The 57,671-nt window shown below is 40.4% G+C and carries 51 protein-coding genes and 1 pseudogene (1 of these 52 running past the window's edge); 34 read left to right on the top strand and 18 right to left on the bottom strand.

Going from position 1 to position 57,671, the window contains the following annotated elements; genetic code table 11:
- Positions 1–56, top strand: partial view of a glucosamine-6-phosphate deaminase gene (gene nagB / locus J4N25_RS25020; protein ID WP_207424632.1) — the final stretch only. The gene continues 1,864 nt to the left of window position 1, outside the view; 56 of the gene's 1,920 nt are visible here — the last part of the coding sequence; its start codon lies beyond the left edge, outside the window; its stop codon occupies positions 54–56.
- Positions 57–122: 66 nt separating this feature from the next.
- Here nagB and J4N25_RS25015 read toward each other — a convergent pair whose 3' ends face one another.
- Positions 123–536 (bottom strand): nuclear transport factor 2 family protein, encoded by a 414-nt coding sequence (locus J4N25_RS25015; protein WP_207424631.1) that lies wholly within the window; start codon positions 534–536, stop codon positions 123–125.
- A 134-nt stretch (positions 537–670) separates the two neighbouring features.
- On the opposite strand from J4N25_RS25015, the gene J4N25_RS25010 reads away from it, so the two are divergent.
- Positions 671–1,045, top strand: coding sequence for a response regulator (locus J4N25_RS25010; RefSeq protein ID WP_207424630.1), 375 nt, complete (start codon positions 671–673; stop codon positions 1,043–1,045).
- A gap of 401 nt (positions 1,046–1,446) precedes the next feature.
- On the opposite strand, the gene J4N25_RS25005 is transcribed toward J4N25_RS25010, so the two are convergent.
- On the bottom strand, positions 1,447–1,842 hold the full coding sequence (locus J4N25_RS25005; protein ID WP_207424629.1) for a response regulator: 396 nt from the start codon (positions 1,840–1,842) through the stop codon (positions 1,447–1,449).
- Positions 1,843–2,068: 226 nt separating this feature from the next.
- Between J4N25_RS25005 and J4N25_RS25000 the strand changes: the two genes are divergently transcribed.
- The 6 genes from J4N25_RS25000 (at position 2,069) to J4N25_RS24975 (ending at position 14,036) form a co-directional block, all read left to right on the top strand.
- Positions 2,069–5,017 (top strand): endonuclease, encoded by a 2,949-nt coding sequence (locus J4N25_RS25000; protein ID WP_207424628.1) that lies wholly within the window; start codon positions 2,069–2,071, stop codon positions 5,015–5,017.
- Between the two features lie 191 nt (positions 5,018–5,208).
- A complete protein-coding gene (locus J4N25_RS24995; protein WP_242696025.1) occupies positions 5,209–5,580 on the top strand; it encodes a helix-turn-helix domain-containing protein in 372 nt (123 codons plus the stop codon).
- 537 nt (positions 5,581–6,117) lie between these two features.
- Positions 6,118–7,242 carry a glycoside hydrolase family 43 protein gene (locus J4N25_RS24990; protein ID WP_207424627.1) on the top strand — a complete coding sequence of 375 codons (1,125 nt, stop codon included), beginning with the start codon at positions 6,118–6,120 and terminating at the stop codon, positions 7,240–7,242.
- Positions 7,243–7,400: 158 nt separating this feature from the next.
- Positions 7,401–10,481, top strand: coding sequence for a SusC/RagA family TonB-linked outer membrane protein (locus J4N25_RS24985; protein ID WP_207424626.1), 3,081 nt, complete (start codon positions 7,401–7,403; stop codon positions 10,479–10,481).
- Positions 10,482–10,500: 19 nt separating this feature from the next.
- On the top strand, positions 10,501–12,312 hold the full coding sequence (locus tag J4N25_RS24980) for a RagB/SusD family nutrient uptake outer membrane protein (RefSeq protein WP_207424625.1): 1,812 nt from the start codon (positions 10,501–10,503) through the stop codon (positions 12,310–12,312).
- Between the two features lie 44 nt (positions 12,313–12,356).
- A complete protein-coding gene (locus J4N25_RS24975; RefSeq protein ID WP_207424624.1) occupies positions 12,357–14,036 on the top strand; it encodes an endo-1,4-beta-xylanase in 1,680 nt (559 codons plus the stop codon).
- A gap of 157 nt (positions 14,037–14,193) precedes the next feature.
- Here the strand turns inward: J4N25_RS24975 and J4N25_RS24970 are convergent, their stop codons facing one another.
- Positions 14,194–18,363: a hybrid sensor histidine kinase/response regulator transcription factor gene (locus J4N25_RS24970; RefSeq protein WP_207424623.1), complete on the bottom strand. Its 4,170-nt coding sequence runs from the start codon at positions 18,361–18,363 to the stop codon at positions 14,194–14,196.
- Between the two features lie 450 nt (positions 18,364–18,813).
- Here J4N25_RS24970 and J4N25_RS24965 point away from each other — a divergent pair, with 450 nt between their 5' ends.
- A complete protein-coding gene (locus tag J4N25_RS24965) occupies positions 18,814–21,807 on the top strand; it encodes a glycosyl hydrolase 115 family protein (protein ID WP_207424622.1) in 2,994 nt (997 codons plus the stop codon).
- Between the two features lie 449 nt (positions 21,808–22,256).
- On the opposite strand, the gene J4N25_RS24960 is transcribed toward J4N25_RS24965, so the two are convergent.
- From J4N25_RS24960 to J4N25_RS24950, 3 genes are all read right to left on the bottom strand, one after another.
- Complete coding sequence (locus J4N25_RS24960; RefSeq protein WP_207424621.1) at positions 22,257–24,212, bottom strand: RagB/SusD family nutrient uptake outer membrane protein; 1,956 nt, start codon at positions 24,210–24,212, stop codon at positions 22,257–22,259.
- A 10-nt stretch (positions 24,213–24,222) separates the two neighbouring features.
- The gene (locus tag J4N25_RS24955) at positions 24,223–27,405 is read right to left on the bottom strand and encodes a SusC/RagA family TonB-linked outer membrane protein (protein ID WP_207424620.1); all 3,183 of its coding nucleotides are present in this window, start codon (positions 27,403–27,405) and stop codon (positions 24,223–24,225) included.
- A gap of 364 nt (positions 27,406–27,769) precedes the next feature.
- Positions 27,770–29,029, bottom strand: a complete 1,260-nt coding sequence (locus J4N25_RS24950) for an SGNH/GDSL hydrolase family protein (protein WP_207424619.1) — start codon at positions 29,027–29,029, stop codon at positions 27,770–27,772.
- A gap of 285 nt (positions 29,030–29,314) precedes the next feature.
- On the opposite strand from J4N25_RS24950, the gene J4N25_RS24945 reads away from it, so the two are divergent.
- Both J4N25_RS24945 and J4N25_RS24940 read left to right on the top strand, forming a co-directional pair.
- The gene (locus J4N25_RS24945; RefSeq protein ID WP_207424618.1) at positions 29,315–30,841 is read left to right on the top strand and encodes an alpha/beta hydrolase family protein; all 1,527 of its coding nucleotides are present in this window, start codon (positions 29,315–29,317) and stop codon (positions 30,839–30,841) included.
- Positions 30,842–31,039: 198 nt separating this feature from the next.
- Positions 31,040–31,591, top strand: a complete 552-nt coding sequence (locus tag J4N25_RS24940; RefSeq protein WP_207424617.1) for an RNA 2'-phosphotransferase — start codon at positions 31,040–31,042, stop codon at positions 31,589–31,591.
- A 128-nt stretch (positions 31,592–31,719) separates the two neighbouring features.
- Here J4N25_RS24940 and J4N25_RS24935 read toward each other — a convergent pair whose 3' ends face one another.
- Positions 31,720–32,313 carry a DUF3267 domain-containing protein gene (locus tag J4N25_RS24935; RefSeq protein ID WP_207424616.1) on the bottom strand — a complete coding sequence of 198 codons (594 nt, stop codon included), beginning with the start codon at positions 32,311–32,313 and terminating at the stop codon, positions 31,720–31,722.
- Positions 32,314–32,677: 364 nt separating this feature from the next.
- Here J4N25_RS24935 and J4N25_RS24930 point away from each other — a divergent pair, with 364 nt between their 5' ends.
- The 3 genes from J4N25_RS24930 to J4N25_RS24920 all read left to right on the top strand — a co-directional run bounded on the left by J4N25_RS24930 (position 32,678) and on the right by J4N25_RS24920 (position 34,702).
- Positions 32,678–33,265 (top strand): pentapeptide repeat-containing protein, encoded by a 588-nt coding sequence (locus J4N25_RS24930; protein WP_207424615.1) that lies wholly within the window; start codon positions 32,678–32,680, stop codon positions 33,263–33,265.
- Positions 33,266–33,635: 370 nt separating this feature from the next.
- Entirely contained in the window at positions 33,636–34,199 is a 564-nt protein-coding gene (locus J4N25_RS24925) for a Crp/Fnr family transcriptional regulator (RefSeq protein WP_207424614.1), read from the top strand.
- Between the two features lie 113 nt (positions 34,200–34,312).
- The gene (locus tag J4N25_RS24920) at positions 34,313–34,702 is read left to right on the top strand and encodes a RidA family protein (protein WP_207424613.1); all 390 of its coding nucleotides are present in this window, start codon (positions 34,313–34,315) and stop codon (positions 34,700–34,702) included.
- 331 nt (positions 34,703–35,033) lie between these two features.
- Here J4N25_RS24920 and J4N25_RS24915 read toward each other — a convergent pair whose 3' ends face one another.
- Positions 35,034–35,432 carry a winged helix-turn-helix transcriptional regulator gene (locus J4N25_RS24915; RefSeq protein WP_207424612.1) on the bottom strand — a complete coding sequence of 133 codons (399 nt, stop codon included), beginning with the start codon at positions 35,430–35,432 and terminating at the stop codon, positions 35,034–35,036.
- 127 nt (positions 35,433–35,559) lie between these two features.
- Here J4N25_RS24915 and J4N25_RS24910 point away from each other — a divergent pair, with 127 nt between their 5' ends.
- Genes J4N25_RS24910 through J4N25_RS24900 form a run of 3 tightly spaced genes read left to right on the top strand, consistent with a single transcriptional unit; the run spans position 35,560 to position 37,250 of the window.
- Complete coding sequence (locus J4N25_RS24910; protein ID WP_207424611.1) at positions 35,560–36,351, top strand: SDR family oxidoreductase; 792 nt, start codon at positions 35,560–35,562, stop codon at positions 36,349–36,351.
- A 17-nt stretch (positions 36,352–36,368) separates the two neighbouring features.
- Complete coding sequence (locus tag J4N25_RS24905) at positions 36,369–36,692, top strand: Cif family virulence factor (RefSeq protein ID WP_207424610.1); 324 nt, start codon at positions 36,369–36,371, stop codon at positions 36,690–36,692.
- Positions 36,693–36,698: 6 nt separating this feature from the next.
- Entirely contained in the window at positions 36,699–37,250 is a 552-nt protein-coding gene (locus J4N25_RS24900; protein WP_500784472.1) for a Pycsar system effector family protein, read from the top strand.
- A 71-nt stretch (positions 37,251–37,321) separates the two neighbouring features.
- Here J4N25_RS24900 and J4N25_RS24895 read toward each other — a convergent pair whose 3' ends face one another.
- Complete coding sequence (locus J4N25_RS24895) at positions 37,322–37,690, bottom strand: winged helix-turn-helix transcriptional regulator (RefSeq protein ID WP_207424608.1); 369 nt, start codon at positions 37,688–37,690, stop codon at positions 37,322–37,324.
- Positions 37,691–37,790: 100 nt separating this feature from the next.
- Here J4N25_RS24895 and J4N25_RS24890 point away from each other — a divergent pair, with 100 nt between their 5' ends.
- From J4N25_RS24890 to J4N25_RS24865, 6 genes are all read left to right on the top strand, one after another.
- Positions 37,791–38,135 (top strand): EthD domain-containing protein, encoded by a 345-nt coding sequence (locus J4N25_RS24890; RefSeq protein WP_207424607.1) that lies wholly within the window; start codon positions 37,791–37,793, stop codon positions 38,133–38,135.
- 288 nt (positions 38,136–38,423) lie between these two features.
- Positions 38,424–39,197, top strand: a complete 774-nt coding sequence (locus tag J4N25_RS24885) for a glycoside hydrolase family 11 protein (protein WP_207424606.1) — start codon at positions 38,424–38,426, stop codon at positions 39,195–39,197.
- Between the two features lie 138 nt (positions 39,198–39,335).
- The gene (locus J4N25_RS24880) at positions 39,336–40,169 is read left to right on the top strand and encodes a formylglycine-generating enzyme family protein (RefSeq protein WP_207424605.1); all 834 of its coding nucleotides are present in this window, start codon (positions 39,336–39,338) and stop codon (positions 40,167–40,169) included.
- A 160-nt stretch (positions 40,170–40,329) separates the two neighbouring features.
- Positions 40,330–40,728 (top strand): DUF8612 domain-containing protein, encoded by a 399-nt coding sequence (locus tag J4N25_RS24875; RefSeq protein ID WP_439648778.1) that lies wholly within the window; start codon positions 40,330–40,332, stop codon positions 40,726–40,728.
- Positions 40,692–40,988, top strand: a complete 297-nt coding sequence (locus tag J4N25_RS24870; RefSeq protein WP_207424699.1) for a hypothetical protein — start codon at positions 40,692–40,694, stop codon at positions 40,986–40,988. Before J4N25_RS24875 ends, J4N25_RS24870 begins: the two co-directional genes overlap by 37 nt.
- A gap of 171 nt (positions 40,989–41,159) precedes the next feature.
- Positions 41,160–41,456, top strand: a complete 297-nt coding sequence (locus J4N25_RS24865) for a DUF6922 domain-containing protein (protein WP_207424603.1) — start codon at positions 41,160–41,162, stop codon at positions 41,454–41,456.
- A gap of 23 nt (positions 41,457–41,479) precedes the next feature.
- Here J4N25_RS24865 and J4N25_RS27225 read toward each other — a convergent pair.
- Positions 41,480–41,716: pseudogene (locus J4N25_RS27225) on the bottom strand (ankyrin repeat domain-containing protein); the annotation flags it as partial.
- Between the two features lie 31 nt (positions 41,717–41,747).
- Entirely contained in the window at positions 41,748–43,247 is a 1,500-nt protein-coding gene (locus J4N25_RS24855) for a hypothetical protein (RefSeq protein WP_207424602.1), read from the bottom strand.
- 345 nt (positions 43,248–43,592) lie between these two features.
- Between J4N25_RS24855 and J4N25_RS24850 the strand changes: the two genes are divergently transcribed.
- A complete protein-coding gene (locus tag J4N25_RS24850; protein WP_207424601.1) occupies positions 43,593–44,876 on the top strand; it encodes an ATP-binding protein in 1,284 nt (427 codons plus the stop codon).
- A 295-nt stretch (positions 44,877–45,171) separates the two neighbouring features.
- On the opposite strand, the gene J4N25_RS24845 is transcribed toward J4N25_RS24850, so the two are convergent.
- Positions 45,172–45,657, bottom strand: coding sequence for a hypothetical protein (locus J4N25_RS24845; protein WP_207424600.1), 486 nt, complete (start codon positions 45,655–45,657; stop codon positions 45,172–45,174).
- 176 nt (positions 45,658–45,833) lie between these two features.
- Between J4N25_RS24845 and J4N25_RS24840 the strand changes: the two genes are divergently transcribed.
- On the top strand, positions 45,834–46,403 hold the full coding sequence (locus J4N25_RS24840) for a hypothetical protein (protein ID WP_207424599.1): 570 nt from the start codon (positions 45,834–45,836) through the stop codon (positions 46,401–46,403).
- Between the two features lie 78 nt (positions 46,404–46,481).
- On the opposite strand, the gene J4N25_RS24835 is transcribed toward J4N25_RS24840, so the two are convergent.
- From J4N25_RS24835 to J4N25_RS26855, 3 genes are read right to left on the bottom strand one after another with little or no spacing between them, the layout of a single operon-like run.
- Positions 46,482–47,375 carry an NmrA family NAD(P)-binding protein gene (locus J4N25_RS24835; RefSeq protein ID WP_207424598.1) on the bottom strand — a complete coding sequence of 298 codons (894 nt, stop codon included), beginning with the start codon at positions 47,373–47,375 and terminating at the stop codon, positions 46,482–46,484.
- A 43-nt stretch (positions 47,376–47,418) separates the two neighbouring features.
- On the bottom strand, positions 47,419–47,646 hold the full coding sequence (locus tag J4N25_RS26860; protein ID WP_369410884.1) for an oxidoreductase: 228 nt from the start codon (positions 47,644–47,646) through the stop codon (positions 47,419–47,421).
- The gene (locus tag J4N25_RS26855) at positions 47,643–47,780 is read right to left on the bottom strand and encodes a hypothetical protein (RefSeq protein ID WP_242696023.1); all 138 of its coding nucleotides are present in this window, start codon (positions 47,778–47,780) and stop codon (positions 47,643–47,645) included. The genes J4N25_RS26860 and J4N25_RS26855 overlap by 4 nt, the downstream gene beginning before the upstream one ends.
- A 178-nt stretch (positions 47,781–47,958) precedes the next feature.
- On the opposite strand from J4N25_RS26855, the gene J4N25_RS24825 reads away from it, so the two are divergent.
- A complete protein-coding gene (locus J4N25_RS24825; protein ID WP_207424597.1) occupies positions 47,959–48,219 on the top strand; it encodes a hypothetical protein in 261 nt (86 codons plus the stop codon).
- A 60-nt stretch (positions 48,220–48,279) separates the two neighbouring features.
- On the opposite strand, the gene J4N25_RS24820 is transcribed toward J4N25_RS24825, so the two are convergent.
- Complete coding sequence (locus J4N25_RS24820; protein ID WP_207424596.1) at positions 48,280–49,017, bottom strand: helix-turn-helix domain-containing protein; 738 nt, start codon at positions 49,015–49,017, stop codon at positions 48,280–48,282.
- A gap of 108 nt (positions 49,018–49,125) precedes the next feature.
- Positions 49,126–50,106 carry an NAD(P)-dependent alcohol dehydrogenase gene (locus J4N25_RS24815; RefSeq protein ID WP_207424595.1) on the bottom strand — a complete coding sequence of 327 codons (981 nt, stop codon included), beginning with the start codon at positions 50,104–50,106 and terminating at the stop codon, positions 49,126–49,128.
- Between the two features lie 373 nt (positions 50,107–50,479).
- Here J4N25_RS24815 and J4N25_RS24810 point away from each other — a divergent pair, with 373 nt between their 5' ends.
- Both J4N25_RS24810 and J4N25_RS24805 read left to right on the top strand, forming a co-directional pair.
- Positions 50,480–50,869: a hypothetical protein gene (locus J4N25_RS24810; protein WP_207424594.1), complete on the top strand. Its 390-nt coding sequence runs from the start codon at positions 50,480–50,482 to the stop codon at positions 50,867–50,869.
- A 23-nt stretch (positions 50,870–50,892) separates the two neighbouring features.
- Positions 50,893–51,390 (top strand): hypothetical protein, encoded by a 498-nt coding sequence (locus J4N25_RS24805; RefSeq protein WP_207424593.1) that lies wholly within the window; start codon positions 50,893–50,895, stop codon positions 51,388–51,390.
- Positions 51,391–51,629: 239 nt separating this feature from the next.
- Here the strand turns inward: J4N25_RS24805 and J4N25_RS24800 are convergent, their stop codons facing one another.
- On the bottom strand, positions 51,630–52,421 hold the full coding sequence (locus J4N25_RS24800; RefSeq protein ID WP_207424592.1) for a LuxR C-terminal-related transcriptional regulator: 792 nt from the start codon (positions 52,419–52,421) through the stop codon (positions 51,630–51,632).
- A 195-nt stretch (positions 52,422–52,616) separates the two neighbouring features.
- On the opposite strand from J4N25_RS24800, the gene J4N25_RS24795 reads away from it, so the two are divergent.
- From J4N25_RS24795 to tnpB, 6 genes are all read left to right on the top strand, one after another.
- The gene (locus J4N25_RS24795) at positions 52,617–53,180 is read left to right on the top strand and encodes a hypothetical protein (RefSeq protein ID WP_207424591.1); all 564 of its coding nucleotides are present in this window, start codon (positions 52,617–52,619) and stop codon (positions 53,178–53,180) included.
- Positions 53,174–54,334, top strand: a complete 1,161-nt coding sequence (locus J4N25_RS24790; protein WP_207424590.1) for a caspase family protein — start codon at positions 53,174–53,176, stop codon at positions 54,332–54,334. Before J4N25_RS24795 ends, J4N25_RS24790 begins: the two co-directional genes overlap by 7 nt.
- A 417-nt stretch (positions 54,335–54,751) precedes the next feature.
- Entirely contained in the window at positions 54,752–55,543 is a 792-nt protein-coding gene (locus J4N25_RS24785) for a caspase family protein (protein WP_207424589.1), read from the top strand.
- A 50-nt stretch (positions 55,544–55,593) separates the two neighbouring features.
- On the top strand, positions 55,594–56,400 hold the full coding sequence (locus J4N25_RS24780; protein ID WP_207424588.1) for a hypothetical protein: 807 nt from the start codon (positions 55,594–55,596) through the stop codon (positions 56,398–56,400).
- Between the two features lie 765 nt (positions 56,401–57,165).
- A complete protein-coding gene (tnpA, locus tag J4N25_RS24775) occupies positions 57,166–57,441 on the top strand; it encodes an IS66 family insertion sequence element accessory protein TnpA (protein ID WP_207424587.1) in 276 nt (91 codons plus the stop codon).
- A partial coding sequence (tnpB, locus tag J4N25_RS27220; RefSeq protein WP_207424691.1) for an IS66 family insertion sequence element accessory protein TnpB occupies positions 57,441–57,671 on the top strand: 231 nt, incomplete at its 3' end. The genes tnpA and tnpB, both read left to right, overlap by 1 nt.

Raw genomic sequence — 57,671 nt, 5'->3', positions numbered from 1 at the left:
ATTTGGGCCTAGCAGAATACGAAGCAATCGAAGCTTTCGTCCGCTGGAGGTTCTAGAATTTTTTCATTTTGATTGTTTATAGTGTGGGCTCCTGAAAGGGAGCCCTTTTTGCTATTTATGTTTTATCCTATTCTTCGTTCCGCTGCCTCTATTGTTGTATCATTTATACTCGCGTACCTTTTTGCCATATAGCCCGACTCATCAAACTCCCACATCTCATTTCCGTAAGATCGGTACCACTGCCCCGAGCTGTCCCGCCATTCGTACTCAAACCGCACTGCGATTTTGTTGTCCGTAAATGCCCAAAGTTCTTTTTTTAATTTGTAGTCGAGCTCTTTCTCCCATTTATTCTCCAGGAAGCGCTTCACTTCTTCCCGGCCGTTCAAAAACTCTGAGCGATTACGCCATTCTGTATCCACTGTATAGGCAAGACTTACCTTTTCCGGATCACGGGTATTCCAGGCGTCTTCTGCTGCTTGTACTTTTTGGCGGGCTGTTTCTGCAGTAAATGGTGGGACAGGGAATCTTTTTTCCATAGCTAAAAATTGATGATTACTTCCCTAAGTTGAAAAATTAACTGGAAATTCTCAAACATTCTCTAAAAAACATTGTTTTACTCTTTCTCAATCTAGTTACGCGGCTTATAGTTTTAGAATATTGTTCGGGAGGAATGCAACGTAAAAAAATTTTAGTTATTGATGATGATCCGGCGGTCTTAGACGCCCTGAAAATGTCTTTCGAGTACTTCGGAACGGAAGTTTATCCCTTTTCTGAGTGGTCGGCAAATACGATCCAATCTATTATCGATGTTTTCCCAGACCTGATCATCCTGGACGAATGGCTAGTTGGAATTAAGGGCAGCTTTTTGTGTACAATTATTAAATCGATCAACCAGTTACGACGAGTTCCAATAATATTAATTTCCGGAGCGCATAACCTCGCCGAGATTGCAGAAAAGAGCCTTGCTGATGGATATCTGGAGAAGCCTTTAGGTATTGAAGAGATTGAGAAGCTTTTAGATAAGACTTTTAAGGATGGTTACTAACCAACCATTTTAATGCATTTTCTGGATAAGCAAACCTGAATATCAGTTCTTTAACAACTATCCTTCTGCAATTTATCTCTATATATCCCGCGCTTCATTCGATTCGGATGGTTAAATCAAATACACTTTTGTCCTTACTAACTTAAATAGAATCATAACTATCTTCATCGCTGGTAGTCATGATTCTATCTATAATGGGAACAAGACGGATTACTCTACTCCTTTATTTAGATCAAGAGTCACATCAAAAGAGAGGAAAAAAATTTAAAATAAATTGTCAACGTGACAATAACTCAAGATCGATACCGTTTTAGAATCATAATTGGTTAGTTGGCCTGCGTCCCCATGATGCGGCCTTTCTTTTTTTATAGGGAAAAATTGACAGCTCAACTCCCAGGCAATTAAGCCGAACGTCGTCCGATGGGAATCACTTTCCCAAGCAGAAAATCATCAACTTTTTCAATTAAAGTAGCAATATCGAATGGTTTTAGAACAATATCATTCGCACCGTAGTCGCTTACCGCCGAGTAAATACTCTCATGACTTGATACCATAATGATAGGAATATGGGCAGTAAGAGAACTTGCTTTCAAAACTTTACATAGCTCCAGTCCGTTCGTGCCACTTCCAAGCTGTATATCTAAAAGCAAGAGATCTGGGTTGAAAGTGACGATAGCATTTGTCAAGGAATCAGGTGAAAGAATAGTTTTTACTTCATACCCCTCAGCACTCAAAATCATCGCATAAACATCTAATATATCCGGATCATCATCTAACGCTAAAATTCGCTTTCCCATTTAGGTTTGTTTTACACTATGAACCAATAACTTAACAAAATGTTTACACTAAGGGAAAAAACAGATGAAGAACATTCAACAATAAGAACTAGGGGAAAAGTGGCAATCGCTTGCAAGGTCAATGACGTAAAAGGGGGAGAGTGAATTACAAGGGAAGAGATATAATACCTACTTCATAATCTTTTAACACATCTGCTTTACTTTAATATAACGTCAAAGCAGAACCATGAAAAACCAAAACAACCCCTCAATCAATGTTGAATTCATTGACTTGCCAAAACTCCATCATAATGATGGAAATAAGTTTGGTACTCTTGCCGAAAATAAGGCAATCGCGTTTAATCCCGAGACCACTGGAGCCAGTATTCTTGCCGAAAGTAATGTAAGGCGTCAGGTGGCGGATGAGCGTGACATGCTTAACTTCAAAAGTGTGTTTATATCCGGAGATGCGGAACCCGAAATGCTTGTTCAGCCAAGTGCCGCGGATTCAATTATAGCACCGGATAGAATTAGGGGGCAGGGCATGGAAAACGATGAGATCCGTTACGAGCGTGTAATCGATCTGCCAGATTTCCTTCCAGCCTGGTTTTTCAGAGTTGGGGCACAAAGGGCAAAGGCCGTTTGTAAAATAGAGGCTTCCGGAGTCGATTACAAAGGGGTTAGCGGAGCCTGGAGCGGCACTGGTTTCCTTATCAGTGCTAATATCCTGCTAACCAACCATCATGTTTTAAATTCAAAGGAAGTAGCCTCAAAAGCCATCTGCATCTTCAACTACGAAACGGATGAGAATGGAAAGGTTCTGAAAACGGAGACTTTCACCCTGGAACCTGATAAGCTATTCATTACAAGCCCGGCCGAGGGGGGATTGGATTTTACCGCCTGCTGGATTGAAAGCGGAGCATCAGAGCAATTTGGCTTCGTCCCGGTATTCAGGCATTCATTCGCTATTAAAAATGAGGATTGTGCGAATATTGTGCAGCATCCCGATGGCCGCCATAAATCTGTTGTTGTACAGAAAAATGAAGTTTATCAGCAAACTGACACTGTAGTTCATTATACCAGTGATACTGAACCTGGAAGCTCCGGGGCTTTTGTATGCAATAATAGCTGGAAACTTGTTGCCCTACATCATGCAAGCAGGAGAATCAGAGAGGCTGATTTTGCTGAAAACATCAAAGCGGTATACATGAATGAAGGTATTAAGATGGCAGCTATTGCTACCTACCTCGAAAGCCTCTCTGATACTGATCGTAATTATAATGCAGCAAGGCAAGTGTTGGAGGCTTTTAACGGAGTAGACAGTGCCATGGGTTACTTTGGATCTTTAGGGCGGCATACAAGCGGAGCATCTGAATCCGACCTTGAAGTTGTAAGGAATAGTTATCGGGGTGAAGCGAAAGATCTTGACCTATGCTTTTGGAATATAGAGTGGTTTAATAAAAATTATAAGCAGAAGTTAAAGGATGTTGCCTGGGAGATATCAGTACAAAACCTTGATATATGGGTGCTTTCCGAGTCGTCCCCGGAAGCAGCCACTGCATTGGTAGAATATCTTAAAGCGCAGTATGATCTCGATTACGATTGGGTTGCATCTGAGCCGGATGCACCTTCATCTAAACAAACAACAACCGTTATCTGGAATACAAGAACAGCTTCGGTTGTCCGCAAAGACTGGCCGGAAAAGGCCGACAGATGGTTGAGGCTAAACAGCTCCGATTTCAAAGATCTGCACGAGCTGGAAGAAGCGATAGAATTAGAGGCCGTCGATGGCAAAATTTTCGACCGTTATCCGGGCTTATTTTATGTCACCGCTATAAATCCTGAAGCCAGCAGTTCGAGTCACTTTGCTTTCAATTTGGTTCCATTGCATTTGAAAGCAATGTCGGAAGGCAGCAAAAGAAGGCGATTTGCTTGCAAAATACTGGCACAAGCTATCGACTACTGTATTAAACACAAGAATTTTGATGATGAATGGATCCTTGGAGGGGACTTGAACGCTACTCTGGCATCGGGAGATCTGGAGGAGTTGTCGAAGGGAAGTTTAATTGCTCTCAGCGCTGAAGATGCTAAAGCTCAGGCTTTCTCCTACCTTAAAAAGCCTTACCAATCACTCATTGATCATATTTATCTTAGTCCTAACCTTGTTAATCGCACAGATCCCGAAGGTTTCATGATTCTTGCCCGGGAACGGGATAATACCAGAGACGGTAATCCTAAATCAGATTATCTGAGCATCAGTGACCATCGGCCAATTATGGTGCGCCTTAGCCTGGTCGATCCCCAGCAACCAAAGAAAGGAGCTGATGCCTCTGATGACGTTAGAAAAAAAGCTGCTGCAGAGCTCGCAGGGCTTATCAGCTCAGAACCGTCAAACGATCCCGTTGGTCTTGATTCAAACGCACTTGGAACAAGGGAAGAGGCTCTGGAAATACTTGAACGGTCCAGAAATCGCATCTATTACGACAAGATAGCCGACGACCAAAATAAAGCTTCTTACTATAGCCCAATGCCCACATTCTCAGATCCGGACAAGCTCTTCCGTCATTTTCATGATCTTGTAAGAAGTACACATTCCAAACCATTACCTTATAAACCCGCATTATACGTTTATCCCTGGGTTGATCTTCAGCCGGACCTGCAGCTTGTTAATCTTTATAACGGTGCAGCTACCACTCCTGAAATACTGATCGAAGCTGATTTCGAGATTGAAGAAAGCGAGTTTGAAGGTAATGCGATGTTTAATTGCGAACATGTTGTTCCTCAATCCTGGTTCGATAAAAGATCTCCTCAGCGCGGTGATTTGCACCATCTTTTCGCTTGTACCCCAAATTGTAACAGTTTCCGCGGTAATATTCCCTATATCGAATTTCCTGACTGGGAAGAGAAAACAATGGCCGACTGCGGAAAACGTGAAACGGAAGGATTCGAACCCAAAAGATCAAAAGGGATAGTAGCAAGAGCCACTCTGTATTTTATGCTCCGCTACCCCAACGATAAGGTGCGATATACCGGTTCTAGTTTTGCTAATCTACTAGCCTGGAATCTGGAAGAGCCTCCCGGAGAATATGAATTTCATCGTAATGCTGCTATTCAGGAACTACAGGGAAACAGAAATCCCTTTATTGACTTTCCCAAACTTGCTACTCAACTGAACTTCCGCAGATCAGGAGTTTAATTTTCTGTGTCAAGGATCGCCTGATCTTGCATCAGTGGCCCATTTAAAAGGAGGCTGCTGATGCAATGATCCTTTCAAAACTCCTAACTGATTCGCATGCGGACAATAAGTTTCAGTCACTCATCTCAAAAGTAACCTTAGTCATTTTACGATCCTTTCCAATTCGAAATATTTGCTGTTAAAACAAAGCAATGACTATAAAATTGAATGGTAAAGTGAACAACCTCGGAGAAAGGATCAGGTTGCTAAGATTGAAAAATCAATGGACCCAGGAGTCAGTAGCAAACCGTTTATTTATTTCGATCCCTGCATATTCGAAGATAGAAACAGGAATTACTGATCTTAATTTATCACGGTTAGAACAGATCGCCAAGATATTTAATTTACCATTGACCGAATTACTTAACTTAGATAAGGTAAGAGAGAACGAGGCCAATGATACTGCACTCCAAGAACTTAACTTGCTTTTGAAGGAAAGGAACCAGGAAGTGATCAATCTTCATAAAAAGATAATCGATCTATACGAAGAATTAGGAAGAATTCAGGGGAGCGATAAGTCTTAATCCAGAAGTAGTCAGATTTCATATGCATCAGCAGATTGATTATATGTACAGTAACATTGAGCTAATTAAAATAGAAAAAAGGTAAGTCAGGGTGTTAAGTTAGCCCTCTTGCTAAAAAAGCGAAACGGCTTTTTGATATATAGAATTAGCAATTGGGATGAGGTTTGTTATAGCGCGTTCAATTGTTGCTATTTTATTCTCCTGCGTTCCCTACTTTAAATAATTTAGGCGCCTCTACAATCGCACTCTTTGGTTTGGAAGACCTTCCTCCAAGCTTGTTTTTCTGGTAATTTTGATTAAAATCCTTGAACTTTTGTTTTGCCAAGCCTCTGAAATCACCTCTAAAACAACTATTAGAGCGGTTTTTCCTACCATTATACATTTGTGTCAAAGTATGCAACAAATGTTCAATCCCTTTTATCCTACGCCCGGTAAGTTTGAATCATAAACCAATCTGTTCCTAATTGATCATGAACCCACCCTGGGGCAGAACAAATGGAGGAGCAGACGGAGTAAGGAAAAGGATTGACCAATTATATGAACAGGAATCTCAGACAGATCTTATTAGCAGCAATGCTATTATCCGGAGGTAGCTGCCTCTCGCAGGATATAAAGAATAGCAATGTAACCGGCTATGCCGGACCTGCAAGATCTGTCGATACTTTAAAAATTTACTCAAAACCTCTGGTTGCTGATCTTTATACAGCCGACCCCTCAGCACATGTTTTTGACGGTAAAATATTTATTTATCCCTCACACGATATAGAGTCAAATGCCGGAAAAAATAATAGTGGTGATGGCTTTGACATGAAGGATTACCATGTGTTCTCAATGACATCGGTAGGTGGGCAAATTAAAGATCATGGGGTTGCATTGGATATCAAATCTATTCCCTGGGCTGGAAAACAGCTTTGGGCTCCCGATGTAGCTTTTAAAAACGGCAAGTATTTTCTTTATTTCCCATTAAAAGATAAACAAGGCGTGTTCCGGATCGGGGTAGCCACAAGTAACAAACCAGAAGGCCCTTATAAAGCTGAAGCCGCCCCGATAGAGGGAAGTTATAGTATTGATCCGGCAGTATTCACTGATTCGGATGGCAGCTCTTACATGTATTTCGGAGGCATCTGGGGCGGGCAGCTGCAACAATGGGAAAAGGGCATCTTCAACCCACAGGGATCAGACACCGATCTTAAACAAGACGACCAGCCAGCGATTACTCCCAAAGTTGCTAAGCTGAAAAGCAACATGCTGGAGTTTGCCGAGCCCGTGAGGAACGTCGAGATCCTCGATGAAGCCGGGAATCTTCTAAAGGGAGGAGACCACGATAGAAGGTTCTTCGAGGCAGCCTGGCTGCATAAGTACAAGGGTAAATATTACTTCTCCTATTCCACAGGCGACACGCATCGCATCTGCTATGCAACTGGTTCCAGCCCGTATGGTCCCTTTACCTATCAGGGAGTGATACTCAAGCCGGTACTGGGCTGGACTAATCATCATTCTATTCTTGAATATAAAGGCAAGTGGTATATGTTCTACCATGATAGCGAGCTCTCCGATGGCAAAACCAATCTAAGGAACATAAAGGTTGCCGAACTTCATTTTGATAAAGAGGGAAGGATTCTTCCTATGGATGCTATGCAGCAAGAACCTGCAAAGCCCTGATGCCAATAGCCACCAAATAACTAGCTGATAATTAATTAAGAACCATTATGAACATTTTTACGAATCAAGATCAACCCGTTTCAGTAACGGGGGCAAGCAGGTACTTTGTACAACCATCATTCTTAAATTTTCCAATTTACTAATCAAACAAATCAATTATGAATCGAATCAGACCAATTAATAGGTTTTGGTTGCTCCTGTTTTTTATTTTTCCTTTAACTGTTATCGCTCAGGAAAGGATTGTATCCGGAAAGGTACTCGATGAAACCAGTCAGCCATTACCAGGAGCTAGTGTAAAACTAAAATCAGGTACAGCATCGGCTACCACAGATGTAACCGGGGCCTTTAAGATCAGGGTTCCAGAAGGTGCAGCAACCTTAGTTGTATCATTCATAGGATACGTTACTAAGGAAGTTGCGGTAGGCGCAAGTTCAACAACACTAAGTGTTTCTTTAGCACCAAAATCAAATAGTTTAGATGCGGTAGTGGTTGTAGGTTACGGAACGCAGAAGCGCGCAGACATAACCGGAGCTGTTGCCGGAATTAAGGGTGAAAGTCTTCAGGAAGTACCTTCTGCAAACGCCGTAGCGGCTTTACAGGGAAGGGTTGCGGGTGTCGACATTTCCAGAAACAGCTCAAGACCGGGGGCCGGCGGCCAGATAAGGATCAGAGGAAACAGGTCTTTAAGTGGAACCAGCGAACCGTTGATCGTTTTAGATGGAGTGCCATTCAATGGCAGTATCAACGATATCAATCCCGACGATATTGCGAATATAGACATCCTTAAGGATGCCTCTTCTACAGCTATTTATGGTTTCAGAGGCTCAAATGGAGTTATCCTCATCACTACCAAGCGTGGCCGCACAGGTAAAGCGCAACTGTCATACAGCTCCTACACGGGTTTCAGCAATGTAAGGGCACAGTACGATATGTTTAATGGGGAGGATTTCGTCGCGTTCCGTTCAGCGGCTTCTCCGGCATACACCGCCGGTTATTCACCTAGCGAACTTAAAGGTATCGCCAACGGTACTTCAACAAACTGGCAGGACCATCTTTACAAAACTGGTATTGTAACAGATCATAACCTGGGCATTTCTGGCGGAAGTGAAGGTGTAACGTATAGCCTTTCCAGCGGATATTACAAAGATCAGGGCGTTATCACAGGTGTTGGGTTCGAGCGTTATTCCCTAAATACCACCATCGATGCCATTGCAACCAAAAGGATTAAAGTGGGTTTAAGTACCCGTAATACCTTAAGTTATTCTAACGGCGGAGGTGTAAATCCACTTTATGCTACCTTAAGGATCACTCCCTTAGCTTCTGCATTTAACGAGGATGGTTCAGTGAACTTATATCCTATGGAAGGGACCATCGATGCAACCGCTACAATGAATCCATTAACCCTTTCTAACAAAGACAACATCTTAGACAGGAATAGAAGAATTAGAACATATAATGTGATCTATGGGGAAGTTGACATCCTGAAAGGTTTGAAATACAAGATCAACGTCGGACTTGATTTCAGACAGGATAACAGAGGTACTTTCTTTGGCCCGAATACGATCATTCGTCCTGATGCAACTACTTCCGCTCAGGCTACGGCAAGTGTGTCAAACAGCGAAGCATGGACTGCTCTTGTTGAGAACCTGGTAACCTATAACAGGGTAATAGCCAAAGACCACCGCGTTGATTTTACCGGATTATTCAGTATCCAACGCGATCGTAGTGCTCAGAACGCTCAAAATAGTGTAGGTTATCCGAATGAGGCCGTGCAATACTACAATTTCTTCATGGCTAATACCGTAACCCAGGTAGATCCGGGAGGCAATGGCTTTGTACGAGGCGGTCTGCAATCCTACATGGGAAGGCTTAACTACGGGTATAAAAATCGCTATCTGGCTACCTTCACCCTGCGCAGGGATGGCGCCAATGTCTTCCCCGTTAACAAGTACTTAAATTATCCTGCTGCTGCTTTAGGTTGGAATATCATCAATGAAAACTTCATGAAAGCAGTTCCGGCAATAACAAATTTGAAGTTAAGAGCTTCTTACGGTGTAACCGGAAACCCTAGTATCCCGGCTGACGCAACCCGTGGTTCCCTTTCAAATAACAACTATAATTACGGTCCTAATAACGTTAAAGGCTATTTCATCTCCGGCCTGCCAAACGTTGGTTTGAAATGGGAAAGCACCAAGCAGTTAAACCTGGGATTGGATTACGGCTTCCTTCGCGACCGCATCACTGGCTCGATCGAGGTATACAGACAAAATACAGACGACCTGATCATCCAAAAACAATTACCAAGAAGTAATGGTGCAACCAGCTACTGGACCAACGCAGCCGCTACTAAGGGAAAAGGATTGGAGTTCAGCATTAATACCTTAAACATAATGTCTTCTAAGAAAGGTGGCTTTACCTGGTCTTCAGACTTCAATATGGCAATGAACCGCGAAGAGATCGTAAGACTTGCTGATGCAACGACAAAACAAGACCTGGGCAATGGTTGGTTCGTAGGGCAGCCGGTAAACGTTATTTACGATTTTACCAAACTGGGTATCTGGCAAACATCAGAAGCTGTTGAAGCCGCAAGTTATGCAGGGTATTCAGCCACTCCTGGCCAGATCAAGATCGCCGACCTGAATGGGGATATGAAAATCGATGATCAGGACAGAAGCGTTATCGGGACATTCCAACCTAAAGTGACCATGGGTATGACTCAAAGGGTTACTTACAAGGGGTTCGACCTGTCTGCTGTTGCTTTTGCACGGCTGGGTAATAAGATCGTAGCTCCTTATCTAACGACAGATGGTACCGGAACTGGTTATTTTGCTTTCCTTAACGGACGTTCAAACCAACCAAAAGTAGATTACTGGACTCCAACAAATCCAAGCAATGCTTTCCCAAGGCCGGCTGGTGGCGCTACCAGTTTCCCTTATGCAAGTACACTTCAATATTACGACGGAAGCTTTGTAAAGGTGCGCAGTATCAACTTGGGCTATACTCTTCCGGTAAACATTGTAAGTAAGATCGGCATCAGTTCTTTGAGAGTTTATGCTTCTGCGAACAACCCCTTCATCCTTTACTCACCTTTTGTTAAGTCAGGTTTAGGAATCGATCCGGAAGGAACCGGAACAGGCGGTACAGTGGGAACTAATAACGTAGCCGCAAGGAATATAACAGTAGGATTGGATCTGCCATCAACAAGACAATTCCTGTTTGGGGTAAATGCTAAATTTTAAAAGATAAAACGTGGTAAAGATGAAACTTTATAAAAATATTAATATTGGTTTACTGGCTTTAGCATTAGCTGGAGCTACTATATCAAGTGGCTGTAAAAAAGTCCTTGACTCGGAATACCGCTCTAATTTAGGTCCCGAGTCATTCAAAACTGCTGATGGACTGCAAGCAGGTTTAAATGCGTCCTATGCAACTACCCGTTTCTTCTGGGGAAGTGAAGGTTTCACCGCATCACAGGTTGCCGGAACCGATGAGGTGGTAAGAGGTGGTGATGGCGGTTTGGACTTTCATAACTATACCAATATCAATCCTCAGAACGGAACCATCCAGGGAGTTTGGGACAACAGTTATGTACCAATTAATAATTTGAATGGGGTATTGGAGTTCGGGCCAGAGGCGAATGTTTCGGATGCGGTGAAGAACCAGTTATTAGGTGAAGCTAAGTTTTTGAGAGCCTTCTACTACTTCCTGCTCGTGCAGAATTATGGCGATGTGCCTTTGAAGTTGAAGTTTAACAATACTCCAAGTACGGTAGATAAAAGAGCGCCTAAAAAAGAAGTTTATGAGGCGATCATAAAAGACCTTACAGAAGCTTCTCAGCAGCTTGGGGTAATTGATCCGGGAGCTTCCAAGGGTAAGGCCTCCAAAGCCGCAGCAATGCACCTGCTTGCAAAAGTATACCTTACAAAGGGCTGGGATCCTGCTGCCCGTGAAGGCGATGGTACTGCTGATTTCACGAATGCCTATAATACAGCAACAAGTTTAATCAATCAGAGCTCGGCTTTAAAAGTAGGATTAGAGCAAAATTTTGCTGATGTGTTCAGGGAAGGTAACGAGTATGGAAAAGAGTCGTTATTTGTTGCAGACCGTAATACAGATCCTGTTTACTCCGAAAGCGGATACAACTCTACAACAGCGCCATCCAGTGGTAACAAAGAAAATCGCTTAAACATGTACTGGGTATCATTTTATACCCTTACCCGTAATGTGAATGAGAATATTCCGGGTGCACCAAATGTAACCACCCAAATGATGGCGCGGGACCAGGTTAACGGACGTCCTTTCCGTCGTTTCAGGCCAACGCCTTATACTTATGCTGCTTTCAATAACAGGGCTAATGATTCACGTTACGATGGAACTTTCCAAAAAGCCTGGATCATGAACCTGCCTTCAACCCAGGATAATAACGTTCAAACCACTACTCCAGCGTTTACAACTACCCGTAACGGCGTGCAGGTAACCTTGGTTAAAGGTGTTGACACAGCGATCTTTATGCCTGGTCGTGAGGTTACAGTAGAAGAAAGACAGAAGTTTAAAGGTGTGATCATAGCTCCATCTCAATACAATACAGAATGGTTCCCAACGATGATCAAGCACATGGATAGGACCAAGCAGCACTTTAACGACGCTTCAGATCGTCCTATTATTTTGATGCGCCTGGGCGAAACTTATCTTGTTGCAGCAGAAGCAGCCTTCAAATTGGGCAGGACCGACGATGCGGCAACAATGATCAATGCAGTCAGAACCAGAGCGGCTTACAGACCAACTAACTCTTCAACTCAGAATGCTGCTGCCGCAGCAGCCTTGCAGATCGGGGGAGGAGCCGTAACGCTTACTTTTATCCTTGAAGAGCGTACTCGTGAAATGTATGGAGAGATGACCCGTTGGTTTGACCTGGTACGTACAAGAACTCTGGTGGAAAGAGCTAAGCTCTATAACGAGATGGCAGCTCCGAATATCAAAGACTTCCATGTTTTGAGACCAATTCCTGCGGCTTCACAACTGGATCTGCTCACTAACCGTGATGAGTTCCCTCAAAATGATGGATATTAATTTATAAACAGCAGGCCTAACAGCCTGCTCAAATCTTATTCAAAATGAAACTTAATACATTGCTATATAGCGCCATCATTGCAGCAGCGGGAATTTTCAGTTCCTGCGAGAAAGACAGCCAGAATGGTGCGTTTGAAAATACTGGTAATTTTACCGATACAACCGGCGGTTTAAAAAGCGCAGCAGCTTTTCCTATCGGACTAGCTATAGAGTACCAGCCAGCTATTACCAATCCTAAATATTGGTCTATCGTAAAAAATGAAGCAGCTGCAATCACGTTTGGTAACGAACTCAAGAACAATGCAATTGTAAAAGCAGATGGATCTTATGACTTCGCCACTGCTGATAATTTTTATAATCTTGCAAAAAATAATGGTATTGAAGTTTTCGGACATACCCTGGTTTGGCATTCACAACAAAGAGCAACCTATTATAACTCTTTGATCGGTAGCTCCGGAAATAGCGGAGGGGTAACAAACCTTGTAGTTAATCCTGGTTTCGAAACCACAACAGTAGGTACCGCTGCCGAACCCGCAGACGGCTGGCAGGTGCTTAACGGTTCGGGGCAGTTTGTGAGTGCTTCTACCAATACTAATTCAGGTTCAAAAGCCCTGCAGGTAAACGTTCCTGCTGGTGGCCAAAACTGGAACTCGCAATTGGTCACTAAAGCTCAGATCCCGGTTACCGCAGGTAAAACATACACTATTTCCTATTTTATCAAGGGAGCCAACGCTCAAACGATACAATTTGAAGTAAGACCATTTTCGGGTACCACAGCCGGTTCTATCAATTATCAGGGAGGAAGGCCAGTTACTACCAGCTATGCTAAGGTATCTTATGATTATGTTGTACCTGCAGGTGTAACTGCAATTCAACTGGCTTTCGACTTAGGAGGCACCGCCAATACCCTTTACCTGGATGACGTTAGTGTCATCGATGCGAGTGCTGTTCCTCCTCCTTCCAATACCCAGATTGCAACTATAGTTGACAATGCAATGAAAAATCATATTCAAACGGTGCTTAGCCGTTATGCAGGTAAGATCAAAGCATGGGATGTAATTAACGAACCTTTTGCAGACGACGCAACCTTGCGAAATAATACCAATACCCCTGCAGGTACACGTAATGATATTTTCGTATGGCAACATTATTTGGGTAGGGATTTTGCTGCAAAAGCATTTCAGTACGCCAAAGCTGCAGATCCCACTGCCGATCTGTATATGAACGATTATAACCTGGAAAGCAGTCCTTCCAAGCTTGACGCATTTGTAACTTTAGCCAAGGAATTAAAAGCAGCAAACACAGGTATAACCGGAGTAGGTACTCAGATGCACATGCTATTGAGCACTCCCTATGCAAATATCATTAACATGATGCAGAAACTTGCGGCAACGGGCTTAAAAGTAAGGATATCAGAACTGGATATCAGAATAAATCCAGGAGGAGCTAATCCATCTACCAACTATGTTCCTTCAGAATACGACCTGCGTTTACAAGCGGCAATGTACAAGTTCGTAGTAGCAACATATAAAAAATATGTTCCTGAAGCTCAAAGAGGCGGTATCACTGTTTGGGGAATTGATGATACCAGCAGCTGGCTAAACACATCAACCAATGTTGCAGCAAATAGACTGGATTATCCCCTTTTATGGAATAAAGACTTTGCGAAAAAACCAGCTTACGCAGGATTCAAGCAAGCCTTATTAGGAAACGGAGAAAATTGACCTGAACGTCAGATGCAACATTCTACGTAAACTCAATTGCAATTTTCAATAATTGGTTCACAGAAATAGCCGGTCCTTCCCTAGGACCGGCTTTTACTAACTTCCACTTAAACCAGCAAGTAAATTTTCAACTTACCCACTGCTTACCAAAAATCACTCAACTCTTAGTTGTTCCTGCCGATTTTCGTTTAAGTTGCATGTATTCAGATGGCAGCATATGGTATTTAGTCTTGAAAGCTCTTGTGAAATAATTAGGTGTGGCAAAGCCTGCAGCATACCCAACCTCTGCAATTGTCAAAGCACTTTTCTCCAGTAGCAGCACAGCTTTTTCAAGCTTCACATTTCGAATATACTCTATTGGCGATTGTCCTGTTAATTCCCTTATTTTACTGTATAGAGTACTTCGGCTCATATTCAAGTGCTTGCTGAGGTCCTCGACAGATAATTTAGGGTCATTAATATTCTGTTCTATATACAATAATGCCTTACCTAATAATTTTGCATCTGCAGATTCAACTTCCTGATCCAGGGTTATTTTAAATTGTTTCGTATATGTATCCCTGGAAGTGCGATTTAAGGTAAGTAAGTTTCTTATCTTGACGTTAAGGATCTCAAAGTTGAAGGGTTTGGTAATGTAATCATTGGCACCAGTACCCAATCCCTTTATCTGTTCTGCCTCTGCAGCCAGGGCCGTTAATAATATCACCGGAATATTACTTGTCCTTTTGTCAAGTTTGATTTTCTCGCTTAGCTCAAGGCCGTCCATTTCGGGCATATTAATATCGCTTACTATTAATTGTGGATGATGGGAAAGGGCTTTCTGCCAGCCTTCTTTGCCATTTGATGCCTCGATAATTCTATAGTAAGCCTTTAAATTATCTTTTAAATAAAATCTGAAATCTTCATTATCTTCAATCAATAGAACTAACGGCAGATCTTTCTTACGAGTGAAGTCCTCTGCTGGAGAAGTTTGATCGCATGGCCGGGAAAATTCCTCAGCTGTATTATAAAGTAAAGTATCTGGCAAGCTTTGAAGACCGGTATCGCCCGGCACTGAAGTTTCAAGGGGGACAAGTGGTAAGTTTATAATAAATGTAGTTCCTTTGCCAAACTCACTTTCTACCTCTATAGATCCTCCGTGCATTTTTACAAATTCCTTAGTTATGGAAAGACCTATACCAGTACCCTGATTTAAGATGGCCGCACTTGTGCTGCTCTGGAAGAACCGGTCGAATATTTTTTCTTTCTTATCCTGGTCAATGCCAATGCCTGTATCTGAAACCTTGATACATAAACAGGTTGTCGTAGGGGCTAAGCCGGTGCCGGTTTCTTCTATTACCACACGTATTGCTCCATCTCCCATCGTAAACTTAAATGCATTGGAAAGAAGGTTAAACAAGATCCTTTCAACCTTGTCGTGATCAAAAAGTGTATTCAGACTTTGAATAGTGCTGGTAATTGAAAAGTTGATATGCTTCCTTTCAGAAAGATCTTTGAAGGAACCCGCTACTTCCTGTATAAAAGAGATTATATCGCCTTCTGTAAGATTGAGTTTTAATTCCTGTTCCTCCATTTTCCGGAAGTCGAGCAGTTGATTAACAAGATTTAATAATCTTCTTGCGTTTCGTTTTACCATAGAAAGCTGATCTCGCTTCTTATCGTTATCTTCAGCGGATAAAAGCTTATCTACAGGTCCCATAATTAAGGATATTGGGGTTCGAAACTCATGACTTAAGTTGGTGAAGAATTTTATTTTGAGATTATCAAGTTCTCTAACACGTTCAGCTTCCTTTCGTTCCTGTTCCAGCATCTGCGCCACTTTAGACCTTTCCTGCTCGAGCGCAAACTTCGCTTCTAACTTTTTCAACGTCCTATGTCTGAGGTAGAATAATAGGCTCCCTGTCGCCAGCAGGTAAAAGAGATACGCATAAATGGTTCGCCAGAAGGGCGGTTTTACATTTATTTTTATAAATGCTCCTTCATTGTTCCATAGCCCATCATTATTACTTGCCTTAACGCGAAAAGTATATTTTCCGGGGTCCAGATTTGTGTAAGAGGCACTGCGTCCCAACCCCGGGCGGCTCCAATTATCATCAAACCCTTCAAGAATGTACGAATATTTATTTTGTTGGGCAGCCGTATAATTTATGCCTACAAAACTTAATGAAAAGTTCTGTTTGTAATCCAGGTTTATTTCCCTTGCAACTGAAATGTGCGCTTTTAAAATGGAACTATCTGCTGGGCTTACTGATTCATTATCAATCTTTAAATCCGTAAATAGTACAGGCGGGATGTTTTTATTTTTTCTTAAGTGCGACGGATTGAAGTAATCAATCCCTTCTACTCCTCCAAAGTAAAGCTCTCCGTCAGGCAAACGGATGCCTGACCCCCGCAAAAAATTATCATTTTGTACTCCGTTGTAGCGGTTATACTTAACGAAGGTTTTTGTTCTTAGATCAAAGCTGCAAATTCCTGCATTAGTGCTTATCCACAGCTTGTTTTCATTTTCCTCCAATATTTTGTAAACTACATCATTGGCAAGTCCATCTTTTTCAGTAAATGCAACAAATCTGTTTGTTTTCTTGTCGAGCAAATTCAATCCACCCCCTGCAGTTCCAACCCAGATATTGTTTCTGCTGTCATTGAATATTGAGACAATAATATTGTTAGATAAGTTGCTTTCTTTAGAATATTTTGAGAACGTTTTGGTTGCGGGACTATAAACTGCAAGCCCGGCTCCGTGTGTCCCAATCCATATCCTACCTGATTTGTCTTCGGTGATATCCCGGATGAAATTATTTCCCGGAAGATGGAAGGGGGATGTGGGCGGCAGTTCGGAACTGTATTTCGTAAATGTTTTTGTAAGGGGATTATATACATTTATTCCCCCGCCATTTGTTCCAATCCACACATTGCCACTACGGTCTTCGGTAATACAAAAAATGTTATTGTGATTTAGATCAGAAGCACCAGGACCCTTAAAGAAATGCGAAAAGTTGCCAGATACCGGATTATATAAAAATAGTCCATTCGAATAAGAACCTATCCATAGGTTCTTATCTTTTGTCATTTCCAAGGCCAGAATTGATAGGCGAGATGACTGCTTTATGGGTAAAGGAATAGGGATTTGAGAGAATAAACCTGTTCTACGGTTAAAAAGCTGAAGCCCACCGCCATCTGTTGCCGTATAAATTTGATTGTTATTTAACGCAGCAAAAGCAGTAACTCTTGGTGCCACCAAGCCCTCCGGATCGAAAGGATTACTTTGTATTGAGTGAAATAGGGAGAGATTTTTATCGTATTTATTTATCCCACCCTGAAATGATCCCAACCAGTAAATTTTCAATTTGTTGTCTATGTACACACAACGGATAGAATTGCTTGTTAAGCTGTACCTGTTCCGTTTATCAGTAAAATGCTTTACAATTGCGCCCGATCGTGTATCAAGGATATTCAGGCCATCTTCTGTGCCAATCCAAATTTTACCCTCGTTGTCGCTGGCCAAAGCATATACATTGTTATTGCTCAGGCCGTTACTTCCCGAGTTATTCTCTGTGTAATTTATGAAGTTCTTCCCATCTTGCTGTAACATACCGATGCCATCAGTGGTGCCAATCCATAAATTTCCACGGCTGTCTTCTGTAATTGCCTTTATATCCGGACCAGCGGCACCTTCCAGTTTTTCCAAACTTACCTTGACGAATTTTTTTGATTGCTTGTCATGCCGGTACATGCCATTATCGGTTCCTACCCAAATGCGTTGCTTACGGTCTTCAAACAGTGAAAGGATGTTTTTGATAGGTAAGGGGGAATTCCCCCAGACTGGAGAATTTACAGAAATAGTGTAGCTATTTTTTCTCGCAGGATTCACAATACTTAAGCCCCCATAGTGCCCGATCCAAATCTTCCCTGAAGCATCTCCTGTAATCGCATTAACCGGGCTATTGAAGGGCCGGCTGAATCTGAAATTTTGGAAATTATCCCTGCTCCGGTCGTATGAGCTTAATGAACCTTCTTCTGTCCCGATCCATAGGGTGCCTGATCTGTCTTCATAAAGTGCAGTTATCCGGTTGGAGGGGATACTCGAGCTATCATTAAGGCGATGCCTGTAGATGGAAAAACTGGTGCCGTCAAATTTATTTAATCCATCATCAGTTGCAAACCACATCAAGCCGTAGTGATCTTTCAGGATTTTATTGACAGTCTTGGACGACAAACCCTGCCTGGTGGTTATTGTAGTGAAATCAATGTTTTGATCCTGAGCGAATCCAAGATGTAATAAGCTGAAAATTAATAAAAACGGGATAACAAATTTATAATACTTCATACTTCCTACAGGTCAGTTTTATCACGCAGCTTCATTTACTCCGAATATTTTATCTAAATATATTCGAACGGCGCGTCTCCCTGCAATTAAAACGCGAGAATGAGATGTATGAAAGTGCTGTGCGAATTGGTTATACAGACAAATATACGCTGCAAGTGCAGTAAAAAATGGAACAGTTGTTCGATTGTATGGAACAGGTGTTCGAATTTGATCTTCAAACCCCGAATCCAGATAGAGGGTGATGGAGCATAGCTCTACCAGGAACGGGTTCAGAATCCCCAGGCTGAGAAGAAAGCCTATTGATAGAAATTAAACTTTTGGGATACGATTTAAAACAAATGTGAGAGGGGAATAAAAGAACTTAAGTGACTTTTGATTATTCATACACTAACACCCTGATGACTTCCAGCAATACCAGCATTTTGCATAATTAGTACATGGGAGCAGGTAATGAAGCTAACTAAACCTATAAAACACCAGGGCCTGCAAAGCACTCAGAAGGTTCGCCAAGGCGAAGGAGAGGGATATGCAGACTACGTTCCTAAAAAGTACTTAATTAATTATATGAATAAATTTGTAATAGTATTTCTATTGTTGCCCTTTCTGTCTTTTTCTCAAATAACTGTGGTTAATAATCCACAAAAGGGATCGGCTTACTTTCCAATAGTTTCTAAAGCTTCTTCCGCTTCCATCGTTTATTCCAACTCTGAGAATATTTTAGTTGAGAAAGCTTCAGAGTTCCTTGCAAGCGATATAGAGAAAGTTACCGGTAAAAAACCAGAGATTTCTTCTTCGGGAAAAACCGGGAATAGAAATACAATAATCATTGGAACAGTGGGTAAAAACCCTCTCATCAATGAGTTGGTAGCGAAGAAGAAATTAGATATTTCTCCTATTGTTAACCAGTGGGAGCGTTTTATTATTCAGACGATTGATAATCCGTTTCCCGGTGTTACACAAGCTCTAGTTATTGTGGGAAGCGACCGGCGGGGAGCTGCTTTTGGCGTATTCACCTTATCAGAAAAAATGGGAGTTTCTCCCTGGTACTGGTGGGCGGATGCTCCGGTTAAAAAGAACGGGTCTGTTTTTCTGAAAAAAGGACGCTACCTGTCTGATGGTCCGGCTGTAAAGTACCGCGGTATATTTATTAATGACGAGTCGCCGGCCTTCCGGAACTGGGCCAATGAAAAGTTTGGAGGTATAAATCACAAATGCTACGAGAAGATCTTTGAACTGCTTTTGAGGAACAAGGCTAATTTTCTTTGGCCCTCAATGTGGCTTCCAACAATGTTCAATGTTGATGACCCACTAAATCCCAAAACTGCTGATGAGTTTGGTATTGTAATGTCAACAAGCCATCACGAACCAATGATGCGGGCGCATAATGAATGGTCGTTATTTAAGGGGGGCTCCTGGAACTACAAAACGAATAAAGATAAATTACAACAGTTTTGGCGAGGCGGAATCAAACGAATGGGGAATTATGAAAGTGTGGTAACTGTAGGAATGCGCGGCGATGGCGACGAAGGAATGTCTGAAGAAACTGCGGTTGATCTCCTGCAAACTGTAATTAAAGACCAGCGCGAAATAATTGCCGATGTAACAGGGAAGCCGGCAGAAAAAACGCCGCAGCTTTGGGCAATATATAAAGAGGTACAGGATTATTATGATAAGGGAATGCAGGTAGACAATGATATAACCATATTATTCAGTGATGACAACTGGGGAAATATCAGGTATCTTCCCAAAAAGAAAGATCTTAACCATGCAGGTGGCTATGGGATGTATTATCATTTTGACTATGTAGGAGCACCAGTGTCATATCGCTGGCTTAACGTCACTCAGATCGAGCGGGTGTGGGAACAGATGAAGCTCACGTATGAACATGGTGTAAATACTATTTGGATAGCAAATGTTGGAGATATTAAGCCAATGGAACTTCCTACCAGTTTCTTCCTCGATTATGCCTGGAATCCTAAAAGCATAGAGGCTGCGGGTTTATCAACTTATTACCAGGACTGGTCAAAGCAGCAGTTCGGAGATAATCATGCGAAGGAAATAGCAGGATTGCTGGCTCTTTATACCAAATTCAATTCACGGCGTATACCAGAAATGTTAACACCCGCTACCTACAGTCTCGAAAATTACCGTGAAGCAGACAGAGTAGTAGAAGACTATAAAAGATTAGTAGAAACTGCCCGAAATATTTATCAGCAATTGCCAAACAGTTACAGATCTGCTTTCTATCAATTGGTGCTATCGCCAATTGAATTGAGTTCTAATTTGAATGAGATGTACATATGTGCTGCTAAGAACAAACTTTATGCGTCTCAAGGAAGAGCATCGGCCAATATCTACGCTGAAAAGGTAAAAGAATTGTTTAGTAAGGATGCCGAACTTACCGGTCAGTTTCATAAGGACCTGGAAGGCGGGAAATGGAATCATATGATGTCACAAACCCATATGGGCTACACCAGTTGGAACCATCCTAGAACTAATGTGACGCCACCGGTGTCGTATATTAAGCCAGATACTATCGCTAAGCTTGGTTTCATGGTAGAATATGGACCTGCTCCAGCCTGGGGTGGTTTCAGTGTAGAGGCAAATCCTCTTTTCAGTAACTCTTTTATAGATTTTGATCCGGTCAATAAACAAAGCTATTATCTTGAGATATTCAATATGGGGCAGAAAAAGTTGAACTATGAGGTTGAACCTAAGAACGATTGGATAACCCTATCTAAAACTAAAGGGGATATTCAATATGATGAGAAGGTCTATGTTAGTATCAACTGGGATAAGGCGCCAAAGGGAAAAGCTATCGGTAGTATTTTAATAAAGGGAGCAGGCATGACCTATATAGTTCGCGTTCCTATTAGGAATAGTCTGCCTATAGTCTCTGGTTTTGTGGAGAACAATGGCGTTGTGGCAATTGAGGCTTCTAATTATACAAAAAAGGTTGATTCCAAAGATATTCGGTGGACTGTTGTGCCAAACCTGGGCCGCACAAATTCATCCATGATTATTGAACCCGTCACTGCTGCCCGGCAAACACCTGGAGGTAATTCTCCAAGGGTGGAATATGAATTCAGTATTTTTGACAAGGGAGATCTAACAATAGAGGCTTTTCTTTCACCAACCCAGGATTTCAAGAAACAGGATGGTCTGAGATTCGCAATATCTATAGACGAGGAGGCTCCTAAGATTGTAAATATGAATGAAGGCGAAATCAAGCCTGATTATGAATACGCCGAGTGGTGGGCACAGTCGGTTGCAGATCATATTAAAATAAAAAGATCCAGTCACAAAGGAATTAGTCCTGGTAAGCATACACTAAAGATATGGATGGTAGATCCGGGAATAGTTTTCCAAAAGTTCGTAATCAACCGGGGAGGCTTGAGGTCAAGCTATCTGGGCCCTACAGAAAGTACCTATATACGCCCCTAGTAAGAATTTTAATGTTCAAATTCAATAGCGCGCCAACCTCCCGGTGCGCTATTGTGATTTTGCTTTTAATTGGCGGACCCTTTTTTCTCCCTTCATCCGGTCCAAGACCGCGTCCGGGTTTCCTGATCTCACGCAAGCCTTTTTAAAACCACCAATCTAAATACCAAACCAATCGCTGCGAAGCTTCAGATATTGATTTCTTGCCTTTGTTTTGCTATTACCGGTTAACTCTCCGAAAAGGACAATTGATGTTATAAGGCTTTTTATTTTAGATCGAATTCAAGATCAATTAATTCGATCACTAAACCTCCATCAGCAGAAATTTATGGACAGAAGGATGAAAATTGTCTGAAGGCTTTTGGCTATAAGAAAAACAATTAAAGGTTAAAAAAAAAGGCTGACTCAATTGAGCCAAGCCTTCTTTAGTTTTAGTTTTCTAGTTTAATAGCTTAGTATCCGTTGTTTTGAGGGTAAACGGGCCCTGTTCTTACGTTATTGATCTGGGCCTGTGGAATTGGCCTCCGCATGTGAAATTCCTGGACATTTGGAGCCCCTTCAGGATTATACATTTTTACCCTTCTTACCAGTTGGCGGGTTCTAACCAGATCATACCAACGACGAAGGTCGCCGTATAATTCCCGTGTATATTCATCAAGTATAAGATCCATTCCGTTAAGGGGAGAACCAAACGTAGTGTTGTTCGGAATAGCAAGTTGGGCAAGTTGGGCCGGCGTTAATGCCATAGCAAGAGCGTTTGCGGCATTAGCTGCCGCTTGAGTTGCTGCAGTAACCCGGAACTGGCCTTTAGGAATAAAATCACCATCAGCCGGGGTACGGAAAGCTGCACGGCGTCTGATTACGTTTAATTGAGTTGCCGCAGCATCGATATTTCCAAGCATGTAGTTCGCTTCTGCATTCATAAGGTAAACCTCAGAAAAACGCATAATCACAATCGGCCTGCTTGAAAAGTCATTCATGCCTGTGCGCAGCTTGTCATCAAACTTTTTTAGTGTAGGAAATACTTTGTTACTGTATTGCGCAGGTGTAACGATCAATCCTTTGAAGGCATCTCTTCGCGCATTAGTCACCTCAACACCCGGCATTAAAATAGCAGTGTCTCCATTAGTTGGTGGTTGGTAAGACGTAGCTGAGCTAACTGTTGTAGGAACCAGGGCTCCCTTTGAACTTCCGTCGAACTTTACACCAGCAGCTCTTGTTACATTGTTGATCCAAAAAGTTTGAAAGGTTGCATCCCAACGGGTGTCATTTACCTGATTTCTAAATGCCACCTGGTGAACATATGGATTAGGGGCAACGCGAACATAGGGCCGGCCATTGTATACATCTCTCACCATTGGTTGCTTAGATGTATTAATTGCCTGAGGAACAGCATCTACTCCCGGGCGGTTATCAATGCCTGCATCTGAAATGTAGTTCCACCTATGGAGCACTGCCATATGGTTTATTCCAAAGCCTCCGGAAGCGTTTTGAGCGTAAGCAGAATATGTAGGGTCATTTTTCCCATAGTCGATAGCAAAAACAGTCTCCTTTCCATAGTCATTCTCTTGCTTTACAGCATCGTTATAATTTTGAAATAGATCGAGCTGATAGGTTGCTTTGTTAGTAATAAGTTCCTGGGTAAGATCAGCGGCTTTTTGAAAATCACCTGCCTCTTTTACCTCTGAAAGGTACCCTCTCGTTAAATACGCTTTTGCCAGGAAGGCCTTCGCTGTAGCTGAAGTGGCCGTTTTCCCTACCGGGGCAAGGGCATTCGTACTGTTTACGGTTGCAGGTAGATCAGCTGCAGCTTCTGTGAAATCTTGAATGATCTGTTTGTAGAGATCAGCTAATGGGGCAGGAGTATCCTCAGTTTTCGCTTCCGTTATGAATTCCAAATGCAAAGGAACTCCACTTTTTTCTGTAGCAGTAGTACCGCCATAGGTTTGTACCAGGTAGAAATAAATATAGGCTCTAAGGAATTTAGCCTGGGCAATGTATTCCTTTTTATTAGCTTCACTTATTAAACTGCCACTTTCCTGTACGAACTTAAGAACACCATTAAGCGTATTTATATCTGCAAAAAGGGAATTCCAGCCACCAACGTTTCCGGTAGACGAATTAATTCCATTATACGTATTTAATATTGTTCCTGCGGTTGAGGAGCTGAATCCAGCCCTCATTTCATCCGTTCCAACATAATAATTGATCTGGCCTTCCCCCGAGTAAAAGGAACGAAGACTACTGTATACTCCAGCAATACCGGCCTTTACACCTCCCGGAGTACCTAGATAACTGGGAAACAATGATGATCTTGGTTCTTCTTCAAGTAGTTTGTTGCAGCCAGGATTTATGGTTAATACGGTAGCTGCCGCCACCAGGAAAATTGTTCTATGTATTTTTTTCATAAATTTTCAATTAAAATCTCGCATTAATACCAAATATAAAGTCGCGTGTCTGCAGACCTGGGCTTATCCCTGTTCCTCTAAATGTTGCAGCTCCATTGTTTGCAGCATTTGGGTTATACCCAGCCACATTTCCACTTGCATTCGGGTTTGCCGGAAGGATATTGCTTACAGATTCCGGGTCTGGAACCGAAAAACCGTGATTTCTTATTGGAGCGTAAATAATGAAGGGATTGGTAATGTTAGCAAATAGCCTGAGCGAGTTTAGTCCAAGGCGCTTAGATACTTTGCCAGGGATATTATAACCCAGATTGATACTTTTTGCACGAATAAAAGACCCATCAAAATATTGGGTGGTCGAGTAGAAATTCGTTTGTTCTGTCGCATTCGGCATTGGCTCTCTTCCTGTCGGATTTTCAGGCGTCCAATAATTCATTACTGGCTGATTATGCCGTCCCAGGTGAAGGAATTGCCATCCGTTTACACTTGAATTGTTAGAAGATACATAAGGAACGATCGTAGTAAAGCCCATCCGGCCCTGCACTACAATACTCAGGTCAAAATTTTTGTAACTAACTCTGTTAGTTAACCCGAAAGTGTAGTCGGGCTGGAAGTTGCCAATAAATTGGTTATCATCAGAAGTGATCCTGCCGTCTCCGTTAAGATCCTCAACACGAACTTCGCCCGGATACTGCAAGGGTGAAGTTTGTCCTGATACAGGTTGATATACTCCTGCTGCAGTCATGCCCGGTGAATCTTCTACTTGCCAGATTCCTATTCGTTTTAGGTCATAAATTGTGGTAAGAGGCTGTCCAACGAACAAACCTGTACCAATAATCTGGTGAACGCCATTAGGTAACTCAACAATTTTTTCCCTGTTCAATGCCAGGTTGAAGTCTGTGGACCAGGAGAAACCGTTTGAATTTGGAATGTTAAGGCTGCTTAAGGTAAACTCAAACCCTTTGTTAGCAGAAGTGCCAAGGTTTGTGGGTTGATCTGGTCCGCCGCCCTGACTTCCAGGTAAAGCATTATTTAAGATAATACCTGTTGTGCGTTGTCTGTAAACCTCGATAGACCCGGTTAACCTGCTTCTCAAAATACCAAAGTCTAACGCTAAATTGTATTCAGCTGTTCTCTGCCATGTAAGCATTGGATTCACAAGAGCCACGGCCCTCACTCCACCGATATTGCCAGAACTCACTCCTCCGAACTGATAATTTGCATTAGTTAATTGGCCCATTGTATCGTAGGGGTCAACGCTTCCAATGGTAGAAGTTTCACCATAGCCAGCCCTTAGTTTAAGACTGTTTATTGTAGTAAGACCTTTCATGAAATCCTCATTGGAAACTACCCAACCCAATCCAAATGCTGGGTAACTCGCGTACTGGTGGCCTTTAGCTAAGGCTGAATTACCATCCACGCGATATGACGCCATTAAGTTGTACTTATCATTGAACGTGTAATTCAAGCGGGTTACGTAGGATATGATTCCTTGCTCCTGAAAGCTGCCCCCAAGTGTAGCCGGAGTTCCCAGCCCCAGGTTCGTGTTTCTTACGGCATCTGCAGGAATATTGGTAGCACTTGTATTTGAGTTTTCAGTATGGCGTTTCTCAGTGGTAAAGCCTGCTACAAAATTTACGTTATGCTTGTCAAAGAATTTGTTGTCGTAAGTAAGTAAATGCTCCTGGTTTAAACGGTAAGTATAGTTATTGTCAGTGCGGGCATTAGTTTGTGCAACAGTTTGAATATTCGCTCTGTTGATACCATTATATTGTCCCTGCAGAGATTGAGAAATATTATAGTTTAAAGTATATCTATATTTAAGATGCTCAATCGGATTCAGTTCTGCGTAAATAATGTTGTTATTAACAAATCCGCGTGTATGGTTGTAGTAGGATTCGGGTATTGTTGCCGGAACCAAAGGGCTCAGGGTAGCCGCGTCTAATGTGCCATCCATCGGAAAGAAGTTAACTGAACCGTCTGGAAGGTAAGGGTAGGCAAGCGGACTTATCCACTGTGCATTTCCAAGTTGTCCTGCACCTCCCGTGTCTGTATTTCTTAGGCTACCCATCAAGCTTGCCCCAAATTTCAATACCTTGTTAATCCTGTGGTCTATATTTGCTGTCAAGGTAAACCTGCTGACATCATTATTAGGATCTACGGAACCATTTTTACGATACGAAAGGCCTGCACTGAACTGTGTTTTTTCAGTACCTGCAGAAACTCTCAGATTCTGATCCCATGTTACTCCCTGCTGAGTATATAGATCAACCCAATTGGTATTGATACCTTCTGCAAGTGCCTGCGTCTCGATGGGAGTGAGCGCGTAGCCACTCGTAACACCATTGTTCTGTAATAAAGAGCCCCGGGAGGCATCCAGTTTCAATTGGGCATACTGCTGTCCATTCAACATCTTAAATTGTCCCTGCAGGCGGTTTATTCCAACATAGGAATCGAAGTTAGCCACCAGCTGGCCAACACGGCCACGATTAGTTGTAATTAAAAGCACCCCGCCAGAACCTCTCGATCCGTAAATTGCCGTTGCAGATGCACCTTTCAATACATCTACACTTTTAATGTCGTTAGGGTTAATGTTTTCTATGGAGTTATAGTAGGGCTGGCCGTCTAGCACGATCAGAGGGCGATCGGCTTCCGGATTTCCTATCGTTCGGTTTCCCCGTACAGTTATTTGGGGGCCGTTGGAACCGTTTACAACATCAAGGCCTGCTACCCTGCCTTTTAATTGTTCAACAACATTCGACGCGGGAATTTCCTGTAGTACTTTTGAATCTACAGTAGCAACAGTGCCGGTCATATCCTGCCTCTTTAATGTTCCATACCCAACAACAACAACCTGTTCTAGAGTCTTGCTATTTGGGGCCAGACGAATTTCACCAAGGTTGGATGCCGCTGCCGAAACGGTTTTTTCCAAAGCGGCATATCCTATATAAGTGATGACGACCTGGGTTGTATTGACCGGTACATTTAAGGTAAAATCTCCATTGGCGTTCGTTGTAGCACCGGTGTTTGTTCCCGGAACTTTTACCGTAGCCCCGATAAGGCTCTCGCCTTTTTCGTCAACAACTCGTCCCCGCAGTGTAATTGTAGTTTGTGCAGATACGACGAAGGAGAATAGATTGGCAAATACTACCAATAGCAAAAGTCTCCAATATTTAAAAAGTCTAAATTTTTGCATTGTTTATTGATTAGTTAATAGTATTAATTGGTCTGGTTTGAAGCTTTCCACAACGGCTTCTACCCATAAATCTTAAGGTCTCTCTTCTTTACATATTAGTACCGCTTTAAAGTGAATAGATCTTGTTAATGGTATTTATTGGCTTATTGGTTGCAAGTCCGCACTTGCTGTCACCCACCTGTTTATAATTGTTTTATAATGCAATTTTAGCCATTGAATAGCCGCAAGGCTTGTTCAAATCGGTGAAATAATGTTCGAGATGTTGAGTTAGGTGGATAGTTTGGTTTAGGGCAAAGAAGTGTAGAATGCGTGGTAGACAAATGAAAACCGCCCCGGTATTATACCCTGGGCGGCTTCTTCATAGTTATTTGAACAGGTTAATTTCTATAGCATTTCCCATTACTTGATAGCCAAGCCTGTTCGGATGCAGAAAGTCGTCTTGCAACTTATTTAACATTACTTCCGGATCTTCCGGATTTCTTACTGCTTTATCAAAATCGATAATAGCATCAAAACGACCGCTAGATCTGATCCATGCATTTATTTCATTTCTGGCATTCTCGCGGTAAGGCCTGTAATAAGCCGCATTTTTAAATGGTGTAATAGTACCTCCGTAAACTTTAATGCCTCTTGCATGGGCTTTGTCTATCATTATCTGGTAAGCTGCGATCAGCCCTTCGACAACCTTAGCAGCAGCGCTACTATCACGGGTGGGGCCTAGATCATTTACCCCTTCAAGGATAATAAGCCATTTGACACCTTTCTGGGAGAGGACATCGCGGTCGAAGCGGTGTAGTCCTGGTTGTCCTAGTCCCCCTCTAAGTACAGCGTTTCCACCTATTCCCATATTAATTACGCCAATATGCCTTGTTGAAGGGTTCTTTAAGAGGTTAATTGAGAGAATATCCGGCCACCTGTTATCTTCATTCGTTCCAGATCCCCGTCCGTCGGTAATAGAATCACCAAATGTAACTACCGCTCCGGCAGACTTTGAACCCTCCACATCAATTCCGCTTAGTATATACCAGTGATCAGTTCTCACTGCCTTTGTGAAATCGGCTTCTGCCCGGCTTTGGTCGCCCTCGAGTAAGTAGGAGGTTGTACGTGATCCCGGATGTCCCGTTAATCGTTCAGGTACCGTACCAAAAAAAATAGTGACGGCCACTCTCATTCTGGGTGTAAGCTCGAATATAACTGCGTCTGACGTTGCCGTTTCCCCTGGTGCAATTCTTACTTCCGGCCTACCATTGAACATCAACGCCTTTTGAGTTGTAAGTTCAACAGTGTTCCCCTGACCGGAAACCGCAATGTGTACAGCTTTCATGGTCAGCGATTCATTGCCGAATTCGTTTGAGAACTTTAACTGAAGTTTTTTTCCACCTCTAGACACACACACCACTTGACGTAGAGTATTATTAGTTAAGCCCGGAGCAGGTGGCATATTACCAGGCTCAACCAGTTGGGGTGCAGCACCCCAAGTACCTACCCATGGTTTTGGTTTGGCGGAAATTGTTTTTGCATTACAGAAAATAATGAAGCTGGTAAGGAAGTATGCAGATAATAAAAAACGTAAACTGCAGGATTTGATGTTGTAGAATTTGAAAGTCTTTAAGAAGTTTATCATATTGTTAGTTTTGATTCATTTCCTGGTTCTTGTCCATATCTTTTATTTATCAGCATGGAGAAAATGGGTGAGCAAAGGTTAGCCATATCCCTTAATTCTCAGGTTACATTTGTCTTCATTGATATCCCAATTGTTGAATTTCGTTGAAGGGGTAGAAGTTCAGCTGTGGAGTTTCTAAAACAAAATTGACATTTAAACACCCAATTGTGCCATTTACGCTGCTGCTACTCAAATAGCTTTGCTAATTCTCTAAACTTCCCGGTAGACTTAAAAGTGTTTATAACAATGATTAAAAAACTAGCTTTTCTGGCATTCTTGCCGCTAGCAATTCAAGGATTTGGCCAAGCTTCTTTACCATCTCCGCTTAACCTCAGCTCTGAGCAGAACAAAGAGAATATGATGCAGCAGCTTGGAATTAAGGCTCTTCGTCCCGGGAAAAACGGAGATGCGAAGGCTGCAAATCCCGCAAACTATGATGAGGCACTCGCTAATCCATATCCCAATTGGCCTGACGTACTTACGTTAAAAAATGGCAAGAAGGTCACGAGCGCGGAAACATGGTGGAAGAAACGCCGGCCGGAGATCGTTGAAGACTTTGAACGGGAGATATATGGCCGTGTTCCTCAGAACGCTCCTAAAGTAACCTGGAAAGTAAAAGTAACAGACCGGGAAATGATGGGATTTGTTCCTGTGATTGCCAAACAGCTTATTGGTCATGTTGATAATTCAGCCTACCCTCATCTAAATGTAGATATAGCAATGACGCTGGTATTACCAGCAAATGCAAAAGGCCCCGTACCGGTATTAATGATGTTCGGGCCAAGTGCTCTTCCAGCACCAGCGCAGCCGCCAAAAGAAGACCTGGAGAAAATTAACGTGGCCATAAAGGCGCTTCTTATCAATGCGAACCCGGAATTAAGAGAGACATTTGAAAAATATCCAGCTTACAACCCTATTGCAGCACAATCCACCGGCTTTAATCCTTTTGCGCCAAGGACAGGAGATCTGCCAGCCACACAGCAACTCGTAGCGAAAGGTTGGGGATATGCGCTTATTGATCCGGCCTCTATTCAGGCAGATAATGGTGCTGGTTTAACCAAAGGGATCATTGGTTTGGTAAATAAAGGACAACCGAGAAAGCCTGAAGATTGGGGAGCCTTAAGGGCATGGGCATGGGGAGCATCAAGAGGATTAGACTATCTGCTAACAGAGCCAATGGTTGATGCAAAACATATTGGTATAGAAGGAGTGTCGAGGTATGGAAAAGCTGCCCTGGTGACTATGGCCTTTGATGAGCGGTTCAATATTGGCCTTATTTCTTCCTCAGGAGAAGGAGGTACAAAGCCGCACCGGCGAAACTTTGGAGAAGCAGTAGAAAACCTTGCCAACGGCTCCCATTACTGGATGGCGGGGAACTTTATGAAATATGCAGCTTCAGATTCCCGATTTGGAAGCAAAACTGCTAATGATATGCCGGTAGAATCTCATGAATTGATTGCACTTTGCGCACCAAGACTTACATTTATCAGTCACGGCATTCCAGAGCAAGGCGATGCTCACTGGCTGGATCATCAGGGAAGTTATATGGCTACTGTTGCTGCCGGAACTGTATTTAAGCTATTGGGATCAAAAGACCTTGGAGTGTCAAACGATTACAAAAAAGAAAAGATGCCAGGCGTGAATGTAGGACTATTAAACGGCGAATTAGCCTGGAGGCAGCACGATGGTGGACACACCGATCTGCAAAATATTAAGCATTTTTTAGATTGGGCGAACGGCTTCATTCAAAGCCCGAAATCAGTAGAGAAATGAGGTTTAACAAGTGAAGCATATTTAGATTCGTCATGTACCCTTGATTTAAAGAGTTTTTGGGAAAAGTATGTACTGGCTGAAAAGGATGACGGATTCTTATACCTAGAATCCGTCCAAACTTAATATTCTACCCTGCTTATTTTCAACTAGGTACTCTTTCATAATAATTTAAATTTGACCTTCAAATAACCCTTATATATGAGCAATAGAAACGATGAAATAAAAATAAGTAAGTTTTTGAGCCTTGTGCTGCGGCATCAACCGGAAACCATTGGCATTGAACTCGACGAGAATGGCTGGACAGAGATTGATGTCCTCATTGAGAAATCGGCAAAGAAAGGCATTTTAATTAACCACCATTTGTTAAAACATATCGTTGATACCAATAGCAAAAAGCGTTTCGCAATTAACGAAGCAGGAAATAAGATCAGGGCGAACCAGGGGCACTCGGTAGAGGTGGAGCTTGGATATACGGCACAGGAACCTCCTGAACTCCTTTATCATGGAACCGGACAAAAATCAGTTGAAGAAATTATGAGGTCTGGCCTGGATAAACGCAGCCGTCACCATGTTCATTTAAGCAGCGATATCAAAACAGCCATTGATGTAGGAAGCAGGCATGGTAAACCATTTGTGTTTGAAGTTTTAGCAGGACAAATGCACCGGGATAAGTTTGAGTTCTTTCTCTCAGAAAACAAAGTGTGGTTAACTTCTCATGTACCTGTCAGATATCTGAAGGAAAAGCATTAAGTAAATAGCATTAAATGGAAGTTGGGTAATTCGCTTTATTCAATCATTTACCAAGTTGTTTAAACCTAAACCAAAGCTTTCGCCGCTGCAATTACGCATTCATTTAATAAATAGTGAAATTCAATTGATTATGCTATAGAGTGTAAAGGTTGGTAGATCAAACAACCAATCTTGCTGGGATGGTCCTGAACAAGAAGAGCTGAGCTTTTCTTCCGCAAAAGGTTAATAATAGCAAAATCACCGCCAGCGGCGAGTGTAAAGAATAAGCCGAAAGCAAATAGAAGTAGGTTGCCGGTAAGAATCGAAACAAGCAGAGGGAGGATACCCATAAGCAAGCCCGGCATTACAGTACCAATAACGTAATTCTTAAGCAGTAAGGGCTCCGTACAATGGCAGTAGGGCGTAGCTGATCTCCATAGCACTCCAAATTTTATTGACCGGAGACCTTTGCTTGCAAACCTGGACCACGTTATTCCATGGATCAATTCATGTATAACAACACCAACAAGCAGTGTAATGATCAGTGCGATTGTTCCTGTAGTACCATTAAGGACATCCGGAACAGCCTCTTTCCATGCTCCCTTTACAAAATGTTCAGGCCAGATCAGGTAAAATGGAATTCCGAAAATGATAATGGCAGGAAGGAAAAATAGCAAGGCCTGTAGTTGTGCCTTAAGCGCATCCATAGTCAGTTCTTCTTTATGGTAGTTAGTTAGATCCATACTCAAATTTAAAAGTTTAATGTTTTCAGGCCGATTGTTCAAAGGAATTATTTTATTGTTAGTATCGTTACTTCGGGTCTGCGAGACCTATAAACTAGTTTGTACTCTTTAAATCGGTATTCCTACTCAGTTAACATTTGACACTGCTGCAATTACACCTTCCTGAACTTTATAACAAAGTAAAGTTGACCTTTACAGCAAAGCGAGTTTTTCTGTAACGCCTACGCAAGTGTTAAAGCATGGGTAAGGTGTGGTGGTACAGCCTGGAGGAATGTATCATTTCTCCGGAAGTTGATGAAGCTTTTTACCGTTCAGGTAATTGTCCTTTTTTTAACTTCGCAGAGCATTTTCGAAGTTAATTCAAATGAAAGACGATAGAGGAGTGGTCACCCATCAGGACAAGCAGTTTGTAAACGTGAACTACGTAGAAAAGCGTTTGGAAAACAGGGAATTTGTTAAATGCGAATTTGTATCATGCGACTTTACAAAGAGTGATTTAAGGAACAATGACTTTGTGGATTGCATCTTCAGGCAATGCAATTTTACCTTAGCACTTATTGATGGCGCTGGCTTCAGGGATATAAATTTTATAGGCTGTAAAATAATGGGCGTTAATTTCAGCAGATGTAATTCCTTTATGTTTTCTTTCTCTTTTCAGGATTGTTACATGGATTATTCCAGCTTTTTAAGTACCAAGCTCCGGAAAACCATTTTCAATAACTGCTCACTAAAAGAAGCCGAGTTTTCAGAAGCCGATCTTACAAATGCTGAGTTTATAAACTGCGATCTCTCTGGTGCAACCTTTAGCAACACAAATCTCGAAAAATGTGACCTTCGAACCGCCCGTAACTTTGCTATAGATCCAGGTATCAATAGAATGAAAAAGGCAAAGTTCTCCTCAGGTAATCTCTCAGGCCTTTTGAATAAATTTAATCTCGATATTGAGTACTAAGATGAACCAGTAATTGTGTTTGTTGATGCTGCTACCCAGGGGTAGGTGATATTCTGCTGTTCATTTTTTAGCTTTGTTCATGATACATGAACATGAAAGAAAGGTGAACAAGAATTTGTAATCTCATCGAATGTTGTCCTGGATATTCCATATTCCCGGAAATCGACATTCTTTTTGTAATGATCAATAATAACAATATTCCGCTTATTTTATTATCTCCTGACACTCTTATTTATAGTGCTGCAGCGACTGTTTCTTTTTCATTGACGGGTGGAACGGTGGTACGGTCAAGAGCATGCTAACGAGTATTACGACAAGTTTGTAATTTTGAAAAGTTACCTGGAATATACCCTGTCATTAATCTCAATTAATGCTTAAAATTTTAAGAAAGCACATAGAAAAAATAGTAGAGCTCACCGACGAGGAGTTTGCCTTTGTTGAGTCTTTATTTGAAGTAAAAACCTCTAAAAAGGGAGAATACCTGTTTCAAGTGGGCGAAAAGGTGAAGTACTGTTATTTTGTGGTTTCAGGACTGTTGAAGCTGGTTTATGATGACGAGGACGGGAATAGGCATATTGTTGCTTTTGCAATGGAAGACTGGTGGGAGAGTGATTTCTCTGCTTATTATAACCAGACTCCAGCGACCATGTCCTTACAGTGTTTGGAGGACACTCAAGTGCTATGCCTTTCAATTGTGAATTATAAAATCCTTCTGTCTGGTTTACAGAAAATAGAGCATTTCCTGCTGGAGAAGGCTAACTCGGGTCATATAAGTGTTCAGCAACGAATCTTATCATTTCTAACCTCAAGTGCAAAAGGCCGTTACGAACAGCTTATTAGAAAGTATCCTTCCTTATTGCAGCGGGTACCGAAAAGTCAATTGGCATCTTACCTGGGAGTATCGCGCGAAACATTAAGCAGACTTTCCAGATAGGCAGATTTTGAAATCTGTGATGTTTGTCACGCTCTGAACCTCTCACTTCAACTCATCTTTGTCGAACAATATGTTTAACAGTCGCTCCTTACAGCGGCAAAATGAATTGAAAAATGGAAAAAAGAATAATTAACCCCTGGCAGTGGCAGAATGAACGCAGTTATGTTCAAGCTGTTGAAGTAAAGCATGTTGAAAGTACCTTGTACGTTTCCGGGCAAACAGCAATCAGCGCGGATGGAATATCAAGCGATAAAGACATGAAGTCCCAATTGATCGAAGCCATACAAAATCTTGAACAGGTAGTTTCCGAAGCCGGTTATGAATGTAGTAACATCGTGAGGCTAAATATCTACACCACCGCGACTTCCGAATTATGGCCCCATTTCAATATTTTGCAGGATTGGATTAAGAAACATCAGTTACAGCAAGCGACAACGCTATTAGAAGTGAAAAGCCTTTTTGAAACACTGAAGGTCGAACTAGAAGCCACTGCAGTTAAATGAGTTTTCCCTACCGGGATGGCAATAAAAGATCGCCGGAAGTTTAAGTACTTCCGGCATATACCATCCCATTCCTAGCATCCCTTACCCCACCTTATTAGTCCTTCTTTGCTTTATGATTTGTAAAGCAGAACCAATAATAAACAGAATGAAAAGTAAAAGAAGGGTTTTAGCGATTAATGGATCCTGAGGGCCATTTGCCAAGGGGTGTCCTACCGGAACACGGTTAGATGTTTCATTTACAGTTGGGGTCAACGGCAGGAAAAACCTTCATGAGCAGAAGCTCACAAACGCTTATACCGCTTATTAATTAGTGAAGAAGTAAATTCTTTTGTTAATGAGCTGATTCACTAGTCAACGTATCATCCAAATTCAAACTAACCGTCTGTCTCAAAATCATTTGCCGCAAACGGTCTTCGTGTTCATCAGCCCATTGTCCCATCGTGGCAATAACAGGAATTAATGTCTTGCCAAATTCAGTCAGGCTGTAATCTACTCTTGGCGGTACCACCGGATATATTTTTTTCGTAACTAAATCGTGCTCTTCTAATTCTTTCAGCTGCATATTCAATACTCTGCGAGAAGCATCGGGGATTTTGCGTTGTAGTTCACTCGGACGTTTATAACCTTCATTGATAAACCAGAGCAGACGGATCTTCCATTTGCCGTAGAGTACTTCACCTATCAGATCAAGGCCACAATTCAAGTTTGGTATTGTCTTCCTTTCATACATCTTACAAAACTACACGTATGTAGCAGTCAGTGCAATAGGGGAATAATTTATCCCTATATGAATCGTAATGCCCTACTTGTGCAAACTGTTTTTATACTCCAGTTTTGTCCTATAAACATTCTCAAAAATGGAACAATTTAATTTCAATAATGAATTATCAGGCAAGATCGCCCTGGTAACTGGAGGGACAAAAGGGGCTGGAAGAGCTATCGCAGAAAGGCTTTCCCAAGCTGGTGCAACAGTGATCATTACTGCCAGGAACAAACCGGAAACTGAAAATGGAAACTTACATTTTATTCCTTCCGATCTGAGTAAGGCGGAAGGTACACAAAAGGTAGTTAACGAAGTATTATCAACATACGGGAGACTGGATATTCTGGTGAATAACCTTGGTTCTTCATCAACCCCTGCTGGTGGCTTTAATGCATTAACTGATGAAGATTGGGAATCAACTCTACAAGCTAATTTGCTTGCCCCAGTTCGACTGGACAGAGGATTTCTACCACAAATGATAGAACGAAAAAGTGGTGTTATCATTCACATCGCTTCAATCCAGGGCAAATTGCCACTGTACGAATCCACTTTGCCGTATGCCGCTGCAAAAGCAGGATTAATCAACTACAGCAAAAGTTTATCGAATGAAGTGACGCCAAAAGGCGTCCGTGTGCTGACTGTTTCACCAGGATGGATAAATACAACCGCATCCATAGCCTGGTTGGGCGAGATTGCAAGAAATGCAAATAGTACTGTAGAAGAAGCTCAGCAAAGTGTCATGGATGCATTGGGTGGAATACCTTATGGCAGACCTGCCCAACCCGAAGAAGTAGCCGAACTGGTTGGCTTTTTGGTTTCGCCGAGAGCAAATTATCTTACAGGAACAAATTTTGTAATTGACGGTGGCACCGTACCAACTATTTAACATCTAAAACATATAATATGAACTTACCGAAAGTAATATCCGATTTAGTAGAAGCACAAAATAACTTTGATAGTGTTGCTTACGCGAATTGTTTTTCCGAAGAAGCAGTAGTTTTTGATGAAGGCAAATCGCATAAAGGGCGAAAAGAGATACAACATTGGATTGAGGATGCCAACGAGCGTTACGAGGCCACTATGGAGCCGGTCAGCTTTGATGATAAGGAACCGCAAAGCATTTTAAAAGTGAATGTCTCTGGGAATTTTGACGGAAGCCCTATCGTTTTGAGTTACCGCCTGGAAATAGCCGATAATTTGATACAATCGCTGAAAATTTCAGGATAAGGGGAAATGGCTAATCTTAGCCATTTCTGTTTACCTATCTCCAAGCGTCCAAGGATGTTCCGTATTAGCTCAGCCAATCATCAGCGCTTAAGTGATATGGCAGATAATAAAGCTCATATCATTATTACAGTTAACTCAATTATCCTTTCAGCTATTTTAAGCTTCCTTATCCGCAAAATAGATTCAGAGCTTTACCTGGCTTGGCCCACTGCCCTAATTATGTTGGTTAGCTTGTCTGCAATCATTTTTGCGATATTATCCACCCGTCCTTCGATCACCAAAGGAACCTTTTCTCAACAGGAGGTAGACGAAAAGAAAGCAAACCTCCTCTTCTTCGGAAATTTTCACAAAATGTCCTTTGAAAGTTATTCTGCTGCAATGCTAGTGGCGATGAATGACAAGGAGTACCTATACCAGATGCTTATTAAGGACCTGTATTCCCAGGGTGCTGTTTTGGGAAAGAAATACAGGCTACTGCGCATCTCTTATAATATTTTCATGTACGGTTTAGTTGCAGCAGTATTTGCTTTTCTGATCGCAAGTTTGTTATTCGCATAGAATGACCCCTCTCTTGATAAGATGAATAATTAAAAATGACACCTCAATTGATTGGGGGAAAATAGGTGCAATTAAATAATTTCTGAATCTGATGATTCGACACTAAATGTTGCTTCTAAAACAGCTCTGTTGTTCTCGCCCCATTGCTCCAGGTCTTTGATAATCGGCAACAGGCTAAAACCCAGAGGTGTTAGCTGATATTCAACTTTAGGAATTTTAGTGTCGAAAGAAATTTTATCTACAAACCCATGTTTTACCAATTCATCCAACTGCTTATTCATTACCCGCCTGTCCACCGCTATCTTCTTCTGCAACGCACCTGGTCTTTTTATCTGTTCAGAGATATAATAGATCAGCATTAATTTCCATTTGCCGTTTAAAAGTTCTTTAAATACATGGAGCCCACATTCAGTCCTGATAGGAATTTTTTTCTTGTACATCGTTTGGTCAATCAATTGTCATAGCAAATACGCACAAAGTTGTGCGTACTTGCGATGGGGTAAGTGATGAAATAATTTTGATTCAAATAACAAAAAGACAATGATCAAATTTACTTTTTTAGTGCAAAAATTACCCGGTATGAGCCTTGAGGAATTTGTGGATTATCACAAGAACCATCACGCTCCTCTATTCATGTCCATCCCTGAGACAGAATTTTACGTTAGAAAGTATGTAGTTAACCACCCTATAATAGCTGAAGGGTTCCCTAAGCCCTTATACGATGCTGTTGTAGAGATCTCGTTTGATTCGTTTGATGATTTCAACGCATTCTTCAATTCAGAAAATTATTTAAACAAGGTTCATCCGGATGAACCTACATTCTTTGATACTAAAAACTACATCGCTATGGCGACTAACGAAACAATTGTTAAAGCCAGTGCATAAATAAGGCGTTTATCAATAACGCACATCCGGCTGGTAAGCTAGATGTGCGCTATTGATTTACGAGTGCTTTATTCCGTCAGCATGGTTAGTTTTGGTTCCTGTTGGCCAGGATATGGTGGTTAGAGAGATGTAAAGATTAGGAAGTAATAATAGTTATTCCTGTAAAGGATGCTTTTAGGTCATTTGTATAGATACCATGTTGCACATTTTTACCACTTTTTTATTCAAAGTTTCCCTTGCAGAGGTTTGATTTTTAATTACTTGCGGCTACTAACTAATTATACTTAAATGAAAAAACAAATCTCTCTAACGGGAGTAATCGGGAAGATTACTTTCGGGGTAGCAATTGTTCTATTTGCTACAAGTTCAACAGTGCTAACAGGATGTAAAAAAGAAAATCAGGAGGCTCCTGCAGCTGAAGAAACTGTAAGGAATTCTTCAAAAGGTGGCGATGCTACCGTCCAGTCTTTCCAATCGGGTACAAACAATGGTTATTACTGGTCTCTTTGGAAGAGTGATGGCGCAACAGGTACTTGTACTTACACCAACGGCTCAGGCGGTAACTACTCGGTTTCCTGGAACAACTTTAACGGAAATTTCACTTGTGGTAAAGGTTGGAGTACCGGATCACGTACCAGGGTAGTGGGTTACAATTGTGGGGCCTTTACACTTAACAACGGAGGCGGATCTTTTGCTTATTATGGATGGACAAGAAGTCCGCTTATTGAGTATTACGTAAATGAAAAGTGGGGAGCTACCAGGCCTGCGTCAAGTGATCGTAGAGGGTCTGTTTCTTCAGATGGCGGTACCTATGATATCTATACTGCTATACGTACTAATGCCCCATCTATTGATGGTACTCAAACTTTTCGTCAGGTTTTCAGTACCCGTACTGCTCAGGCCCCAACCGGACAGAACCGGTCAATTACTTTTGCTAATCATGTTAATGCATGGTCACGTGTTGGTTTAGGTCTTGGAAGCGATATTTCTCCTGCGGCAATTTTGCTTTCAGAAGCTTATGGTACAAGCTCTAACGGATACGTAAACGCTTCAGTTTGGTAGTTTAATAACTGCAAAAAAGAAAAGCTGATTAATAGCCGGTTGGTGTTTTTACCATCCGGCTTGTTTGCTATTTAGCCAAGTAAATCATTTCGAAGGGGATATATAGGTAAAGCCGTTCACCGATTTTAAAAATAGTTAATGACAAAATTTCTACTGGTATCATTAGCCGCCATTTTTCTGATAGGAGCATGTAAGCAGAAAGATGGGTTTGATAATTCAGACCTGGTATTAGTAAAGGGCGGAAACTTTATAAATACAAAATCAAATCTGTACGGTAAGATTTCTTTACCTGATTTCTATATAGGAGCACATGAAGTAACGCAGAAAGAGTGGACTGATATCATGGGAACCAATCCCTCAAAATTTAAAGGCGACAGTTTGCCTGTAGAAAGCGTAAGCTGGTACGATTGTGTAGAGTATTGCAATAAAAGGAGTATAAAAGAAGGCCTGCAACCTTATTATATTTTAAATAAGGATATCAAGGATACCCTTAATAAGAGCGAGTTCGATACGTTGAAATTTACGGTAAGAGTGAATACTGGAGCTAATGGATATCGCTTGCCATCAGAAGCTGAATGGGAATACGCAGCCAGTGGTGGTCAGAAAAGTAAAAGTTATAAATATAGCGGAAGTAACTATATTAATAACGTTGCCTGGTATTGGAAAAATTCAGGTGATAAGGTTTTAACAGGATCCTGGATTTGGGCTAAAGTAGAAAATAATCATGGGAAAACCAGACCTGTAGGTGGAAAAAAACCTAATGAGCTTGGGCTGTACGATATGTCGGGAAACGTCCGCGAATGGTGCGAGGATTGGTTTCAGGATTATGAAATTCCTCTCGGTCAAGTACGCTCACAAAGAGGTGGAGGTTGGATGGGAGCAGAGCCTCGCTGTGAATTCTATAATCGTCACAGCTTTGAAGCAAGTGGCACAGGGCCCGACCAGGGATTTCGTATTTGTAAAGGATTATAGAAAGTCCTTATTCAGTACAATACCTTCCCTGTTCGATGCTAATGCCGAGTTTTATGTAACTACCCTAATTCTGTGCCAATGTTTAGTGCTATTTACCCTAATTTTGTGACAAATTATGAGGTTATTTACCCTAATTTTGTGCCATTCGCAGATACAATAGATTAGGCACGCTATACGAGCGTCGTTTTCTCAAGCAGGAAAACGAATAAAATTTGAAGGTTTTGGTAACTCCTCATATCGCTCTAGAGATATGAGCGAAGCATTGCGTACTTTAGAGAATGCTTTACTTATACAGCTACTATACCCGTCTACAGATACAAAGCTACCATTACTACCAGACCATAAAAAATCGCCACGATTACAAATTCTGGATACCGGGATGCTTAATTACTTTGCAGGTATTCAAAAAGAAATATTAGGCACCGCTGATCTGAATAAAGTATATCAGGGAACGATGATTGAACATCTGGTTGGACAAGAGCTCCTGGCTTCCCAATTTAACGCATTGAGTAGTCTTAACTTTTGGGTAAGGGAAAAAACGACATCGTCTGCCGAGTAGATTTTATTTGGCCATTTGATGGGAAACTCATTCCAATCGAAGTAAAATCGGGAAAAGAGGGAAAACTAAAATCTTTACATTTATATATGGATTTGGTTTCACATCAAATGGCTATACGTTTTTATGGAGGGGAAATAGTTATTACAGTAGCGACAACGCCCGAAGGAAAAAAATACCACTTGCTTAATTTACCCTATTATTTGGCTTCTCAAACAGAACGCTATTTGCGGTGGTTTCAAAATCAAGTAGAAAATAGTTAGATGGTTTATTTATAGTAATGATCGCGGCAAACTAATCCCTTTGAGTTCTATTCCATGAAAAGGGTATATGTCGGCAATAAGTAGAGGCCCTCCTTTTTTATTGCAATTCGGCTTTAATTAGTAAGTGGTTTTCAAGATCGTGTATTTAGCTGATTATTTATATTTGTAATTGTGAGAGAACCGGTTAACATAGCAAAGCATTTTCCTAAGCACCTTTTTTGGGATGTTGATCCAAGCAGCCTTAACACCCAAAGGGATAAAGATTTTATTATTCCGAGAGCTCTTTATGCAACAACTCCTGCAACGTTCGAAGAAGATATAACTAAACTTGAAGGGTTTTATTCAAGTGAAGAAATTGTAGCTGAATTAAAGTTTACTAAAGAAAGGATCAGTAATCAGGTATGTGAGTTAGTTGCCAAACGATATCACATTGAGACATTTAGCAGGTTTTTCAGAAGAAAGCAATGAACGAATTACCTTTCTTTTCCTTTTCATTGGAAAAAATGCTTGATGTCATAATTCGCAATTTTATTAGCGAATGATCTCGGACTATTCCCCGAATTATTAAGAGCATACGGATCTGCACCTTTACTTAGGAGTAGCTTTATCATATCACCTCGTCCTCTGGATTCAGCAACAGCCACGAACAAAGGAGTAGCGCCCGAATTATTTCTGCAATCAACCTCAGCCCCTTTCTCTATTAAGTATTCCGCTATATTAATGAGATAGTCGTGGGCAGCACCTCGTGCATTGTCCTTGCTACCAACTCATTTGATACAAATGAATATCATACATCCGCTTATTACCTAAAGACATCTTAACGTCCTTTACAGGAAGGATCAGTTGATTATCAGAGATAGCCATTTCAGCCAGTTCAGGTACCTGTCCTTTTCCAGCCTTTTCTGGTGCTATTTTCTGCAAGCGCTCAACTTTTCCCGATAATGCGTTAACTTCAGCTATTGTAAATCTTGCTTTCCAATCATCAGAAGCAAATAGATACCAGGAATTATTTCTGATAAAGGATCTAAAGGCCGGTGTTGCTAGGTTCCCGTATATTCTTGGTATTGCTGAAACTGATTTTTCGATCAAATTAGTATCAAGATTGTAAACTAGAATGCCGTTCGCAGTATAAGTGGCAGGTAGCATATTTCCTGGAATAGCAGGCAGATAACGAACATCCCCAAGGGCAACCAGGTAATTATCATTGAAAAATCCGACACTTAAAAGCTGCAGGCCGCTTACATTACCTAGCTCTAACGCTGAAGACTGTTTATCCATCAGGGTAAGAGATTTCTCCAGGGCCTGAAAGTCTGCTTTCTTCCAACTTTTTCTAAAGCCAACTCGCGTGTTGCTTGCAAAGTCGTATTTATTGAAAATGAAGATAGACTCCTCATTTATTGCGTATGCTCCAGTCAAATAAACCGTATTGTTACGCTGGGTGTCTGCTATGAGATTTAAAAAATTATATCGTTTTCGTTCGCCTGAGAAGCCGGAGGTGTAAGGCTCAAAAATGGCGGTAGATGGTATTTCCTCCCCTGCATCGTACTTGCTGAGAGTTACTCCCTTTTTTTCTTCTGATACCGCGATGTATAGATCGTTGTTAATTGTTTTTGTAGCACCTATGAAATCGCCGTAGGGTATTATAGGGAGAAGACTATCAATAGTCTCGAGATCAGTATTATAAGTTGAAACACTGAACCTCCTGATAGTATTGGTATTATTCTGAATTGTCTTAGTGATCCACAAAGCATCAGCCGCACCCTGGGCAAATTTAAAATTTCGCTTAGTGTTGGTTTCCCTTGCCAGTAAAGAGAAAGACTTTTTGTCTTTCGAAACAATGAACTCAGAGATGGTTAGGTAATCATCATCACCCATATAGATCATCCTTTCAGTAATCACCTTTCCATTTTCAGAATCCAAAACTGTAGCCTTGTATGTACTATTATTACCGCCAAACATCGCGGCAAAATCAGTGCTTACCACTACCAGGATGTTGTCGTCCAAACTAGCGCCAAACATCAGCGAGCCTTCCAACGTCTGCTCCCAGTTCTTTTTCAACCCGGGCGTAGAAGAAACGATCTCTACCTGCTTATCATTTTTGGCAGACATAAGAATTACCTGCCTGTTATGTATGAAGCTTTTTAGATTGGTGCTTTCGGTAAAATAATTAGGAGTCCTGGACTGAGTTTGAGCCTTGATCTCAGGAACATAGATGAATAGTAGGACCGGAAATAGTAGGTATAGAAACAACCTTTTCATTTATAAAATAGTGGGCAAGATTAATCAGAAATATATGAGTTTCTTACTTCCAATCTGTGTGCAATAAATCGCAGTGTAAAGTCATCGCGGTTGTCGCTCTTATGATATAAGGTTATTTACTCAACATTCTGCTGCAAGAGCAGTTACGGCAAAACTAACTATTTCTGCGAATTCCAAAGTGATTTTTATTACCATGCTATATCTAATCCGTGTTAAAATTGGCTGTTTTTTTAAACACGGTCAGAAAACGATGGATACAACACAAATATTTGTTCCACTTTCTTCATACCGGCCTATTTGTATTTATTAAGAACTACCATTATTTTTAGCATGTAAATTATCACAATGATTAAACACACCACGAAGCTTACTTCCAGAAGTATTGAACAGGGCGGAATGCCTTCCGATTATAAGAAGGCTATAGCAGAATACATTTGGAACGGTTTCGACGCTGGTGCTACCAGGGTTAATATTGATTTTTCAGGAAATTCCATAGGGTATTTAAGCCATTTTAGTATTGCTGATAACGGTAGTGGTATTGATATTGAAACAATAGATACAACGTTTGGGAACTTTCTCGATTCAATAAAAGCCGATTCTTATCTAAGTGATAGTTTTATTAAGGGTAAGAAAGGGAAGGGGCGTTTTGCTTTCAGTATTTTCGCAAATAAGTGTGTCTGGAATACAACATTCCGAACTCCGGAAGCAGGCCTTCTGGAGTACAGTATTAGTATTAATAAAGGAGATCAGCAAAACTTTACGATCGAGGATAGAAAAATTTCTGCCAATTCCGCAACAGGAACGAAGGTACAGTTCTTACACTTTTTTGATCTGACATCAGACTTGCTTGAAAAAAAAGAGTTTGTAGAATATCTGGCAAGTGAATTCGGCTGGTTCTTATATCTAAACCGTGATAAGGATTATTCCATCTTTCTAAACGGAATACCATTAGATTATAGCTCAATAATAAGCGAACATGAATCATTCTCGCACGTCATTGACGATTACGCCTTCACCATTAGCTATATCAGATGGGCCCGATTGATTGGTGACAAATTCTATTTCTACTTCCTGAACTCGGGCAAAAAGGAGATTTCAAGGAAGCACACCTCATTCAATAATAACACGGTCGAGTTCTTTCATTCCGTCTACATCGAATCAAGCTATTTTGATAATTTCAAAGAAACGCAAATGGATGCGCCGGTTATTGCATTTGCTGAGAAAAACCAGGCTGACTTAGTATTCAGACACTTGTTAAAGTTTCTAAATACCTATGTATCTCAGAAGGAAAAGCAATTTGTGAAGGATACTCAGGCTGTACGGTTAATATCTAATTACCATACAACTGGTATTTTTCCGAAGTTCAAAAATGACCACTATGATCTTTTGCGGAAGGAGGATCTTGAATTAGTTGTGAAAGAGCTGTATTGCGCTCAACCCAAAATTTTTCAGGGATTGAAGAAGGAGCAAAGCAAGACATTGATAGGGTTTTTAAATTTACTGTTAGGAAGCGAACAGAGGGAACATGTGCTAGACGTTGTTGAAGGTGTTGTAAAGTTAACTGAGGATGAAAGGGTGGAACTGGCGGAGGTCTTGAAGAAGACCAAGTTGAACCCTAAAGGAGAATGATAGGCCATTAAATCATACCGAATAAGATTTACTAATAAATCTTATTATAGGGCTTTAAAGTAAGACCTTAAAAAGAAGGCCGTGAAATGCTCCCGATCCAGTTACTACCCCCTTAAAAATATTTTCCGGTGCCATTCCAGGTTCTCTTGGCGTGGATAATATCTAGATCCAAAAGGCAGTCTGATCTTTCGTGCATTCAGTTGTTTCAAACTGTAAGGATGCGCTTCGACCTCGGAGATGTGAGAGGTCACAAGAATTCACTACTAACATATTACCCGGCTTCATCAAGAAAAGCTTATCTTATAGGAGGTCCGGGGGCAACGACCTTAAATGATCCCAACAGGATTGTTTGTGAATTTTTAGAAAGCTCGTCTTGTATAACACCAACAATCGATTCAGTTACATTACTTGGGGAATTCTCCCACTGGTATAAACTTGGACATAAAGTCCTGTTTTTTTGATCAACTACCGCTATCAATAATAGAGATCTTCCATTTACCCGATCATTCACACCGAAATTAAATCCCTTGAGGTAATCAAAACTCTTCTTGAAAGTGGTAGTCGCATCATTTAAATATCTAATTCCTGTGATTTCACCTTTAGCGCTTGTTTGCAAAGTCATTGCTAAATAGTTGAAGTTGCAATCTGACTTAACCGAGTCTGGTAGTACATAATTTTTTATTAGATATTTATCGAAGCTGAGGAACTTTTTACTCTCCTGAGCCAAACAATGACAAGTAATTCCAAGAAGGATACAAGTGATAAAGATGTTTTTTTTCATACGATATGCCTGAATTGGACGTTTTTGTATCACATTTAATATAATCATCACAGCCGACTTATTAAAACATCTGTAATACAAGGTAATCCGCTAAGATTCGGAAAATCAGCAAGGAGGTTGTCTTTTGAAATAAAAAGCTAAAGTCCTAAATTTAAGCTTTCGATCTTATTACAATAATGAAGTTTAGAATTCTTTCGATTGCAGCTATAACAGCTGTTATTCTACAAATCGGGTGTACCCATTGCACTCCTAAAACATTAGAAGCGATTCCTATTGAGATGCAGCCTGATTGGAAAGGAATAGACATTAGTGAGCTACCTGTAAATTTCGGACAAATACTGCGCTTTAAGAAAGATAATGATGTTATTGATGCACTTGTAATGGACTTTGATAAAGATGAAGGCGGTATTTATATTGGGTTATGTTTTTTTTATAAAACAAAGCTTTTTGGAAGGCAGATACCAAGTGGTTGGATTAATACTCAATGTCTTAATCTTTTGGATGGGATATATTTAAACATTGATGGACTAAAGCAATACCAGGTCATTAGTCAGATAAAAGTTGATAGAGGCAAAGTGGGGATAGGTTCAATAAATCCTATATCAAACGTTAATGAGTTGATGGTAGAATACAGAAAAGGAATCGAACAACGTAAGAAGAAGCAAACTCCTTGTAATGAAGGATTAACAGACGAAAAGTCTGTTAGAGAGTGCTACTTCGATGTCGAAACTATAAAACAGCAGTAGAACTAATAAAAGGCCAGAAATAGTCTCCTAATCCTGGCCAGTTTTATCTAAACAAACTAAATGTTTGCCTAATCTTTATTATTGATTGTATAATGGCACATACACCTCATTTACGAAATCCTCTGCTGTTGTACTCGTAGTAGTCGAATCATCTCTTTTTTGATAGTTCATAAAGCCACTCTTAATAGCTGTTCCCATTTCAAGGAGATTATCAACAAAATCTTCAGAAAATCCGTTGCCCAAGAATGTTTGCTTCACCTGTTCTACTGGTACCTGTACATATGGCAGTTCAGCGTTGCCTATTGCTTTACCAATTATGCTGGTGAATTCTCTATAAGTATAATCTCTTGGGCCCATTACTGCATGAACATTTTTGCCATTAAAGTCAAGGGTTGCTAAATGCTTAGCGGCAATTTCTGCAACATCCCGGGTGGCTACCATAGGTATTGAGTGGTCTCCATCTGCCACTGTACCGTTGATCCCCATTTTTTTAACCAAACCAATTGTTCTAAGAAAGTTTTCCATGAAGTAGGCCGATCGAATATGTAATACATTGACGTTATTCAATTGATTCAACCTCACTTCTTGTTCTCCAGTTCCCCCCATTATACCATTTCCTTCATGCATGTGAGAACCAAGGCTACTCATATTTACTATGTATTTAATGCCTGAGTCTTCGATGGCTTTAATTAAGATACCTGTTACCTGCCTTTGGTAAGCTCTTGTGTTCTCTGCTTTTACATTGTCCGGTAAAAGAATAAAAGCACTGTCAGCATTTCTAAACGCATTGGTTAGGGTTTCTACGTCGCTGATATCCCCAGCAATGGTTTCCGCACCTAGATGCTTAAGTTTTTCTACCTTATTAAGGTCCCTTACGATCAATGTCACCTGATGGCCCTCATTTATAAGGATCTCTGAAATTTTACTGCCCACTGTTCCTGTGGCTCCGAGAATTACTATGTTTTTTTTCATTTCTTTAGTTTTTAATTATTGGCGACTAGCGGTTATGAGAAATTCAGGCCGGCTCTTCTAAAAATGGATAGTCAATATATCCCTGAGATCCACCGCCGAACATCGTTGGGCGGTCTGGTTGATTGAGTGGGGCATCTCTGTCGTGAACAGCATCGGTAACTTTCCTCCATGCTTCAATCTGTTCCTCAGAGTAAATGCCGGGTGTGAAAGGGCTTCCAATTGCCTGTTCGCTGATGTTGATGGCTTCTGTAAATATTAGTCCTGCACTCACTCTTTGTGTATAATACTGATGTGCAAGTCGCCCACAATCCCGTTAATGTCTGCACGGCTTCTTGTCATCGCCGACATAGCCATGCTGTTTTTTAGCTTTAGATTTCCTAAAGTGGTTTGATTTAATAGTTTCATGATTAGATTATTGCTTCTGTTTTTGATTAGATTTGTTTTAGAAATTGCCTTTTTATTTGTTTAATTATTATACTGTAAAGGTGCCGTGTTTGAAGAGGATAAACTTGTATCAGATCACTGTTCTTGAGAACTCATCTGGGCAGAGGTAGGAAATTATGTTGCGGTTAAAAGTCCGTTTATGAATATTCCAAAAGGCGGTTTGTTACATTGCTTCGAGAATAAAACAGAAACTACGGCTCACCTGCTTTGTACTGTAGTGCCTGCAGGGTTGGAAAAGTTTTTCGAGGAGATTGGTCAACCCGTGGAAGTTGGACGATTTCTGCCACATCCGGTAATGGACAAATATATATCGAGAAGTTGCAGGAAGCTGCTAAGCGCCACGGCCAGCAAGTATTTCCAACAGACTATCTCGAGGATGTCTACTAGAATAAGGATTTAAGCTTATCCTTGGTATGCTACATTCACCTTGCTTGTAGTAACCACGGTTTTATAGAAATATTTAATGGACTTGAATGAGATCGCTATTGTATTTTAAAGCTGTAGGAGGCATGCCAAACATTTCATACATGTATTTATTCAATTGAGGCAAGTCATAGAATCCGGTGAAGTAGGCGATATCTGTAAGACCTTTATCTTTTTCAGATAATGTAACATAAATAGCCTGTCGTAATCTTGTCCACAATAAGTATTTAGACAAACTGCTTCCTGTTTGTTTTTTGAAAAGAGAAGCTAGACGGGAAGGAGACAGAAAAACCAGATCTGAAAAGGTTTGAGGGCTTATGTCTCGTTCGAAGAAGTTGCTTCTGATATATTCAACCATTTTCGTTACTCTTTCATCATACTGCGTTGCTGGTACGTTTGACAGTAATGCGCTGATGATAGATGAAATTTCAAAACTCTCTGTATCTAATTGAAAATACTTGAGTATTTCATCTCTCGTATTGAACACAATCCGGTCTTCATCAGGTCCAAAGCCATTTGAAAGCTCAATGCCTATATTGGAATAAGGCTCTATATTAAGAACGCTCAACGTTCCTTTTTCTGCTACGCATAAATGAGGGACTTGTGGTTTAATAATGAAGCCAAAGATGTTTTCGCACAACTCCCCTTTAATAGTTGAGTTAAAAGGAGAGTCGTTTGACAACACGATTTGATAAGCTGAATGTTTATGAATTTCAACTGTAAGGTTGTGGGCAGTGAGGGCGAGAATAAAGGGATTACTTATTTGTTCTTTCATTCACTTTTAGTAGCAGTCTAAAATAAGGCTTTTGTGAAAAGTTCCAGACCTCAGTTTATCTATATTTGTCCATTTTAAATTCCCTCAAAAAGCTAACTATAGTAATTTTTAATTGGTTCGGATTGTTCCGTCAGAAGCTGCAACTCGGCAGTCCATTTCTACGACAACTTTCCCAACGTATCCTCCTTTTTCAGCATATTCAAAAGCCTCTTTGTATTTGGAAAAAGAGAATACCCTATTGACTTCAACCTGCAATCCTTTGTTCACAGCATTGAGCAAAATATCAGTGGCTTTGGCCGAAGGGCTCGATAGTATAACAATATGTTTTTTGGAGGTAAAAAGGTTTTTGATAAATGAAGTGGGGATTTCAATAGGCTGAGGCGTTGAATTCAAAAACAAGCTTTTCGCTTTCATGATTGGGCGGGCGTCTTTATAGCTTAGTTTACCCGATAGATCAACCACGATGTCAAAGGTAGCCTTATGAGAAAGAACGTCGTCTTTCGTGTAATTTAGAAGAGCACTAGCACCCCATTGCTTTGCAAATTCAGTTCCATGCGTTGATGTAACGGCCGTTACATTAGCGCCACGTTGTTTTAGTAGTTGAAGTAAAAACATACCAAAACCTCCGGTTGCACCGTTCACCAAAACTTTAGTTTCTGAGCTAAGGTTACCCATTTTTTCCATAGCGTTAACAGCAGCCGTTCCAACTACTGGAATGGAAGCAGCCTGAAAGAAATTGATGCCAGAAGGTTTTTTCCAAACTAATGAAGAGCTTACGGAAATATACTCTGCTGACGCACCTGTTTTCATGTTTTTTACCACGCCAAAAACCTCATCGCCTTTTTTTAAATCAGTAACAGTAGATCCGACTTCTTCAACAATACCTGAGAAATCAGTTCCAGTGTATCTGGGAAATTTGGAACCCGACATCAGTTTCATTTCTCCCTTTCTTATTTTCCAATCCAAAGGATTAATAGAAAATGCTTTTACTTTTACCAATACCTCGTCTCTTTCAATTGTAGGTTCTGGTTGTTCTGCGATCTGGAAGACATCAATGTTTCCGAATTCTCTATAAACTAATGCTTTCATGATATTATTTTTAAATGCTTCAAATTGATATCACAAAGTTGCCAATAGAGGCATTCTCAAACTTGTATCAAATCACTATTGTGCTTTTCAATGATTAAGCTACTGCTAACAGTCTTTTCCAGCTACACAGTGCTTGTTGTGTTAATTTTTCTATGCTTTTTTAACATGTTAATAGAACGTGTTAAAAATTGTCTGTTTTTTTAACATGTTTGAAAAAACGTGTTAACTTCTTCGCTGGAAATTTAATGTTTCAGGCGTATCATAAACAAATGCTGTTTAATCAGAATCATTTGCCCCTGGTAATTATACTTCCGGACCTAAAACTATTTCCCCTATCTGGCTGTCTGAACTTCCAAACATCTGAACTTATCCTATGAAAAAACAACTACTATCCCTATGCCTGGCCTTGCTATCATTTACAGCGTGTTCTGTTGACGAACCTGAACAGCCTTTAACAGAAAAGGAAAAGGCCACTGTAACGTTTAACGTGTCTGACCTTGCCGTGTCAGTTGGTGATTTTAAGTCTGGTTCTAATGCGACTACTCTTGCAGATTCTGTTAAAAAATTCGCTGACTATTTAAGTTGTAAGATTTACGATAATAATGGAACTCCTTATACTATAATAAACCAGACTAAGAGCACGCCCAATTTCGGAACCTTTAGGGTAGAATTACCTACTGGTTCATACAAAGCTGCCTTTGCTGCTTCAACGGGAAATTTCAACTGGAATGTTGCTAATAATTATATTGCCAGGATTATGTAGATCCTGGAAACCGGACTTATGACTTGTTTTTTAAGAAAATAGATCAGATTAAAGTAAGCGAGGACGCAGTTGAGGAAGTAATTTTAGATAGAATAGTATCCGGAATTGACCTTGTTGTAGAAGATTCAATTCCATCCGTGGTATCTTCTATAAGCATTATTACAAAAAATGAAGGATCTGTCCAAATGGTGCATGATGGAATTTCTATGGGTTCAGTTCCAACCCGTACCGCTACCTTTACCATAGGTAATCGAGATCGCAGAATTCTAAATAAAACATTCTCTACTTATGCCCTCCCCAATGATGGTATTCCCGGAACAGCTGTCGAAATAAAAGCATTCGACGCGAGTGCAAAAGAATTAGTTTCTAAGGAGGTAAAGGTCGACTATATCAGGAATAAGAAGATAACTATTAAAGGAAAATTATTTACAGGTTTATCGACCGGGAATAGTAATCCGAATTTTTTAATCAAAGTCAATGAAACGTGGGACAAGGGGGGAGTTGAGATTAAGCTTCCTTAGCTAAATCTGAGAAAGAACCATATAAATCCATATTGGGTATCTCCGAAGTATAAAATAAGACGCAAAACTATTATTGCACATCAAAAGGCAGAAATCATGGTGTTAGAAATATTGAAACTGGTGACAGCGTCAGTATTGGAATAACAGCATGTGGCACCGATCATGAAAGGGATGTTACCGGTAGGTGTGTGAAGACCTTCCAGCTCCTCCTTTAATAATTGGTGTCGGAAAGTATGGGATTAGTGCCCGTAAACAAGACGTATTGCTTCGGGCATATTACATGCACCGGTTTTTAACATGATATTTTTTCTATGAGTTTTTACAGTATCAATACTTAAGGAAAGGATGGAAGAAATGTCTTTTGTTGTGAAGCCTTTGCCTGCTAATTCTAACACTTCCAGCTCTCGTTTTGAGATATTATAATTGACTTGTCTGTAATTAAATTCGACGAATTCAAATTTAGATTTTCCGTTACGTCCGTTCGTTACGGTTAGCTTGATATCTGAGAAGCGTGAATAACTGGTAATGTCTACACTCTCAATGAACTCTAACCAGGGCTTCCCGTCAATGGAAAGCTGAATGAAAGTGCTCTGGCGAAGTATATGTCTATAACTGCCGTCAGCAGCTTTAACTCTAAAATTATAACTGAACTTTAAGTCACATCTAAACTCGCAGGGAGTCTGATAAAACAAATCAAAAATTTGAATATGTATCCTTCTGAAACTTGCTATGTCATCAGGATGAATAACTCCTAAAATGAATTCTAGACCCTGTTTTAGAAATATAAAGGTGTCGTAGCCAAGAGCGTTTTTTACCGAGGAACTAATTTCTTCATACCGCATAGTTTTCCAATTAAACACTGCGGTATAAGTACTTTTATTACCTGCCTGTTTCAAATACTCTCTCGCTTGAACTATATCGCCAGAGGTAAGCTGCTTAACTCCTGCAATTATTGACAAGTCGTCTGGCGAAAGAACGGGGGAATGTGAAGGTAGATGCATAGGATAAAGTCTGCCTTCTAAATTAAGCATTTTGCCTTTTTAATCAATTCTTTAAAATCACCTTTTTAGGTGATTGATGACTACAATACAGAAGTGTAACTTACCTATCAAAACAAAAGGTGATTAAGGTTAAAGAATTAGAAACGTATTATGTCCGAAGATCAAGTGTTTTTATTCTTTAAAGTGATATCAGTTGCATGATTTTTCTTAATTAAAAATACGTCTATGAAAAAAATTTTATTAACCCTCTTTTTATTAACAACACTAATTAGTCTTTCCCATAGCCAAGAACCTACCAGGGTGAAAAATTATAAAGGCTTTGTGACAGCTTTCCGGGCTACTGATGCTGCAATATTTTACAAAAAAAACAAGACGAGGATTGAAGGATTGACTGGCGAGATTAAAAACTCCAAGCTTCCTGTAGCCAAAATAGAGGAACTAGAAGGAAAATATAAAAATATTAGATCCGCTTCGCTAGAACTTTATGAAGGATTAATAAGCGATTTGAAAACTACAGAACGAAGGAGACAAATGGTAACCTCCCCAGATCCATATCTTGAGTCTCTTGAAGGTAAAATCAGAAATATTAACTCTATGTGTGATGACTTCGAGAGCACATATACTGCAACACAATCTGGCACTAAAGCAAACAAAGTAATTGTTACTGTCGTGACTGAGATTATCATTCCCTTAGCAATGGAATTCATAAATGAAGTAGCCGTTCCTTATGCTGTTCAAAAATATGGTGATAAGCATTTACGTCCACACATTGTTTTCAAATCATGGTAAAGCTTACAATGTTCTGGTTTATTCTTTTATTTACCTCTCACCGTCTAAAAGCAGACATTATTCCTATTTTCTTGGTAGATACATTTGATGAGACAGTAGGAAATGCTTGCTCAATTGATCGGACAACCGGGCTTCATTTTTTTTCTCAACTTGAAGAACTATTAGGCGAAGCAATAGATCCTGTTGTTTTAGAGGGAAAAAGCTTTTCTAAGAAGGAATTAGAAAAGCTATATTCCATGGATTTTAAAGACGATGATTTTATTTTCCTATTTATCTCCTCTCATGGAACTCGGTATGCAACGGATAAAACAAGTTTCCCTAGAATAGTATTTCCAGACAAGGAGAATGTTTCATCTTTTGAGATATTTGAGAATTTCAAAAGGTGTAAGCATCGAAGTCTTCTTATGGTTACAGATGTTTGCAATAACGAAATAAGCCAGATTCCTGATGAAGATAAAGATAATCTAACTAGTAGACGCCCGTTTACACCTATAAGAGGCTCTTTAAGTGATGACGAAATAACCCGAAAAAATGCAAGTAAGCTTTTTTCCAAGAGTTGCTTTGATTTAATAATAAATTCCAGCCCTGCAAACATTACGTCGTTAATTACAGAGCATGGGAGTTTATTTACGACGAATTTCTTCTTCTCAATGTCGACAATGCTTAAGAGTAATACTTGCAGCAACATCTATGATATAATTAAGAATGCGAGTCGCTTGACAAAAGTGGATACAGAGACTTATTTCAAACATCGAGGTGACAGAAAGATCATCAATGATACTAATTGTCCTTATATACCTATCGATTCTCTAATTTCAAACTGTAATAATGATATCCTCACCCCATATTCTAAAGAAAGGTTTAATTTAAAAGTAGATATTAGAAAGGCTGCGTGGATTTACAGGCGGCATGGAAATAATTATCGTCTTGATATTAAGACGTCATGCTCAAGTTCAATAGATTGTAAAGTAATTGAATCTATTACATATTATTTAGCTGAATCACTTCACAGCCAAGTGGTTAATCGAGGTAATCCCTCAAGTGTATGCATTTTTAATGTGCGCGAATCAACTTATATAACGGCAATTGTTACGTTAACAGATGGAGAAAATGTATTCTTACGTAGCTTTGTTAATGTAAATGGTAACAAATAAGGTACATTAAATTAAGCTTTACTTGTTAGAAGTGTAGCTATTCTTACAGGATAATGACACTCTCCCAGTATTTGCATTAATAAGATTCGTTTTCGAAAATTATCAGAGCTAACACCTTTCTCCCGGCCAGAATCTAGTGTCTCTAATGCCAGCTGCATATTTGATGATTCTAAATGAAGAATTCCCAAAAACAATTAAAATATTAAAGAGATAGAGATTCAGGTAGAAATGGTGAATAGAATATAAAAATTTTCGCTGATTATGTGCCAAAAGTGTGCAATCAGCGGCAGGCATTGTGCTTTGAAGAAATAATTAAAGAAATAATTTTGAGCATTGCTAAATCGATAGTTGAATTAAACTTGTTTGCGGAATGCTTATCACCGGTTCTAGCAGAATTAATATTAATGTGATTACAAAATGAAAAAGATCGCTGCTATAATTATTTTATTGTTTACCTCTTTGATTTTACCTGCACAAACGTTCCATAGCGTTATTTATGCAAATACCAACGATAAAAAGATAGGAAAGTACGCTAAACGGGACATAGAACTTGTCAAACAACTATGTGATAGCCTTAGTGCAAATTTAAGCTACAATTTAAATCTTATTGTAAAAGACGGCAATAGCTTCAAAGTAGAGTCAGTTAAAGAGATAGTTGACAGTTTAAATGTAGAAGAAAAAGATATAGTTTTTTTCTACATTGTTAGTCACGGTTCGGCGAATTCGAAGAGCGAGTTTCCCAGGGTTTCACTTTTTAATGACAAAGGAAGAATCGTTAAAATTTCTAGCTATGAATTGTACGAGACTTTGTGCCATAATTTCGCTCACGCTGCGGCAATCATATCCATTACGCAAGCTTGCAATAGTGGACGTGCCTTTGAACCTCAACCATTTCAGTCCGTTCTTAAAAGCATAAAAATTCCTCTTAACTCTTTTCGATCTGATTATAGCAGATTATTTGCAAATAAGATCAGGATTATTTCTTGTAGTAGTCAACCAGGTAAAACTTCTTATACTGGCCCTAAGGGAAGCTACTTTACTAGGGCCTTTTGTTCCACGCTAGATTTATACTCCAATAATTCGCCCCTCCTCAAAGATTGGGAGAATGTATTTGTTGAGGTACAAAAGGAGTATGATAAGATTCAATATGCGCATAAGTTCAAAACTAAGAATCTGAGAAAGGCAGTATACAAGATTCAACGGTTATGAAAAATGGATATAATATTGATTTAAATATTTGAAAGCTTATCTATAAAACTATGAAAATACACTTACAATCAATCAAATCTGAATTTTTGTTTTTCTTGTATGGGCTAACTTTTACCGTGCTTTTATCGCTTCAGACGCATGATACACATGCACAGTACGTTAGGCTTTCAAGGGCATCTGTAAAATCCTTAGAGATGGGTGGAGAAAGAATTGAGCATGTTTCGAGTCCATTAAAGTTAGGAGTAAGCATAGGATACACTATGGGTACTAATAAGCTTTACAGTATTGCCATTAATCCGGTAGATCAAACTGTTCAATTCGATAAAGTTTCTCCTTTGAACGTTGTATTATCTACTGCGGTGATGTTCAATTGGAAAACTTGGTATTTGAGACAAAAAACTGATCCAAATGGAAACCCAACACTTAATAACACTAAAGGACCAGTCTTTGCTATTCCCTCAAAATGGTCGGTAGGGGCTATTCTCAATCTTGCTCAATTTTCCTCGGAATCGAAGTTATATAATCAAAAAATTGATGGAGGTCTGGGAATCGGCTATGAGTTAAACGAGAATATTTTTGTTTTAGGATCATTTGAGTTTCTTTCCGTGAAGCAGCCGCGAGATTATTTTATCAATGATTATAATGGTCAAAAAAAGCAGTTTCTCATAGAGAATGTTCCGCAAAAAAATATTAATTACGACGACTTAAACGTCTTCCATGACAAATATGTACCCAGCATTTCTTTGAAAGTAGTATTTGGTTTAGCCCTGACAAAAAGAAATACAAGTGACGAAAGCGGGAATCAACTGATAAAAGGTTCTTCTGAAGAAAGACAGCGGGATGAGAAAAAAAATTAGGAAGTAATTTTTAACTTTGGTTTAACCACGCTTTCTTACTTATACCCACATTGCCCAATTGAAGTGTGATAACTGTTTTTGGATTTAAGTAACACTTTTGTGACGTTTGTAACTACAAAAAATTGTGATAAGGTTTAGGTTAATCTGCGCTCCCATAGCGCAGTATTTTTTCTTTGTCGTTTTCCGCTTCGGTTTACCTTCTTCATCAATCAAAGTGTCAGATAAAGTTGGTTGTGCTTTCTCCTTTTTCTCAAAAAGACATTGCTTCATCGCTTTTTCTTTTGGCTTTTTCGTCCAATCTCTCGGTTCTGCTGCATTGAAGTATAAAACTCATCAACTTACTCATAATTGCTAATTTCAAGCTTTGTCTTGGTATCAAAGGATTTTTTCCAAATTTCCCTGGTCAATTTGCTACTAGTAATATTTCTGATAAGAAATTCTGCCCATGAGTCTTGAAAGAGGTAGTCTGAATGCGCTTCATCGAAGTGGCAATACTTGATGTTGGTTTGAAAGGGATCCAGCTTTAGCTCGTCTTCGTTAGTTGGCCTTATTGAGAAGGCATAGTACAGGCAGCGAGGGTCAAAATGTGAAATTTTTTCTTGGATAGAGGAATTAACCTTATTTAAAACATCCTTTGGCTTAAGTTTTCCTGCATTAAGGACTTCTGCTTTTACTACCTTATCTTTAACGATAGCAGTCAGCTTTGAAGTAAGCGCCCGAGCAACCCATCTTTACTTGCACCTAAATCTACGGTTTCTTTGCAAGATGAAGAAAGTAGCACAAATGCGCCAGGTGGTGCAGCAATGGAAAGAAAGTGGACTGACACAAAAAGCTTATTGCGAAAAAATCGGAGTAAAACGAACTACTTTTGCTAATTGGGTAGCACGCAGCAGAGAAAATGCAGGTGTGGGCTTCATTGCAGTAAAGCCACAGGTTAAACCAATATCAGAAAGCATTGAAGTAATCTATCCTAACGGGGTACGTCTTAAGATTAATGCTTCCCATATTCCGGTTCTTTCTGAATTGATCCGTTTGGCTTAATGTTCAGCCTGAACTCATCTCATCGTTATTTCCTTTATCAAGGTTACTGTGATATGCGGAAATCCTTCGACGGATTATGCGGTCTGGTGATTTCTGAACTGCACAGAAATGCTACCAGCGGAGATGTATTCGTTTTTTTAAACCGCCAACGTACCCATATCAAGCTATTGCATTGGGAGCATGGAGGCTTCGTATTATACTACAAACGCCTGGAACAAGGTAGTTTTCCC

Source organism: Desertivirga brevis (assembly GCF_017355835.1).
Note: the sequence above shows the minus strand (reverse complement) of the source record. Positions and strands in the feature narration are given on the sequence as shown.

Bases quoted from the DNA above. Each gene is read 5' to 3' on its own strand.
- J4N25_RS25015 (WP_207424631.1), bottom strand. From the start codon at position 536: ATGGAAAAAAGATTCCCTGTCCCACCATTTACTGCAGAAACAGCCCGC.
- J4N25_RS25010 (WP_207424630.1), top strand. From the start codon at position 671: ATGCAACGTAAAAAAATTTTAGTTATTGATGATGATCCGGCGGTCTTA.
- J4N25_RS25005 (WP_207424629.1), bottom strand. From the start codon at position 1,842: ATGGGAAAGCGAATTTTAGCGTTAGATGATGATCCGGATATATTAGAT.
- J4N25_RS25000 (WP_207424628.1), top strand. From the start codon at position 2,069: ATGAAAAACCAAAACAACCCCTCAATCAATGTTGAATTCATTGACTTG.
- J4N25_RS24995 (WP_242696025.1), top strand. From the start codon at position 5,209: ATGACTATAAAATTGAATGGTAAAGTGAACAACCTCGGAGAAAGGATC.
- J4N25_RS24990 (WP_207424627.1), top strand. From the start codon at position 6,118: ATGAACAGGAATCTCAGACAGATCTTATTAGCAGCAATGCTATTATCC.
- J4N25_RS24985 (WP_207424626.1), top strand. From the start codon at position 7,401: ATGAATCGAATCAGACCAATTAATAGGTTTTGGTTGCTCCTGTTTTTT.
- J4N25_RS24980 (WP_207424625.1), top strand. From the start codon at position 10,501: ATGAAACTTTATAAAAATATTAATATTGGTTTACTGGCTTTAGCATTA.
- J4N25_RS24975 (WP_207424624.1), top strand. From the start codon at position 12,357: ATGAAACTTAATACATTGCTATATAGCGCCATCATTGCAGCAGCGGGA.
- J4N25_RS24970 (WP_207424623.1), bottom strand. From the start codon at position 18,363: ATGAAGTATTATAAATTTGTTATCCCGTTTTTATTAATTTTCAGCTTA.
- J4N25_RS24965 (WP_207424622.1), top strand. From the start codon at position 18,814: ATGAAGCTAACTAAACCTATAAAACACCAGGGCCTGCAAAGCACTCAG.
- J4N25_RS24960 (WP_207424621.1), bottom strand. From the start codon at position 24,212: ATGAAAAAAATACATAGAACAATTTTCCTGGTGGCGGCAGCTACCGTA.
- J4N25_RS24955 (WP_207424620.1), bottom strand. From the start codon at position 27,405: ATGCAAAAATTTAGACTTTTTAAATATTGGAGACTTTTGCTATTGGTA.
- J4N25_RS24950 (WP_207424619.1), bottom strand. From the start codon at position 29,029: ATGATAAACTTCTTAAAGACTTTCAAATTCTACAACATCAAATCCTGC.
- J4N25_RS24945 (WP_207424618.1), top strand. From the start codon at position 29,315: ATGATTAAAAAACTAGCTTTTCTGGCATTCTTGCCGCTAGCAATTCAA.
- J4N25_RS24940 (WP_207424617.1), top strand. From the start codon at position 31,040: ATGAGCAATAGAAACGATGAAATAAAAATAAGTAAGTTTTTGAGCCTT.
- J4N25_RS24935 (WP_207424616.1), bottom strand. From the start codon at position 32,313: ATGGATCTAACTAACTACCATAAAGAAGAACTGACTATGGATGCGCTT.
- J4N25_RS24930 (WP_207424615.1), top strand. From the start codon at position 32,678: ATGAAAGACGATAGAGGAGTGGTCACCCATCAGGACAAGCAGTTTGTA.
- J4N25_RS24925 (WP_207424614.1), top strand. From the start codon at position 33,636: ATGCTTAAAATTTTAAGAAAGCACATAGAAAAAATAGTAGAGCTCACC.
- J4N25_RS24920 (WP_207424613.1), top strand. From the start codon at position 34,313: ATGGAAAAAAGAATAATTAACCCCTGGCAGTGGCAGAATGAACGCAGT.
- J4N25_RS24915 (WP_207424612.1), bottom strand. From the start codon at position 35,432: ATGTATGAAAGGAAGACAATACCAAACTTGAATTGTGGCCTTGATCTG.
- J4N25_RS24910 (WP_207424611.1), top strand. From the start codon at position 35,560: ATGGAACAATTTAATTTCAATAATGAATTATCAGGCAAGATCGCCCTG.
- J4N25_RS24905 (WP_207424610.1), top strand. From the start codon at position 36,369: ATGAACTTACCGAAAGTAATATCCGATTTAGTAGAAGCACAAAATAAC.
- J4N25_RS24900 (WP_500784472.1), top strand. From the start codon at position 36,699: ATGGCTAATCTTAGCCATTTCTGTTTACCTATCTCCAAGCGTCCAAGG.
- J4N25_RS24895 (WP_207424608.1), bottom strand. From the start codon at position 37,690: ATGTACAAGAAAAAAATTCCTATCAGGACTGAATGTGGGCTCCATGTA.
- J4N25_RS24890 (WP_207424607.1), top strand. From the start codon at position 37,791: ATGATCAAATTTACTTTTTTAGTGCAAAAATTACCCGGTATGAGCCTT.
- J4N25_RS24885 (WP_207424606.1), top strand. From the start codon at position 38,424: ATGAAAAAACAAATCTCTCTAACGGGAGTAATCGGGAAGATTACTTTC.
- J4N25_RS24880 (WP_207424605.1), top strand. From the start codon at position 39,336: ATGACAAAATTTCTACTGGTATCATTAGCCGCCATTTTTCTGATAGGA.
- J4N25_RS24855 (WP_207424602.1), bottom strand. From the start codon at position 43,247: ATGAAAAGGTTGTTTCTATACCTACTATTTCCGGTCCTACTATTCATC.
- J4N25_RS24850 (WP_207424601.1), top strand. From the start codon at position 43,593: ATGATTAAACACACCACGAAGCTTACTTCCAGAAGTATTGAACAGGGC.
- J4N25_RS24845 (WP_207424600.1), bottom strand. From the start codon at position 45,657: ATGAAAAAAAACATCTTTATCACTTGTATCCTTCTTGGAATTACTTGT.
- J4N25_RS24840 (WP_207424599.1), top strand. From the start codon at position 45,834: ATGAAGTTTAGAATTCTTTCGATTGCAGCTATAACAGCTGTTATTCTA.
- J4N25_RS24835 (WP_207424598.1), bottom strand. From the start codon at position 47,375: ATGAAAAAAAACATAGTAATTCTCGGAGCCACAGGAACAGTGGGCAGT.
- J4N25_RS26855 (WP_242696023.1), bottom strand. From the start codon at position 47,780: ATGAAACTATTAAATCAAACCACTTTAGGAAATCTAAAGCTAAAAAAC.
- J4N25_RS24825 (WP_207424597.1), top strand. From the start codon at position 47,959: ATGAATATTCCAAAAGGCGGTTTGTTACATTGCTTCGAGAATAAAACA.
- J4N25_RS24820 (WP_207424596.1), bottom strand. From the start codon at position 49,017: ATGAAAGAACAAATAAGTAATCCCTTTATTCTCGCCCTCACTGCCCAC.
- J4N25_RS24815 (WP_207424595.1), bottom strand. From the start codon at position 50,106: ATGAAAGCATTAGTTTATAGAGAATTCGGAAACATTGATGTCTTCCAG.
- J4N25_RS24810 (WP_207424594.1), top strand. From the start codon at position 50,480: ATGAAAAAACAACTACTATCCCTATGCCTGGCCTTGCTATCATTTACA.
- J4N25_RS24800 (WP_207424592.1), bottom strand. From the start codon at position 52,421: ATGCTTAATTTAGAAGGCAGACTTTATCCTATGCATCTACCTTCACAT.
- J4N25_RS24795 (WP_207424591.1), top strand. From the start codon at position 52,617: ATGAAAAAAATTTTATTAACCCTCTTTTTATTAACAACACTAATTAGT.
- J4N25_RS24790 (WP_207424590.1), top strand. From the start codon at position 53,174: ATGGTAAAGCTTACAATGTTCTGGTTTATTCTTTTATTTACCTCTCAC.
- J4N25_RS24785 (WP_207424589.1), top strand. From the start codon at position 54,752: ATGAAAAAGATCGCTGCTATAATTATTTTATTGTTTACCTCTTTGATT.
- J4N25_RS24780 (WP_207424588.1), top strand. From the start codon at position 55,594: ATGAAAATACACTTACAATCAATCAAATCTGAATTTTTGTTTTTCTTG.
- tnpA (WP_207424587.1), top strand. From the start codon at position 57,166: ATGAAGAAAGTAGCACAAATGCGCCAGGTGGTGCAGCAATGGAAAGAA.